Source organism: Streptomyces canus, from assembly GCF_001514145.1.
GTDB classification, from domain to species: Bacteria; Actinomycetota; Actinomycetes; order Streptomycetales; family Streptomycetaceae; genus Streptomyces; species Streptomyces canus.
In genome coordinates, this window is sequence record NZ_KQ948656.1 from 225,823 (window position 1) to 283,493 (window position 57,671).

Here is a 57,671-nt window from a genome sequence, read left to right on the forward strand (position 1 = left end):
CTTCTGGAACTGCAGCCGGGCCAGTTCCTCCTGAAGCCCCTCGGCGGTGACCTCAATGCTGTGTGCCGTACGGCTCGCGGAGACCATGAGTTCTCTCCTCCTCAACCCTTGTCGACATCATATGCAGTCTTCGAGTGTCAGACAGGGCATCTCAGTGTCTCGAACAGTGGGATTTTGCGAGCCCGTGAAAAAGCATCGTCGATTTCTGTCACAAGCGCCCGTCGGTCGCGGTCCATACAGCGGATGAACCGTAGTAACGGAGGCCAATCGATCATGTCTGTCGAACCGTCCCTCACCACACCTGACGACCTTGAGGACGCTGTCGCCGTCTTCGTGCACCACCGCAAGCGGCTCTTCGGGATCGCCTACCGTATTCTCGGCAGCACGGTCGAGGCCGAGGACGTGGTCCAGGAGGTATGGCTGCGCTGGCAGAAGACCGACCGCTCGGTGGTGCTGAGTCCTGCGGCTTTCCTGTCGAGCGCCGCGACCCGCCTGGCCATCAATGTCGCGCAGTCGGCGCGCGTGCGTCGGGAGACGTACATCGGACCGTGGCTGCCGGAACCCGTCGACACCGGCGCGGACCCCGAGGTCGGTGCCGAGCGCGCGGAGGCAGTGGAGATGGCGCTGCTGCTGGTGCTGGAGAAACTGACTCCCGTCGAGCGTGCCGCCTATGTACTGCGCGAGGCGTTCGACTACGCCTACGCCGAGATCGCCGACATGCTCGAAGTCAGCCTCGTCAATGTGCGGAAGATAGTCAGCCGTGCTCGTCGGCACCTGCTGGACGAGCGGCGGGAGAGCGTGGACGCGGCTGAACACCGACGCCTCCTCGGCGCCTTCGTCTCAGCGGCCAGAACGGGAGACGTGGCGTCCCTCGAAGCCCTGCTCGCGCCCGACGTCGTCAGCCTCTCCGACGGCAACGGCATGCGGGGCTGTGCCCGGGTACCTGTGCAGGGCCGTGCCCGGGTGGCCAGGCTCGCGACCTATCGGCAGTTGTGGCGGGAGGCGGTGCCGGAGCTGGTCGACGCCAATGGCGCTACGGGTGTGCTGGTCCACCGGGACGGCCGGACGCTCGCCTTCATGACCGCGGCCGCCTCGAAGCACGGCGTTCACCAGGTGATGTGGGTGTTCGAGCCGAGCAAGATCGCCGCCTTCGTCGCATCGCGTTCCCGTTTCACGACGTCCCCCGGCGCCGTGCCGGACAGTGTGTGACAACTGAGACGTTGCCATCTTGAAAAGTGCTGGTCAGTGGGGCTGGTGTGAGCCGGGGGTCGGGTGCTCGTGCTGGTTGTCCGACTGATCGTGCCGGGGTGATCGTCTGCCGCGTCGAGTCACCGGCTTGTTCCGCGGCGCCTGCGCTGTCGCGCACCTCGGTCGGCCGTGTCGCGGGGGGACGGTCAGCGGGAGGTGAGGGCGGTTTCGGACTCGACGCGGGTGAGTTTTTCGGGGTTGCGGACGTAGTAGAGGCCGGTGACACGGGCGTTCTCCACGCGGAAGGCCAGCACGCCGTCGATCACGCCATCCACGCGCAGGATGAGTCCGGGGTTGCCGTTGACCGTCGTGGGCTCACTGGTGAAGGTGCCGCCGGCCTTGTCGACACTGCCGGCCATGTAACGGAGCACCTTGTCGGCGCCGACGACCGGCCGCAAGGCCGCCAGCTTGAGGCCGCCGCCGTCGCTGACGAAAACAACGTCCGGGGCGAGTACGTCGAGCAGCCCCTGCAGGTTCCCAGTCTCGAGCGCGGACTGGAACGAACTCAACGCTGCCCGGGTTTCTTCCGGGGAAACCGATGTGCGCGGCCGGCGGGCGTCGACGTGCCGGCGGGCGCGGTAGGAGATCTGGCGTGCGGCGGCGGGGCTCTTGTCGATCGCGGCCGCGATGTCGTCGTAGCCGATGTCGAAGACCTCGCGCAGCACGAAGACGGCGCGTTCGGTCGGTGAGAGGGTTTCGAGGATGAACATGAGTGCCAGCGACAGGTTCTCGGACAGTTCGATGTCCTCGGCCACGTCCGGCGCGGTGAGCAGGGGTTCGGGCAGCCAGGGGCCGACGTAGGCCTCCTTGCGGCGTTTGAGGGTGCGTAGCCGGTTGAGTGCTTGCCGGGTCGTGATCCGTACCATGTAGGCGCGCTGGTCCTGTACCTGCTCCAGGTCGACCTTGACCCACCGCAGCCAGGCCTCCTGGAGGACGTCCTCGGCGTCCGCCGCCGATCCGAGCATCTCGTACGCGACGGTGAACAGCAGGTCGCGGTGGGCGACGAAGGCCTCGGTCGCGGGGTCGGTGACGTGGTCGTTCATGTCGTGCGCTTCGCTTTCCCGTGGTTGGCCCCATGTGCCGGAAGCAGGCCGTAAGGAACATGTACCCGGTCCGATGGCGGGGTTGTCGGCAGCAGCCTCCCCACTGATCAGGCCATGTGGGGTGGGGGGGCTGGTGGGATGGCGCCTCGGCGCCCGGGCCATGGCATAGGAGGCCGCGGCGTTGGGTGCCTGTCGCCCCGGCTCGGTCCTTCTTGGGCCGGACCGGTCGGTCCGGCCCAGGAAGGGGACTTGGCGGCTAGGCCGCGCGTCGGGGGTCGGGCGGCGTCGTGGGGTGCTCCGGCTGAGGCGTTTCCAGGCGGTCGGTGCTGTCGCCGTGGGATCCGCGGGGGCTGGCCTTGCGTGCCCCGGACACCAACTTATTGAGGGTGAACCGGCAGGCGATCTCCTTGACGCCGGCACCGGGCCGCCCGCTGATGCGGAGCGCGTTCACCTTGTCGTTCGGGTAGGAGAACTGGGTGACGCCCTCCTTTCGGCCGAGGCTGAGGCACTGCCCGGCGAAGAACATCCGGACGGGAGCGGGTGTTTTCCCCGCGATCCGGCGCAGGATCGTGTCGGCGGCCGCCGGGCCCAGCTGCACGGCAGCCTGGCAGCTCATCCGGAACGGCCCGTCCGTCATCACCGCCGCGTCCCCAGCGGCGACGATGCGCACGTCGTCCACACTGGTCAGCGTCGCGTCGGTGACCAGACGGCCTTCGGTGTCGGTGCGCAGCCCGCTGCGGGCGGCCAGGTCCGGGACACGGAATCCCGCGGTCCAGATCGTCACCGCGCTGGGCAACTCGCGGCCGTCGTCGAGATGTACGGCGTCCTGTGTCACTTCCGTCACCCGCGCATGGGGGCCTTCGAGGACGGTCACACCCAGCTTGGCGAGCCGGCGGGCGACCGGGCGGCGGACGCGGGCGTGCAGGGAGGGGCCGAGCACGTTGCCGCAGACCAGGGTGACCTTGCGGCCGGCTTCCGCCAGCTCGGCGGCGGTCTCCAGGCCGGTCGGGCCGGCCCCGACGACGGTCACCGCAGCCGACGCGGGCGTCGCGGTCAGCGCCGACCGCAGTCGTTCCGCCCCCTCGAGGTCCGACACCCAATGAGCGAACTCCGCCGCTCCGGGCACGCCGGGATCGGCGGCGCCGCTGCCCACCGCGTAGACGAGGTAGTCGTAGGAGAGCGTGCCACCGCCCGCCAGCGACACCTGGCGGGCGGCAGCGTCGATCCGGGTCGCGGTGTCGACCACCAGCCGGACGTTCCCGCCCAGAACCTCACCGAAGCCCTCGACCGCGTCGTCGGAGCCGGTCACGAGCTGGTGCAGGCGGATCCGCGAGACGAAGTGGGGGCGCGGATTGACCAGGGTCACCGACACGCCATCGCGCCGAGCCAGGTGGTTGGCCGCCGTCACGCCCCCGTACCCGCCGCCGATCACGACCACCTCGACGTTCCCGTTCATCATGTCTCCCTCGCGTTATGGACTCGGCATGGAGACACCAGCCGCGCGTCCGGCGTAACAGCCCGCGGATGAGACGTAGCACACATCAAATGCCGCGAAACGCCACCCGTCCCTCCGTGAGTGGAGTAACGCGGCCCTGACGAGGTCGGGCAGGGGCCGGGGAGTTGGCCGCGCGGGCGACATCCATGGAGCCGACGGGCACGACGTGGTGTCGGCCCCGTAAGCCTGAGCCGGAAAACACCGCGAACGGCCGCCGGAAAGCCGACCGGCGGCCGTTCTGCGTGAGTCGGAATCAGCGTCGCAGGGCCAGGTCGTTGCGAGCCAGCTTGACCGCGGCAAGAAACGCAGCGAACACCATGCCGAACAGGTTGATCGTCATCATCGTCTCGTTGATCGCATGCCCGCTCCAGCTGACCGAGGCACCGTCCTTGACCATGTCACCGGAGGCGCCGATGAAGTAGGGAACCGAGCTCAGCCCCAGCGCCCCGTAGAAGAGCACGTTCTGCGCCAACACCCCCCGCCCCTCGGTCCGCACCGACGCCGACGCCGGCTGACGCTTCACCAAATACAGCGCGAAGACCTGGAAGAAGACATAGGTGACAAACCACCAGCCCAAATAGTTGGTGTACGGCACCCCGAACACCCCGCCCCCACGTTCCCAGACCCAGATCCGCTTCACGGTGGAGGCGATCGAGTCGACGCCGAGGTCGAACATGGTCATCAGTGCCGCGGCCAGTATCGGCAGCGCCACCACCTCGACCCGGCCGGCGACCGACCCGGACGAGCCGCCCAGACGGATGTCCGCCTCGTCGAGCAAGGTGTTGGCAACTTGCCAGCAGATGTAGCCCAGACCGAAGTAGATCGGTCCGATCTCGACGGGCACATGAATCAGCTGCGGATGGCCCGTGTAGTGGTAGTGGCCGAACGGGAACCCGGTGGAAACGCTGAGGTTCTCGAAGAAGTTGCCCACCACCAGGGTCACGATCAGAAAGAACAGCAGCGTCCGCCACCCGTACCTCCGCACCCCGTGGATCAGCGCGAACGGGACCGACAGCAGCAGCATCGGCAGCGTGACGTGTGTCCCGGCCAGCGGTATGGCGACGCCCGCTACTGCGGCGGCGGCTGCCAGCAGCCAGAGGACGCGGTTCCATGCGTTCATTTTGAATCTCCTGTGATGGTGAGTTCAGCTGCCGCCGCACGCCGCAGCCGCCGAAGTCACCAAGTGCCGAGCAGGAGGTGCGGAAGCATGGCGCCGAGCAGTACGGCGACCTCGGCCGGACGGTGGTGGCGGACGGTCGCGGCGGCATCAAGACACCAGCCACCCCTGTGCCGTAACAGCCCGCGGATGAGACGTAGCACACACCGGACGCAATGGAACGGCGTCCACTGACCAGCGCTTTTCAAGATGGGCCACGACGAACGCGCAGGGAAGGTCCCTCCCACCGCGGAAACCTACGCAACAGGCCAAGGACCTTGCCCGAGAACCACAGAGGACGACGGTGACAGACGATCACGTGCTACCGATCTCCACCCAGACCAGTACGAGCACTTCACTGCGACAGCAGCCAGCCCCGCTGATCAGCAGAAATCAGGTTGGCATGGGCTCACTGCGGCGTGACCCTATCTTCCCTGTCATGGGCCCTCGACCGAGCCGGCGACACCGTCGGCAGGGGCCTGGTTCCAGGACCGCAGTTTGTCGGGGTTGAGCGTGACCCAGACCTGGGCGACACGGTCGTCCGAGACGTCGAGGCTGATGACGGCGGCGACCCGGCGGCCGTAGCTGGCGACAAGGCCGGTCCGGCCGTTGACGGAGTGGGTGGTCAGGGTGGTGTGCGGGCTGCGGGCCAGGAGCGTCAAGAGGCTGTCGGCGACCGGCCGACAGCCGTGGACGGGTCCGGTCAACGCCCGTACCTTGCCGCCACCGTCGAAGAACGCCGTCGCGTCCGAGCACAGCAACGACGTGAGCAGCTCCCTGTCCCCGGTGACGCAGGCCCGGCATACGGCGCCAGCGACGGCGTCATGCTGCCGCGGTGTCGTGGAGCGGGTGCGCCGCAGCCGCAGCCACTGCCTGGCCCGTTCGGCGAGTTCGGCGAGTTCCGGCTCCGTGCGGCCCACGATGTCGGCGACCGTGCCCGGGGCCATCCCGAAGGCACGGAACACGAACGCGGCGCGCTCGGCGGTCGACAGCGACTCCAGCGCGTTCAGCACGACCCGTCCGGCCTCCTCCTCCACCTCCGACGGCCGTGCCCCGTGCCCCTCCTCGGGGCCGGCCGCACCCCGGCCGGGGCGTGCGAGGCGGTCCAGGCAGATCCCGCCCACGGTCTTCGCCAGCCAGGACCTGGGGGCGGTGGCCTGCCGACGCGCTGCGTCTGACAGCCCGTACCACCGGTGATAGGCCTCGTCGACGACGCTTTCCGCCGCGCCCGGGTCGCCCAGCATCCAGTGAGCGACATCGAGCAGGAACCGGCGCTCCTCCCACAGCTCGTCGATCGGCACCGCATCGCTCTGGTCCACAGGACATCCTCGCTCTCGCTCGCGCTGCCCCGCACGCGGCAGGGGCGACGGCTCAACCCGTAAGACCGGGGACTCCCGGGTCGTGTGACACGGGCTCGTCGCGGCCGTGTGTCACACATGCGCGGGCTGCCCGGTCCTACAGGACAGCGACGCACTTCTTTTCCCTTGACCACTGAACGAGGTGACCATGCCATGCATTGGCGTGAACGGGCAGCGTGCCTGCGCGTAGATCCCGAGCTTTTCTTCCCCATATCCAACATCGGTCCCACACTTCGGCAGGTCGACGAGGCGAAGGCTGTGTGCGGCCGTTGTCCCGTCGCAGAGCAGTGCCTCGACTGGGCCGTGCGGGCGGGACGCGTGGACGGCATCTGGGGCGGAACGACGGAAAGCGAACGCCGAGCGATGCGTGGAATCGAGACCCGGCGCACACAACCCTGTCCCAGCAGTATGTGATGGGTGGCACTGCCATGAGCAAGGGTGAAAGGGTCGCCGACTGGGCCGACGGGCGCTTGGGCGTCCGCAGACTGGTCAGGGAAAGAGCGCAACGGGCCTTTCCGGACCACTGGTCCTTCATGCTGGGGGAAATCTGCCTCTACAGCTTCGTCGTTCTCGTCGTCACGGGCGTGTATCTGACCTTCTACTTCCATCCGTCGATGAAGGAGGTGCAGTACAACGGAAGTTACGCACCGCTGCGCGGCCAGACGGTGTCGGAGGCCTTCGACTCGACCCTGCACATATCCTTCGACGTCCGCGGCGGTCTGCTGATCCGGCAGGCCCATCACTGGGCGGCGTTGGTCTTCGTCGCCGCCCTGTTCACCCACATGATGCGGGTGTTCTTCACGGGCGCCTTCCGCAAGCCGCGCGAAATCAACTGGCTGATCGGATTCCTGCTGTTGGTCCTCGCCATGTTCGCCGGACTGACGGGATACGACCTCCCGGACGACCTGCTGTCCGGTACCGGTCTCGCCGTCGTGAACGGAACGATCCTGTCCATTCCCGTCGTCGGAACGTACCTGTCGATGTTCCTCTTCGGAGGCGAGTTCCCCGGCACCGAGCTGGTAGCCCGCTTCAACACCATCCATGTGCTGGTCCTCCCCGGCCTCATGGTGGGACTGCTGACCGCCCATCTGGCCCTGATGCTCTACCACGGGCACACCCAGTACCCGGGCCGTGGACGTACCAACAGCAATGTCGTGGGAGTGCCGGCCAAGGTACGCGTCGTCAAGTCCTCCGGGTACTTCCTGCTGGTGAGCGGTGTCATCTTCGGCATGGCCGCGGTCGCACAGATCAATCCCGTCTGGCAGTACGGGCCTTACCGTGCCGACCAGGTTTCGGCCGGGTCACAGCCGGACTGGTACATGGGCGTGGCGGACGGACTGCTTCGGGTGATGCCGGGCTGGGAAGTCGACTTCTGGGGTCATACCCTGGCGCTCGACAACCTGATTCCGTTGACCGTAGGTGTCGGCCTCTTCCTCGCCCTGGGCGCGTATCCGTTCATCGAGTCCTGGGCGACCGGTGACACGCGCGAACAGAACCTTCTGGACCGACCGCGTAACCGTCCCGTACGAACGGCATTGGGCGTCGCATGGCTCAGTTTCTACCTGGTGTCCTTGATCGGCGCCGCGAACGACATCATCGCCGTCCGTTTCCATGTCTCGGTCGAGTCGGTGACCTGGGCGGTCCGCATCGGACTCTTCGTGGTTCCTGTCGCGACCTATGCGCTGACCAAACGGCTGGCGCTCGGTCTTCAGCGCAGCGACCGCGACAAAGTCCTGCACGGACGCGAGACCGGCAGCATCACACGCCTGCCCAACGGTGAATTCGTCGAGGTGCACGAGCCGCTCAGCCAGGAACAACTCCACGTTCTCACCCAGCACGAGCAGTACAAGCCGATCGGTCCCGGCGTCGGGGACGGAACGGAGGACCTCAAGATCGCATTCCGCCTTGCCCGGCAGCTGCGTTCCTGGCTCAGTGAGACCCTTTACGGAGAAGGTGCACAGATCGCCAAGCCGACCGCGCAGGAATACCAGGTGAGGCAGAAGGAGCGCTCCGAGGATCATGCCTAGGCCGACGCCGCCTCACCGGCGAGGCGTATGGTGCGGATCTCCTTGCGGGAGCTGATGCCCAGCTTCGAGAACACCTTCCGCAGGTGCCATTCCACCGTGTGGGGACTGATGAACAACTGGGCGCCGATCTCGGGATTCGTGAGACCGTCACGGACCAGGCGGGCGATCTGCTCCTCCTGAGGGGTGAGGGCGACCTGTGTCGCGGCGGAATGCCTGCGGACCCTCGCTCCCGTCGCCTGAAGTTCGCGGCGAGCGCGTTCGGCGAATGCCCCGGCTCCGATGGCGCTGAGCATGTCGTGCGCGATGCCCAGGTGAGCACGGGCGTCGGCTCGGCGATTCTCACGGCGCAGCCATTCCCCGTACAGCAGGTGGGTCCGGGCGAGATCCATCCGCACTCCCGCGCTGCCGAGCCGCTCGACCGCCTCACGGTACAGGGCATCGGCACGCTGCCCTTCGCTCACCAGAGCACGGACGCCGGACGCGGTGCCGACAGCCCACTCGGTACCGGCGGCCTGCGCCATGTCGCTGATTCTGCGCACCGCCGCGGCCGCGTCCGCGGGTCTGCCCAGCCGTACGGAAGCCTCGACCAGCTCGACCGTGGACTGGAGGGAGAGACCGAGTTCCTGCGGATTCTCGCAGCCCCGCAGGGCGGCCGCATACGCCTCCGCGTACCTGCCGAGGCCGTTGTAGAGCACCGCCGCGGCCCACTGCGTGGCCGTCTCCACCTTGCCTTCGCCGCGCAGGAGGCGATCCTGGGTGACCGCATCGATCGCCTGTTGGGTCGTGGCCTCCCTGCCCTTCCAGGGCTCGACGACCAGCGCGCTGTAGTGCGCGAAGAAACTGCTGCCGGTCGCCTCACCGATCGCCGTCGCCTCCGCGACCAGGGATCCGGCACCGGCGAGATCGCCGGCGAAGACCCGGTTCGACAGACGGAGCAGCAGTGCCGACGGCAGCACCGACAGGGCTCCCGTCTCGCGGGCGAGGTCGACCAGCCGTGCCGAGAGGACGGACCAGCTCTCGAAGTCCCATGTGCTGTGGGCCAGGCGGCATGCGAGCGGGAGCCAGCCCAGCCCTTCCTTCGGCGAGATCGCGCCGGCCCGGAACGCGGCCAGCGCCTGGAGCAGCATCGGCGCGCCCGCGGCGTAACCCTCTGTGGTCAGCAGCGCCTGTCCGTCCAGAAGGAGATCGTCGCGTGTCGGTTCGGCGGGCGTGGGCGTCGCGAGAATGGCCTGGGCGACGTCGAGAATCCCCTTGCCCTGCGGCAGCCGGCCGGCGGTGAGGGCCGCGTAGATCGCGTCCCGGTACGTCTCACGGGCGAGCCCGGCGTCGAGCGGCTCCAGTCGCCGGGCCGCTTCGAGCAGCAGCGGCAGGCCGGCGCCGGCGCTGTTGGAGGCGGTCATGATCCGACCGCGCAGCAGGGTCGACCGTGCGGCTCCGAGGTCGTCGAGGGGGCCCAGCTCGGCCGCTCCCGCCAGTTCCCGCGCGGCGTCGAAAGCGCCCGCCTGGTACTTGGCCTGTGCCGCCGCCAGCGCCCTGGCTCCACGACGCGTGGGGTCGGGCGTCAACTGGGCGGCCCGGTCGAGGAAGGCCGCCGCCGCGGCGACTCCGCCACGCGCCTGCGCCCGGGCCGCCGACCGCTCCAGCTCGGCGGCCACCGCCTCGTCGGGTCCCGCCGTCGCACGCGCCAGATGCCACGCCCGACGGTCCGGATCAAGCTGGGCGTCGGTCACGTCCGCCAGGGCACTGTGCACCTCGCGCAGGTCGACCGGGCCTGCCGCGCGATAGGCCGCCGAACGCACCAGCGGGTGACGGAAGCGCGCCCAGGCGCCGAGGGTGATCAATCCCGACGCCTCGGCGTCCGCCGCGGCCGCGTCCACGGCGATTCCCAGCCGCTCGGCTGCACGCCTGAGCAGCGTCACGTCGCCGACCGGCTCGGCAGCGGCGAGGAACAGCAGGCGTTGCGTCTCGGTCGGCAGCGCCTGGACACGGCGGAGGAAGTCCTGCTCCAGCCGGTTCGACACAGGCCCCGCGCCGGTACGCGCGAAGTCGTCGGTCAGGTCCAACACCGTGAGCGTGTGGGGCAGTTCGAGCAGGGCGAGTGGGTTGCCGCGGGTCTCCGCGACGATGCGATCACGCACCCTGTGATCGAGCGGGCCGGTGACGACCGAGGCGAGAAGCTTTCGGGAGTCCTCCTCGAACAGCCCGGTCACGGGCAGCTCGGGGAGGCCGGTGAACATCTCACCGGTGGTCGGCTCGCGCACGGCGACGGCGAGCACCACCGATTCCGCGAGCAGCCTGCGGGCGACGAACTCCAGGGTCTGTGCCGAGACGCGGTCCAGCCACTGCGCGTCGTCGATGACGCAGATCAGCGGCTCGCCCCCAGCGGCGTCGGAGAGGAGGCTCAGCGTGGCCAGCCCCACCAGGAACCGGTCGGGCGCGGCTCCGCCGTGCAGCCCGAACGCCGTGCGCAGTGCGTCGCGCTGAGGCTCCGGAAGGTTGTCGAGTCCCGACAGCAGCGGTGCGCAGAGCTGGTGCAGGCCGGCGTAGGAGAGCTCCATCTCGGACTGGACGCCGGCAGCGCCGACGGTACGGCATCCGGTGGCGCGACCCAGCAGGTACTTCAGCAGCTCGGTTTTCCCGATCCCCGCCTCACCCCGAAGGACCAGGACTCCGCTGCGCCCGTCCCTGGCACCCGCCAGCAGGTCGTCGAGGGCCTGACGCTCGCTGCGCCTGCCGAGGAGTCCGGCTCCGGAACCGCGGCTCGTCATGGCAGCCTCCCACGTCAGGTCCTCAAGGCGGCGCGTCGGCCGGTGCGTAGCTGGATCACTGCGGCCGTGGTGCGACCGAGGCGAGCCTGATCCATCGTAAACGGCTGCGAAAGCGGAGAACTTCCGACTTTGAGTGGACGTGGTGGATCGAGTGCCGACCGGAACGACGGTCCGGACGGGCCGGCCACGGACCTCCCACGGCACGACCACGCAGTCCCCTACGGCCTTCCAAGGGCGCACCGGGCTGCCCTCGGGCGCGACATTGATGCCGGCTGCTCTTCGAGCTGCTGACCCACGGAGCAGAGGAGCCGGGCATGGACACACATCTGACCGGGACCGGGCAGAGCCGGGAGACGACGGGCACATCCGTCATCGCGCTGGACGACGCGACCTGGGTGTTCGTGCAGGCCAGGCCGGGCCTGCTCACCCTCGCCAGGCACATTGTCGGAAACGCGCACGAAGCCGAGGACGTCATTCAGGAGACGTGGCTGCGGTGGCAGGACGCCGACCGCACGACCGTCTCCAATCCGCCGGCACTGCTCAGGACGACCACCGTCCGGCTGGCCATCAACGTCGTCCAGTCCGCCTGGAAGCGCCGGGAGTCCTGTGACAGCCCCTCGCTCCCGGAGCGGGTGGACCACCACGCGGGCCCCGAAGAGGTGGCCGAGCGACAGGACGCCGTCGAGCGGGCGGTTCTCCTGCTGATGGAAACCCTGACTCCGAGGCAACGCGCCGCGTACGTGCTGCGGGAGGGCTTCGGCTGCCCGTACGACCGGATCGCCGAGATCCTGCACCTCAGCGTCGTCAACACGAGGCAGCAGGTGGCACGCGCCCAGCGGCGTCTCCACGGGGACCACCCCAGGCAGCAGGTCGACTCCGTCGCGCACCGGCGTCTTGTTCAGGCGTTCTTCTCGGCGGCCCAGACCGGCGACCTCGGGCACCTGGAAAGGGTGCTGTCGACCGATGCGGGCGGTCGGCGGTGACCGCTGCGGCAGGGGTCAGCGGGACTGGCCGGGCGGGCGGACGCCATCTCGTCGATGGCGACTGCCCGGGCTCAGCCCGTCGCCACGGCTCCGGGCTCGACGTCGTCGGCGCGTACCCCCGCGTCGGCGCGTCCTGCCGCACCCTTGTTCCGCGGCCGACAGGACCGGCATCTCACCTGAGTGCCCCGGGCGCCGCCTTCGACAGGGCGGCGGCGTGGCCCGGCCGAGGAGATCAGCGGCCGGGTGCATGCCTGTTCAGTGCGGTGGAAATGACGTGCATGCGCTCGCCTAGGTCCGCGAGTTCCCGGCGCAGTTCCGTGACCCTGGTACGAAGCTCGGCGGCTTCGGCGGTCAGCGATTCGAATGTCGCTGCGAGGTCGACGCGGTCCTCATCGATCAGGGACATCGTGTCTCCATGATTTTGCGTTTGAGCAGCGCGAGCCATTTTCCTGGCGGAATGAACGCGGTGGCCCTCGCCTTTCGGTGAGGGCCACCTTGAGAATTTACTTCTGCCGGGTAAGCCAGTCGGCGAACCGGGTTTCCGCGATGTGCGCGTCCGGGCCGGGCAGGAGCGTGTTCTCCTGGAGCGGGGCGCCCCAGTACGTCGCCTGCGGATCCGTGACGATCTTGCGGGGGTCGTTCTGGGCGGTCAGTCCCATGCGGATGAACTCCTCCAGCTGGAACGCCTCGGGACCGGCGACCTCCACCACGCCGCCCACCGGTGCGCCGACCGCGGTGCGGGCGACGGCCGCGGCCACGTCGTCGGAGACGATGGGCTGGATCTTGGCGTCGGGCAGGTGCACGGTGTCACCCTCGGTGACCCCGTCGGCGAGTCCCTTCGCGAACTCGAAGAACTGGGTGGCGTGGACGATGGAGTAGGGGTTGCCGGCCGTCTTGATCAGGTCTTCCTGGACCTGCTTGGCGCGGAAGTACCCGCTCCCCTGGAGGCGGTCGGTGCCGACCACGGACAGCGCCACGTGATGCGCCACGCCGGCCTGGGTCTCCGCCTTGAGCAGATTGGTCGTCGAGGTGCGGAAGAACTCCATGACGGCCTCGTCCTCGAACGAGGGCGAGTTCGACACGTCGACCACCACCGACGCACCCTGCAGGACCTCGGCGAGGCCCTCACCGGTCAGCGTGTTGACGCCGGTGTTGGGCGACGCCGCGACCGCCTCGTGTCCATGCGCGCCGAGCCCGGCGACCACCTTCGAGCCGATGAGCCCGGTTCCACCGATCACTACGACCTTCATAACGGAGTTCCTTTCGAGTTTCCCTGATGCCTCTATCAGTAGAGACCGGGCACCGGATCTGTTTGTGACACCTTCTATTCGACGAGCTTGCCCGTGGTCGAGACTTCCTCCATCAGGGAGGAGATCTCATCGGGGAGGGCCGGAATGCTCTCGCGGGTGACGCCCGTCGTCGGGGACCACACGAGATTCACCTGCAGAGCGGAATCCAGGCCGGGGTAGTCGCTGCGGTTGTGACAGCCACGCGTCTCCCGGCGCTCCAGCGCCGATTCGAGGGTGGCCCGGGCCGCCAGCGCGGCGGACTTGAGATCGAAGGCGTGCGCGAGGTCCTGATAGCCCGCGATGTCCGGGTGGATGCCGACGGCCTCCATGCGCTTCTCGATCACCTCGAGTTCCGCCAGTCCGGCGCACAGGCCGTCCTCGTCGCGTACGACTCCCGCGTGCTCGGTCATGGTGTCGCGGATGGCGCGTTGCAGGGCACGGACGTTCTCCGGCCCGTCGGCGGCGAGGAGTCCGTCGATCTCCGCGCGGGCCTGCGCGATGGCCGACGCCGACCGCGGCTGCGCCGTGAGGGACTGCGAATACGCCGCGGCCGCCTGACCGGTGAGGCGGCCGAACACCAGCAGCTCGATGAGGCTGTTGCCGCCGAGGCGGTTGGCGCCGTGCAGCCCGCTCGACGCCTCGCCGATGGCGTACAGGCCGCGTACGTCGGTGCTGTGGTCCTCCGGGCGCACCCACACCCCGCCCATCGAGTAGTGCGCGGTGGGCGCGATCTCGATCGGTTCGCGGGTGATGTCGAGCATCTGCAGGTCCAGCAGGGTCTGGTAGACGCGGGGCAGTCGCGTCATGATCGTCTGCCGGGGCAGGTGCGAGACGTCGAGCCACACACCTCCCTTGGGCGTGCCCCGGCCTTCCTTGATCTCCGTGTACGCGGCCAGGGCCACACGGTCGCGGGTGGACAGCTCCATGCGCTCCGGGTCGTAGCGGGCCATGAAGCGTTCCCCGAGCGCGTTGCGCAGGAGGCCGCCCTCGCCACGGGCGGCCTCGCTGACCAGGGTGCCCGCGGCGTTCTCCGGCTCGATGATCCCGGAAGGGTGGAACTGGACCAGCTCGGCGTCGCGCAGCCTGGCCCCGGCCTCCACGGCCAGGCGGAAGGAGTCCCCCGTGTTCTCGTCACGCCGCGAGGAGGTGCGCCGCCAGATGCGGGTGTGGCCACCCGCCGCGAGGATCACGGCGTCGGCGTGGATCAGGTAGCGCCTGCCGCTGGTGAGGTCGAAGCCGTACGCCCCGAACACGGCGCCCTCGTGCACCAGCAGCCGGGTGATGTACACCCCTTCCAGCACCGGGATGTCGAGCTGCTCCGCGCGCCTGATCAGCGTGCGCTGGATCTCCAGGCCGGTGTAGTCGCCGGCGAAGGCGGTCCTGCGGAACTTGTGCGCGCCGAAGAAGCGCTGCGAGATCCGGCCGTCCTCCTCGCGGGCGAAGGCCATGCCGTAGCGCTCCAGGTCGTCGATGCCCCGGGCGGCGCCCTGGGTGACGATTTCCACGGTGCGGGGATCGGCGAGGAGGTAGCTCTCCTTGAGGGTGTCGGCGGCGTGCTGCTGCCAGCTGTCCTCGGGGTCCATGGTGGCCAGCGCCGCGTTGATGCCGCCGGCCGCCAGTGACGTATGGGCGTCCTCCTTCGGGCGCTTGCCGACGGCGAGGACGTCGATGCCGGCCTCGGCCAGTTCGATCGCCGCGCGCAGGCCGGCACCTCCGGTGCCGATCACCAGCACCATGGTGGCAAGACGTTGTTCGGTGACAGCCACGGTCCACTCCGTTCGCTGGGGTCTTCATCCAGTACGACCGGGCAGTCCCGCGATCTGTGACACCACGGCCGTGGCTTCAGGTGGCCAGCGTGATGGTGGTCGGTGTGCCGTGCCAGGCCATCCTCGCGTAGGGGCACAGTGCGTCGGCCCGCTGCAGGAGCGGGGTGGCGACCTCAGGGGTGACGCCCGGCCAGCTGACGACCAGGTCGATGTGCAGGACGTATCCGCCGTCCTGCGGACTGCGTCCGAACGCCACCCTCGCCTCGACGGATATCGCGGCGGGGTCGAGCGCGGCCTGTCGTGCGACGAGGCTCAGCGCGCCGTGGAAGCAGGCCGCGAACCCGGCGGCGAACAGCTGCTCGGGATTGGTTCCCCGGCCGTCGCCGCCCAGTTCGGCGGGCAGACGCAGGTCGAGGTCGAGGATTCCGTCGTCCGAGCGTGCCCTCCCCGAGGCTCTCCCGTGGGACGCCGTCCCGCCGGTCACGGTCACCGTCGTGGTGTAGAGGGGAGCGAAGGAGTTCCCGTCGAAGTCGTTCTCGGTGGACAGGTCGGGGGGCTGGATCGGCTCGGTCACCGCGTCGCTCCCGTGGTGCTGCGACGTGCCGGATCAGCTGGGCTGCAAGTCATCGTGAGCGCGCCTTTGCGTCGTGGTGTCCCCGGATACCGGACAACCGGATGACTGGAAGACCGACGAGTAGCCGCTCTTGTGACGCGCGCGGCCTCGGTCAGCAGGGCCTCGAATCCATGACCCTCCTGGTCGCCGCCGTCATCGTCCACGACGAGACCATTAACCGAGTCGTCCTCCTCCAGCGCAGCCAGAACGCCAAGTTCGCCCAGGGCATGTGGGACCTCCCCGTCGGCAAGAGTGAACCCGGCGAGCCCATCACCGAAACCGCCGTACGCGAGCTGTACGAAGAGACCGGCCTGACCGTGATGCCAGAGTCCCTGAAAGTCGCCCACATCAGCAACGGCGCCTGGGCGGGGAAGCCCCCAACGGCCTCCTCACCATCGTCTTCGCCGCCCACGAATGGACCGGCGAACCCGAGAACAGGGAACCTCGAAAGCACGCCCAGGTCTGCTGGGTCGGCGCCGACTCCATCCCCGAGGAGTTCGTGGATACCACCGCCAGCGCCCTCCATCGCTACCTCAGCGACGGGCCCCAGGTCTCGCTCGACGGTTGGTAAGAGAGGCCACCCGACACAGCGGTGCACTGTGCTACGCCGCCAACAGCCGGATCCCAGGGTTGCGTCCAGTGCAGCCATGTATCACTCGGCGGAGGCAATTCGCGGCCGTGGCGGCGGGGCCGGGACTCTGTCCGAGCCGTCGGGACCACGATGGTTCTCCACTGCATCAATCGGTGACCCGACCACCCTGGCAACGAAGCCATCGATCTGCGCAGCTTGAGGTCTTGACTGGCGTCTAGCCGAGAGCTCTTATCGCGCGGTCGCTCTGCCTCGGTGCGAGGCGGCGGCTGAACCGGCGATATCGAGACGTCCCCCACGCGTCGCTGCGTAACTGGGCCCCACCAATTCGTAAGGCGCGATAGCCGGGGACAGGGGCGTTTCGACGGGGCGCCGCCGACGGGACCCGGGGCGGTCCACGTGTCGCCGTCCCTTCCCGGCCGCCAACGCCTTGGACACAGCTTGACTTGCTGACTCACCCACGACGAATCGTTGCGTCAGTCTCGTCGAATGCGCCGCCGAACGGAGTGCCGCCGAGTCGACCGCGCAGAACGAAGTCAGCTTGCACGGCTGCACCGGACTGGAGCAGCTTTTGGTCCACTACCGGTGTTTGTCCGGAAGACGAGACCACAGGCGCGAGCCGCAGCCACGCTGCTTGTTTCCGGCCTGCGCGGATTGTGCCAGGACCGCCTTGTGACCCATGACGTCGCCCGTACCGACGCGGCAGCCGATCGTCTCATCGACGGAGCTACCGCAGCGCCTCGCTGACCCACGGCGCTGATCACCCACCGCTCCCCCGGAACTCGTCTCCCATCGGACGCGGGTAAGGGCAGACTGCGACATACCGACGTGGATGGCATGAGTGCCGCGGCGGCTGTAGCTCAGTTCGCATCATTCGGTTCGGGTCACAAGGTCGTAGCCGCCCCGGTGGCCATGTCCTCGGGGGCCGACGCCGCGGAACCCTCGCGCCGCGGCGGAGCGATCACGAGACGGGACGGTGCGGCGACGAACGACGCCTGGGGTGCCGAGGCTTTCTCGCGGCCCCCGTTGGCGATGACGACGGCGATGTAGGGCAGGCCGATACCGAGGACCAGCGCGACAAGCGCAACGGGCCGTTCGACGTTCCACAGAGTGGCAGCCAGGATCACCGCCACCGTACGCACCGACATGGCAATGACGTAGCGTCGCTGCCGGGCGCGGATGTCCTCGTTCAGCCCTTTCCGCGCCGCGGTGATCCGGAAGACCTGGACGTTGCTCTGCTTGCTGATCACGCTTCATCGCCTGCCTGTCTTGGACTTCCTGGTCAATGGGGATCATGTGCTGCGCATGGTGCCGAAAGGCTGACGCGCAGCCGCGGCTACCTGAAAGACCCGGCACGCTTCAACCCGCGTCTCTGGCAGGAGAACGTCGTCGACAAAGAAAGTACCGATAACCCGAGGCACTTCATCGACGGGGTCGAGCACATAGCTATGGTTGAGCTTCCTGTCGATGAGGACATACCTGCCGTACGTATTGACAGCATCGCCGCCGCATCTGTGACAGCAGTCCCCGCGAAGGTCCTCGTCACATGCGGACGAGCAGTCCGGCCGGCGTGCTGCGAAGGTGCAGGTGGTCGTCGTCACCAGGGGCGGGCCGTGTTGACCGAACTCGCCGTCCCCTCCGCGATGGGCAGCAAAGACAGGAGTTGCAGGTTGGTGTGGCTCTCCGTGCCCGGTACCGCTGTGTAGACGACGAGCCGCTGCGATTGCTCTGGGTCCACGAGCGTCTGGCAGTGCAGTTCAAGCGCCCCGACCTGTGAGTGCAGAAAGCGTTTGGAGGCGCAGTGGGGCCCCAGGACGAGGTGCTCGTGCCACAGTGCGGCGAACTCGGAGCTCTCCTGGCTGAGTGCGTCGACGAGCTTCGCGGCACGGGAGTTTTCGCCGTCGTGTGTGTAGGCGACGTGGAGGTCCGCTGCCATCAGACGGCTCTGTGCGGCGTGGTCGCTCTCGGGATGTACGAGCCGGGAGGCCGGGTCGGTGAACCAGCGGTAGTGGGCGCTGCGCGCCAAGCCCGTGTAGGCGGTCTCGTCGCCCAGGAGCGCAACCGCGGGCCGTGTTTGCTTCAGGGTTTCGCCAAGGTGGTTCATCACCTGGGCGGGTGTGTCTTCCAGGTGGTCCAGGATGCGCATCATTCCTGGACTGATGTGGTCACCGCGCCGCACACGGCGAGGCGCGGTGTGGCCGGCGATCCAAAACAGATGATCTCGCTCTTCCAACGACAGATGCAGACCTCGGGCTATTGCGGCAAGCACCTGCTCAGACGGGTGAGGGCCCCGCGGTTGTTCGAGCCGGCCGTAGTAGTCGACTGATATGTCGCACAGTGCCGCGACTTCCTCGCGGCGCAGTCCACCCGTGCGCCTGCGACGTCCACGGGGCAGACCCACGTCCTCAGGCTGCAGTGACTCTCGGCGCGCCCGCAGGAACGCCGCCAGTGCTGCTCGGTCTGCCATAGCTTCCCCTTCTCATTGTTACGGGGCCGTGCCGACTTCTACGGAGGCGGGGGTGTCGGCGCCGGGATGCCGGGGGCAACCCGGCCTGAACGGATCCGGTGCGTAGAAAGCGGCTGCGGCCGACGGGTGGGGTGCCGCGTGCCGAGCCGGTTCGCGGCGGCTTCGACGGTCTGCGCTAGCAGGACGGCAATGGTCATCGGCCCGACACCGCCGGGAACCGGGGTGAAGGAGCATCCCGGCCGGTTTGCCAGGAATCGCGCTGCGACCCACCACGACGGCATGCTTGCCGGCCAGGCCGACGTCGTACGCCTGCCCACCTCTGCGCGGTGACGTCAGTGCATGTGAACATTCCTGACGCATCCACACACCAGATGCCTCCCGAACTCGCAGACGAGTGCTGCTGCTGGAAGTGAAGAAGCCGCCGCCAGCATGATCACCGCAGGATGACCTCGCTGGCGGCAGTCGGACATGCTTGTGTCACGCGGTCGAAATTCCCACAAACACGGTCTAGTTGTCTTCCCAGTGCCGCGTGGCGGTGGTCGCGGTGACGTCATTGGCGTAGACGAGTGCCACGCGGTGGTTGTACTGGATGGTGTACATCTTCTTGCTGCCGATGACGACCGTTCCGGATGAGGCGAAGTAGTCGTCGGTGGCTGTCGCCGGCTGGGTGGCGACGTAGGCCTGTCCCGCCGGGACCGAGTACATGCTCAACGGTGCTTGCGTCGACGCGCCCAGGCCGGCGGGGTACTCGGACTTGTCCGGGTAGCTGGATCCGTAGACAGCCACGGGTGTGGTGCCTGCGGGCTCGATGATCTTCACGCCGTAGACGGGCCGGGTGTTCTTGCCTTCGGGGTTGTGGAACCAGACCTTGGCGCCGCTGTACCAGACGGCAGTCCAGTCGCCCTGAACCTCGGCGACGACAAACTGCTGGCCGGCCTGTGCGGTGCTGCCCCAGTCGTTGATTCGATTCGTGCCGGCAGCGGTCCCATGGATCGCCTGGTCACCGAAGAGGGGTGCCTCCGCGTCGGGAGCGGTGCGCAGGTACACGAAGTTCGACGCTTGCTGCTTGTCTGTGCAGGATGTCGTGGCGCCCGTCGGATCGTCGGACGGGCAGACCTGGACCGTCTGCACATTGTCGTCGAAGGGCGGGTCGATGGATACGACCGAGCCCTCGGACGGGACGCTGTGCAGTCCGCTGATGGGGCGGCCGAGCAGGCGCATGAAGTGGTCCCAGTCCCAACCGTTGCCCGGGTCCCAGTGCATGCCGGACACCAGCGAGGAGTTCGGCCCGGCAACGTTGTCGTGGCCCAGGACGTGCTGACGGTCCAGAGGGATGTCGAAACGGTCCGCAAGGTACGTCACGAGGTCGGCCGTGGCCTGGTACTGCGCCTCGGTGTACCAGGTCGCGCCCTGCACGGCGTATCCCTCATGCTCGATACCGATGGAGTGCAGGTTCGTGGAGTAGTTGCCCGCGTGGAAGGCGATGTTCTTCGTGGGCACCATCTGCGTCACCGCGCCGTCCGAGGACCGCATCACGTAGTGCGTCGAGGCGACGTTCTTCGGGTCTGCGAGTCCCGCGACCCCGGAGTCGTAGGAGCCCTCCAGGTCGTGAATCACGATGGTGTCGATCCGTATGCCGTTGGCAGGCCGGTTCGAGACCTGGCCGCCGGCCGGAGAGCCGGCGACAAACGTGCAGGCCACGGTCGACGGACATTCGGTGTCGACGTCTGTTGTGGCCTTGAGGTGCAACTGGTCGATCTGCGCATCTGCAGTCCGCACCGAAGGACTGGCTTTCAGCTGGACCTGCTGACCGTCGTCTGTGACATCGGCAGCTCCACTGCGGATGGTGCCGTAGACGCGGTTCGCGAAGCGAACGGCGCCCTGCCTCTGGGTCGACTGGCTGTAGCGGGCCACGGCGCCGTACCACTGCGACGGGTCTGCCGGCGTGCCGTCAGTTACCTGCTTCGCGTAGGAGGCGAGTAGCGCCGCACCGCCTCGAATGTTCTCCGCGGGGTCCTTCCGCAGTGTCTCCGGGCTCTGTCCGGTGAGTTTCGCGGCAGCCTGCAGCGTGTGCAGGGCCGGATTCGAGGCGAGGGAGGCGAGGTCACTGCGTCCCGCGGCACCCGCGTCACCGCCGGCGAGCATCGCCGGGGTGACGTCGGTGAGGTGCATGGGCCCAAAACCGCCGTCGGTGCTGGGCTGTGCGCCGTGTGACTGCCACCCCGACTCCTGGTAGGCCACGCCGAGCAGGACGCTGAGGGGAACGTGGTACTCAGCGGCTGCCGCTGTGAAGTCCTGCTGCCGGGAGTCGCCGTGGGAGTCGCCGGCACCCTCGGCCAGCGCGGTGAACGGCAGCGTGGCAAGGCTCCCTGCTACCAGCGCGCCGATCGCAAGGGCGACCGAGGGACGGAGCCGCACTCTTCTCTTGTGCAAGATGCTGATCCTTATGCGGTTGAAAACCTGTCGAAGAAGCCACCGCCGGGCGGTCGAGCAGCCCAATCGCTGGAACGATCCGGAGGCGCCGATGCCAACATGACAGGCCAGCCAGGCGAGTTGTGACACCGATGCTACGGACCGGAACGTATCAGCGCCGTGATCCGTCCGCGAGGCAACGATCCTTCTCGGCCCAGTAGCACAGGTGACCGGCCACCCCTCAGCGATCGGGCCAGTCGGGGCGATCACTCCCCCTCCGGCGGGTGCTGTACTGCTGCAGCAGTGTGTCCGCCGCAACTAGCGCCTGCTCGGCGGTGCGCACTCCGGTCATGACACACAGCGTGTACTTCGCGTCCTCCAGAGCCCGCCTGGTCCGGCCCGTGGGGCAGACGTCGTACTCGATCCGCGCTTGCGCGAACCGGGCGAGCGCAATACGCACTTCCTTCTCCACAGGAACGATCACTGCGGTTCCCTCTCCCTCTTGCAGCACAGTCCTTCAGGCGCCCTTATTCCTCCGGCACGTTGGCCAACCGCACGCCAACTCCCCCGACAGAGGGCACAGAAAATGGAGCCTGCCTTCACACGCACTGATTCGGCGAGTCGGCGGCTCACTTGGCCGTCCTCACACAAGGACCACCCAGAGCACCTGTTTGTGACACCACGGCTGGAGGGACGACCTTTCACGCGCTGGCCGCTCGCCAACACAGTGTCACACCTAGGGCATGCACTCGGTCTCTATGGTCGGGCAGCTCCGATGGGGGCTCAAAGTCCCTTCCTGGCTACCGATTTACTGTGCCACGACCGATACTCGATGGCAGAGACACACGGAACAACATCTCATGGTGCGTTTCATGGATAAATCAAAGGTCCAATCCAGGCGCGGGACTTTCGCGAGACGCATCTGGTTCCAGAGGCTGCCCGACCAGCCGACGATAACGCCCCCCGGTTCCGGCACTCCGAGGCCTTTCTCAACGCCGAACGTGCACGCCTTGCCGCCCAGCCGGGTCTTGGATTTGCCGGGCTACTGGTAGTCGTTCCACTGGCCGCACTGCTCGCCTTCGGACCGGACGGTGCCGAGAGCGCGGTGGTCATCCCTCTCGCCACTGATGACGTTCGCACTGCCGGTTGTCTCCATGGTCGCGTTCTGGTGGGAGGACTGGCCGGGTTCGACCCCGCGCCCTGGTTGGTCGGCCCTTGTGGACACGCTTCTGATCGCAGCGGCGGGTATTGCCCTGGCGGCCGTCGGCCGGATGATCGTGGGCCATTTCGACGTGTCCGGCCTCTTCAACCCCACCCCGGAACTCGGCAGCGCATCCTTGTATCCCGCCGCAATGCCGCTGGGACTCACGGTCTTCACCGCGATGCTGCAACTCACCCTCGTGGGCGAGGGCTGGCCGTTCAAGCGACTGCCCAGGCTGGTCGCGGGTTTCGCAGCGCTGGCACTCTCCTGGGGACTGGCTCTCCTCGTGCAGTACACGGCGTACAGATTCCGCGCGCCGGCGGGCTCCGGCCTGACCAGTCAGGATGGTCCCTTCTCGCACGAGGACCTCAGTGCCGTGTTCGCGCTGTGCGGGGCGTGGCAGGTCTGGTTCTTCATCGTTTGGCGTGGCTGGCCGTTGAACAAACTCGGCGGGCGATGGCTTCGGATCGCTCTGGGGAATCTGCTCGTGGTCGCCGACACGGCGTTCAGCTTCGCACTGCCCGACGGTTTGTTCGGCGTGGCGGCACGTACCATCCTTGCCACCGTTACCAGTTTCAGCGCAGCCGGGCTGCTGGTGGCCATGCTCTTCGAGGGAGCCTTCCGCTCCCAGATGTCCGCGGCGTGGGAGCGGGCGACAACTCTCTTTGTCTCGGTGGTTGTGGGTGCCGGGCTCTTCGGCGGGCTGATCACCCGTGCGGGCACGCTCACCTGGACAACCTCAAGTGCCGAGGGATGGGTGTCCCATGTATGCGTGAACGCCCTGGGCTCGGGCGTGCTTTTGCATGTGGGTGTCAGCCGCCGTTGGCCGCTTAAGCGTACGACCGCGCCTGTGCAGCGGTCGGCAGCACATCCGCCGGCCGACGATCCGGGGTTGAGCAGTTCGACACCCTGACAATGCCGGAACTCCCTGCGCGTCCCCGAACCGGAGCTCACCGTGACATCATCATTTCGGCCTTGATCGACTGCGGTGTTGTTATGCTCCCGTGCGGGGGTCAAGGTGAGCGGACAGGGTCGTAAGCAACTGCGCGGTCGGCGCCGCGAGTTCAATGCGCTTGAAGAGCTGGCGTCGAAAGTCGAGGCCGGACAGAGCTCAGCTCTTGTCCTACGCGGTGAGGCCGGAATAGGAAAGTCCGCTCTGCTCGATCATCTGGCCGGGTACGTCGCCGGATACCGCGTCGCCCGCAGTGCGGGTGCCGAGTCGGAGATGGAACTCCCGTTCGCAGCCCTGCACCAGTTGTGTGCGCCATTCCTAGGCCACTCCGCCTCCCTTCCGCTCCCGCAGCGAGAAGCGCTGACCACGGCGTTCGGGGTCAGCACCGGCCCACCACCGGACCGGTTCCTGGTCGGTCTCGCCGTGCTCGGACTGCTGACCGAGGTGGCCGCCGAAAAGCCGCTGTTCTGCTTGGTGGACGACGCGCAGTGGGTCGACCGGGTATCCGCACAGACTCTGGCATTCGTGACACGGCGGATGCTCGCTGAACCACTCGCACTGGTGTTCGCCACACGTGAATTGAAGGCACGCGACGAGTTCGCCGGACTGCCTGAACTGACGATCGACGGCCTCGACAACGGCGACGCCCTCGCGCTTCTGGCTTCGGAGGCCGGCGGTCCCTTGGACGAACGAGTCCGCGACCGAATCCTCGCAGAAGCCCGCGGCAACCCCCTCGCGCTTCTGGAACTTCCGCACAGCCGGGAAGAGACGGAACCCCTCGGATTCGGCCTGCCGGACCCCGGACCGGTGACCGGCCGCATCGAGCGGAGCTACGTCGAGCGGGTCCGCTCGCTCCCGCCCGCGACGCAGCGACTGCTGCTGGCAGCCGCCGCCGAACCGATCGGCGACGTGACACTCCTCAGACGCGCAGCGGCGCTCCTGGACATCGATCCTGAAGCGGCAGGCCCGGCAGTGGCAGCGGGGCTGTTCGACATCGATGCTCTGGTGCGTTTCAAGCATCCGCTTCTGCGCTCGGCAATCTACCGGTCGGCCGAACTCGCGGAGCTGCGAGAGATCCACCGCGTCCTGGCAGAGGTGACCGACCCCGGCCACGATCCCGACCGTCGTGCATGGCACCTGGCACGATCAACCGTGCGACCCGACGAGGCGATCGCCACCGAACTGGAGTCATCCGCCGTGCGGGCCCAGGCGCGCGGCGGCACCGCCGCGGCCGCGGCGTTTCTCGCACACGCGGCTGTATTGACTCCGCAGCCACAACGGAAAGCGACGCGTGCCCTCGCGGCAGCTCAAGCGAAGCTTCGCGCCGGCGCACCAGCCGCGGCGCGTGACCTGCTGTCCCTCGCCGAGAGCGGAGTCCTGGACGAAATCGGTCACGCTCGCGTGCACCTCACCCACGCTCAAATCGCCTTCGCCGACAGCCGCGGCGCCGAAGCGCTCCCCCTCCTGCTGGCCGCCGCGCAGCGCTTGGTCCCGCTCGACGTCGGCCTGGCTCGCGAGACGTTTCTGGACACCGTGTCAGCGGCCATGTTCGCCGGGCGCCTCGCTGTTGGGGCCACGGTGCGAGAGGTGGCGGAAGCAGCGCACAGGACGTCACCGTCCCGCACACGGCTGTCACGCAACGCCGACCTTCTCATGGACGCCTTGGCCACCCGGTTCACCAGTGGGTACCGTGCCGCCGTCGCCGGCGTGCGTGACGCGGTGAGCGCGCTCCGCCGGGAGACCGATCCCGAGCAGGTCCTGCGCTGGTCATGGTTGGCCTCAGCCCTCGCTGCCGAGATGTGGGACGACGAAGGTTGGACTGAGCTGGCGATGCGCCACGTGCAGACGACCCGCAGCGTCGGCGCGCTGACAGAGTTGCCCCTCGCCCTCCACTCACGGGTAGTCGTTCACACGTTCGCCGGTGAGCTGGACGCGGCGGCACTACTCGTCGCGGAGAGCCTCAGTGTCCAGCAGGCCGCCGGCAGCAACAGCTTCACGCCCTACGGAACGCTTACCCTCGCCGCCTGGCGAGGAAGGGAAAGCGAGGCCGCCAGGCTTGTCAGGACCAGCCTGCACGACGCCACGAATCGCGGTGAAGGCGCCGGCGTGTCCGTCGCCCATCGGGCCGGAGCCGTGCTCTACAACGGTTTGGGCCGATACGAGGAGGCATTCGACTCCGCCCGTCAGGCGAGCGCGCACCCGCAGGATCTCGCCGTATACCACTGGGGATTGACTGAACTGGTGGAGGCCGCAGTACGCAGCGGTCACCGCGAGGCGGCCGAGGCCGCACTGGCCGAACTGACCCGGGCCACCGAAGCCGCGGCCACAGACTGGGCCTTGGGTGTTCAGGCACGCTCGCAGGCTCTGCTCGGCCAGGAGGACTCTGCCGAAGAGCTCTACCGCGAGGCTGTTGAGCGACTCGGACGTACTCGTGTCAAGACGGATTTGGCACGGGCGCACCTGCTGTACGGTGAATGGCTGCGACGGCAGAACCGCCGCGTCGACGCCCGCGAGCAACTTCGCGTGGCGCACACCCTCTTCAGTCAATTCGGCGCCGGCGCGTTCGCCGAGCGCTCCGTCCGCGAACTGCGGGCCGCCGGCGAGACCGTGACCCGGCGGACTGGTGCCGCCGCGGCGACGCTGACCCCCCAGGAAACGCAGATCGCGCAGCTGGCCCGTGCGGGGCTCACCAACACCGAGATCGGCGCACAGCTGTTCCTCAGCCCGCACACCGTGGAATGGCACCTGCGCAAGGTGTACGCCAAACTCAACATCACTTCTCGCCGGCTCCTGCACACGGCGCTCTGACCGATACGCCGCCGCAGACCCACTGATCTCAGCAGAGATGGAGCCGCTGGCCACCGACGCGAGACCAACGTCCAGTGACTTGACGGACCGGACCAGCCCCAGGGGCTCTCCACGGCGTGACCACGTAGGCACCTACGGCCTGTCAAGGGCGCGACCAGGTGCCTCTCTGCGTGAACCTGATCAGACGGAGCAGAAGGGATGACGGCAGAAAAGCGAGGGCTCCTGTGTCGCGGCCCATGTCGACCAGCCGTGCGGAGAGCTCTGACCAGGCGTCGAAGTCCCAAGTCGTGTGTGCCATACGGCACACGAGCGGGAGCCACCCAAGACCGTCCTCCGGCGCGACCTCCTCCGTGCGGAAGGCGACCACGGCCTCCATGAGAACCGGCGCACCAGCGGCGTAACCTTCGGTGATCACCCGTGCGACACCCTGCAAGAGGAGATCCTCACGGGTCGCGGGGTGAGTCAAGGACGGTGCGTTCAGCACCGCTTCTGCAACGTCGCGGACGCCCCCCGCGGCCAGTCGGCCTGCGGTCAATGCCGCATAGAGGGCGTCCCGGTAGGTCTCACGGGCGAGCTTGGCGTCGAATGACTGGAGCCGCTCGGCTGCTTTGAGCAGCAGCGGTAGTCCGGCACTGGCGCTTTGGGAGACGGACATGATCTGCCCGCGGAGCAGCACGGCTTGCGCGGACCTGACGTCGTCGAGGCGGCTCAGTTCCGCCGCGTCGACCAGCTCCCGCGCAACGTCGAAAGCGCCTGCTTGATACTTGGCCTGCGCCGCAGCCAACGCCCGGAGCCCCCAGCGTGCGAGGTCCGAGGTCAGTTCGGTGGCTCGCTGGAGACAGGCTGCCGCCGCGGCGATTCCGCCGCGCAGTTGCGCGCGCCCGGCCGATTTCTCCAATTCGACGGCCACGGCCTCGTCCGGTCCCGTCGTCGTGCTCGCCAGGTGCCAGACACAGTGTTCCGGACCGAATTGCGCGTCGATCGAGTCCGCCAAGGCCTTGTGGACCCGTCGCCCTTGTTCGAAGTCTGCGGCGCGATACGCCGCAGACCGAACCAACGGGCGGCGGAAGCGAACCCACGTAACCGAATGAGATGAGTCCGGAGTTCGGCGCCGGCCTCGGCAGTGCTCACAGCGATTCCAAGACGTTCAGCAGCCCGCCGCAGCAAGGCCACTTCACCGACCGGCTCTGCAGCGGCGGTGAGCAGCAGTTGTTGCGTTTCCGCCGGGAGCGACTGGACGCGACGGAGGAAACGGTCGAGCGGGCCGGTGATCACCGATTCGAGGAGCCTGCGGGAACCGCAGAGCAGCATCCGCGGCCCTGCGGCCACCCTTCTCCACAAGCAGAAGAGCCGAAACCAGATCACTACTGGTCAGCCGCGAGTGGACCTCGGCAGTAGGACACCATCGACGTAGAGGTCGACGCGCTCGTTGTAGAACGCAGTCAGCCCCGCGATGCGGTTGGCATGAATGGTCGGAAAGTCGTAGCCCCAGGCGATGTCCTCATGGGAGGCCCTGTCGCCGTCGAAAGACCAGTAACTGCTCGTCGTCCCCTTGTAGGGACATCGGGTCACGGTGTCTGAATGCCGCAGTCGGGTCCAGTCGACGCAGTTGCGATCAAGGTAGTAGCGGGTGGGGAGGCCCGTTTCGAACAGTTTCACACAATTGGGGGCCTCCGCCAGCACCACACCTTCCAGCTCCACCCGAACGCTGCTGGTGGAACGCAGGGCGTCCACACGGGAGTAGGGGCTCCTGGGATGAACGAAGACGGGCTCGTCTTCCTCGAACCACGCGTCCAGGGCCTCCCACTCGAAGCGTACGGTGTCATGCAAGGATCCCGGGGCGCCCTCGCCCCAGAGCCAAGCCGCTCCCGCGCGGACGTGAGGGCCTACCCGCACAGTGTGTCGGTGTGCCGGGCCGGCACCGAGCTGCTCCGTGTGGTGGTCGTCTTGGAGCACACCGTCCACAAGGTCCTCGATCGGGATGCTGAACTGAGGGTAGGCCTGCCATTCCCACACGTACAGGGCGCGGCGGGTGTCGAAGACGACGCGGCCACCGATCGTGCCGCGGATACGGCGGGGCACGGGCTCGACGTGTCCGATCGGAACGATCAGGCTTGGATGCAAAACACTCTCGGTTGCCATGGTGATCACCTTGATTGATTCGCTGGCTGTGCACCCCCGTACCTGACGCCCGTGGACCCGAATGACCACGCGTACCAGGAGAAAGGGGTCACACATCCACTTAGTCGATGCTATGGGATGGGCCTGGTGGTGCGTCACCAGGTTGTTGTCACATGGTGTCCCAGCTCGATGCAATCCGCTGGGACACGTTTGCGGAGTCGAGGTCAGACGGTGGGTCGCGGGGCGCGGAGGTGGGCGCGCTGCTTGAGTTCCTCTTCGTCGACGAGTTCGAGCATGGGCTTGCCCGGCGCGCACATCATGGTGACCACGAGCTCGGTCGTCTCGTCCGCCAGGGCGTTGCCGTCCTGGTCCAACTCGGCCCGCCCTCGGCACCATCCCCATGACCGCGCCCATGCCCGTGATATCCGTTATCCAGCATTGTGTCGCACCTTCCACGATGTCCACGAGCGGACGCCATGCCGTCCGCCCCAAGCGTGACCGCATAGTCAGTCGCGATAACGGCTCGTATATCCAGACCGAGCGACGCCCAGATCTGTGACAGCGGAGCCGACGGGTTCCAGCCAGTCGCGGGCTCGACGTCAGAACGCGCAGCGGCGTTGCGGTCAGAGCACCGCTTGGCTGCTCTTCTGAGGTGGAAGAGGTCCGACAGCCAGTTCAATGTCACAGCTTCGGGACGTGATTGGTCATCGCAAGTAGGGGTCAATCCTTGCAGTCGAAGACCGACATTGATGAGCCCGTCACCTTGATCAAGAGTTACACGGTGCCAGCGGTGGAAGCCGAGTACTTCATCGACGTGTACCGGGAGAACGCCCGGATCATGTCGACCCAACCTGGCTTTCTTCACTCCCGCCTGCACAGGGCGCTAGGGCCTGTCCGGCGGATCATGTGACCGCCTCGCCCCGGGGCCGTGGCACTGCCGTAGCCTCCGTGGTCATGTTCAAGTGGTGGCAGGTGCTGGCGGATGACGAACGGCAACAATGGACTCTGGATCCGTTCGTGAGCGTGGGGCCGCTGGTGTTCGGAGTGGGTCCTGGTGAGGCATCGGAGGCACTGAGCGATGTCACAAGGGAAGCTCAGCGGCACAGGCTTCGCCGTCGCGCGAACGAGACCGTCGACGTCGTGGAGGAGGGCGAGTACCGGGAGTTCGGTTTGAAGCTCTACTACCGGGACGAACGGCTGGCCGGCGTCGTGGTCGATGCGCTGCGGGGGCCCCAGGTCTTCGTGGAGGGGGTGGCCTTGGTCGGTCGGATCCCCTCCGTTCTGGAGCAGTGGATGCTCGACCGTGCCGAAGCCCGCGAGCCGTATTCAGAGCTTTCTTACATGGATGCTGGAGTCCCTGGGTCGGACTCACTGGGCGTCGTTCTGGATGTGCAGCGCGCAGGCGATCACCTCCTCACGCGGCCGGTGTTCGTTCCCCGTGAGGCACTGGACGACCTCTCCCACTTCCTGCCTCGGGAAGCGTGGTCACGTTGCTGAGCTCCCGCCAGGCACAGCGGGACGAGCTGTGACTCTCTTGCCGATGCCAGGTGATCACGGCCGTAGCCACAGCCGGATCGAAACCACGGTCACGGTGCCGTGGAAGACGTAGGCGCGTTTGTCGTAGCGCGTGGCCACGGCCCGGGAGTGCTTGAGCCGGTTGATGGTGCGCTCGACTTCATTGCGGCGCTTGTACTTCTGCTTGTCGAACCCGGTGGGCCGGCCGCCCTTGCTGCCGCGGCGTCGGCGGTTGGCGCGCTGATCCCTCGGCTCGGGGATGGTGTGCTTGATCTGGCGTCTACGCAGGTAGCGGCGATTACGGCGAGAGCTGTACGCCTTATCGCTGCCGAGGTGGTCCGGACGCGTCCGGGGGCGACCGCCGCCAGGGCGCTTGACCCGAATACGTTCCAGGATAGGTATCAACTGGGGGCTGTCGCCCCATTGGCCGGGAGTGATCAGCAAGGCCAGTGGCCGACGGCCGCCTTCCCCGGCAAGGTGGATCTTGCAGGAGAAGCCGCCGCGGGAACGGCCGAGTCCTTCGTCGGGTCGGTGCTGGCGAGGGATTGATCGCTTCTTCGGGATCCGTGGCGCTTTGCGTGGCGCCCCGGCCGCGTGCTGGTGGGCCCGGCACGAGGTGGAGTCCACGCTCACCATGCTCCAGTCGATTCGCTCCTTGGCGTCGGCCTCGGCGTGGACGGCCTGCAGGATCCGGTCCCAGGTTCCGTCGGCCGACCAGCGGCGGTGGCGTTCATAGACCGTCTTCCAGCATCCGAAGCGCTCCGGAAGATCCCGCCACGGGACGCCGGTCCGGGCACGGAACAGTATCCCGTTGATCACAGTCCGGTGATCGCTCCAACGTCCACCCCGACGACCGTACTTGGGTAATGGGGTGCAAGTCGCGCCCACTCGTCATTGGTCAGATCACCTCGCCGCACGACCAGAACAATGATCCCAGGGCGAGACGGTCACATGATCCGCCGGACAGGCCCTAGTGCTGGAGGTGCGGTTCGTGCACATCGCCGCCTGGAGTTCGGGCACCGCGCTCGACAGAGCCACCGCCAACCCCGAGTGGCTCGCCTCGCTACGGCGCATGTTCGATGATCCCGGCCTTCACATCACCTCTGAACCCGCTGGGTATCGCATCGTGGTCGAACTTCATCCCTCATGACTTCGGCCGCACGCGGTGAGTTGAGCCTGTCGGAGCGAGGGCGCGGACGGACTCCGAAACGCGTATGCAGCCGCACGCGACGGCTCGGCCACCGCCCTCTGGCGCCCTTCCACGGCGTCCTCATGCACACGATGGTGTCTCGAGACCGGGCCGCCGCTCATCCCAGTGCGGGGACTTGTTCCTCGTCCGGTTGAGGGGCCGCGCCGTACGTGCTCCCCCGGAGATAGCGGAGCAGGTCTTCGTCGGTGTCCCCGGCGTCGAGTTCCCGCACGGCCTCCTCGGCCGCCTGGTGGAGGAGAGGCGAACCCACCCGCAGTACGTCGTGTGCGACGGCGGTGAGTTCGGTTTCGACGCTCCGACGGTCGTGCAACGAGGTGTGCGTGGTGATCAGGCCGCGGTCCCGTAGACGCGCCACGAGACGGCTGGTGGCGGACTGGCTCAGCCCTATCCCGTTGGCCAGGTCGCTGAGGTACAGCAAGCTCGTACCCGCCCGCATGCCCTCCCACAGGGCGCGAAGGGCGTAGAACTCGCTGACCGCCAGGCCCAGATGTTGATGAAGGAGTCGCTCGATCCGGGTCTCGATCCGGCGATGGACAAGGGTCAGTGTGTTCCACTGCGTGATCAACGTGGCATCGTCACTCATCAGGGATGGCCTCCATGCTGTCCGCAGCGCCCGACCGCTTCTACCGGAACGACGTTCCAGCAGGAGGAAGCGGCGTTGAGCCGCCGCCGCTTGCCTACACCGAGTAGACAGGCCAGCGGCCATCGTTGTGACAGCCATCTTCTTATGCCGCTTGTCTGGCCAATGGGTGATCCGCACGCAGCGATCGAGGAGTCGGCGGCAGCAGGCGGTGCACGTGGCCGTCGGGGGCGAGCAGTTGTATGAGGCCCTCCAGGTCACCGGTGCCGGCCGCGGTCCGGAAAGCGGCGACGAGGCGACGGTGTGAATCAGCAGGGACAGGTCGCTCGCGGCCGGATTCCAGGCGGACTTGCGCGCGGTGGACCATTACCCGTGCGTTCGGGGCGCTGATCCGAAGCAACCTCGCAAGATCGGCATAGGCGTAGTCGAAGCTCTTCCGCAGTAGGTAGGCGGCCAGCCCATCCGGCGTCAGCCTCGCCATGAGCAGGGCCAATGCCGCCTCGACGGCCACGGCTTGCTCAGCACGCAGCACGGGATCCTGGGCGGCCCGGTCGCCGCGGCCGACCACCTGCGACTCGGCCGGGAATTCGTGGCGGTGCCACGCGGACTGGATCATGTTGATCGCCAGACGGGTCGTTGCCGTGGTCAGGAACGCGGCCGGATTCTCGATCGACGCGCGGTGGGTGAGCTGCCAGCGCAGCCACACCTCCTGGACCACGTCCTCGGCTCCCGAAACGTCGCCGAGGATTTGGTAGGCGATGCGGAACAGCCGTGTCCGCTGGGCGAGAAAGTCGTCGAGGGCAAGGTCCAGGTCGTCCTCGGCTGACTGGGCGACAGGCGGTTCGGCGTGCGTCGTCGCCTCCGAGCTGGGCGCGGACATCGAGGACTCCTCTTCGTGGGCGGCGCCCATCGAGGGCATTGGTTCCACCCTCGGTCCGCAGCACTGCTCACCGCGCCCTTGGTGCCCGTGGTCGAGTCCGTAGGGGCCCCATGGGGGCCCATGGGGAAACCGGGGGGACCCGGAGGACCCGGGACAACCCCCGGGGGCCCGCACGACCTCAGCCGGATCGCGCCGCGCCCGCGCCTGTCGTGTCGGTGGCTGGGGCGCTCGCGATGGCAGCCGGAAGCGCGCGTCGTGAGTTGATCCCGAGCTTCGTGTACACCTTTCGCAGGTGCCACTCCACGGTGTGTGGGCTGATGAACAGCTCGGCGCCGATCTTCGCGTTCGTCATGCCGTCGGCGGCGAGCGACGCGACCTGCGACTCCTGGGGAGTGAGCGCGCTTGTCGGCTTGGCTTCCCGCGACCTGACGTGCTCACCGGTGGCGACCAGCTCGCGGCGGGCCCGCTCGGCGAACGCGTGCGCCCGCATTCCGTCGAACATCTCGTGCGCCGTGCGAAGGTGCTTCCGGGCCAGCGCACGGCGCTGGCTGCGGCGCAACCACTCGCCGTACAGCAGGTGGGTACGCGCCACCTCCACGGCCACACTGCCGCGGCCGTACTCCTCGATCGCGGTCCGGTACAGACGGTCGGCCTCGGCACCGTCGGTGAGGAGAGCCTGACTGCGGGCGCTGGCACCACGGGCCCAGCCGGAATCGGTGGCGCGGGTGACGTCGACCAGCCGGGCCAGCGACGCGCGGGCCTGGTCGAGTTCACCGCACCGGGTCGCCGCCTCGATGTGTTCGACCAGTGACAGGCCGTTGAAGTTGAACCCGTCGTGCTCGATGGCCGTGCGAGCGGCCTCCAGGGCTTCCTCATAGCGTGCCAGGCCGTTGAACAGCACGCCCTGGATGTAGCCCATGGCGCCCAGCAGGGACACCTCGCCCGTTTCCACGGCCCTCTGCCTGGCTTCTTCGATGATGCCGGCGGCGACGTCCGCCTCGCCTCGCCACGCGGCCAGCACGAGTGTGGCGTACTTGTGCGGAGCATGGCCGGTCGCGTCGGCGATCGCGTCGGCTTCGTCGATCATCCGGCCTGCCTCGGCGAAGTCGCCGTAGTGGATGTGCACTCCGCCGAGGTAGACCAGGGCCGGTGGCAGCGCGCCGAGCGCCCCGATGTCGCGGGCCAGGCGCACCGCGCGACTCGACAGCGTGTCCCACGCGTGCAGGTCCCAGGCGTAGTGGATGAACGCCTCCAGCGCGACCGGGACCAGCAGGAGCCAGCGCATGGTCGCCTCCCGGGTGCCGAGTTCCTCGTGCGCGAGCAGCTCCAACGCGCCGCGCAGTGCCGGGACACCCGTCTCATAACCGTCCGCGAGCAGCGCGGCCACACCGTCCAGGAGCAGGTCTGCGGCCCTGGAACCGGAGGGGGGCGCCCCGGATCCGCGGGCGGCGATCGCGGCGGCGCGGGCACCTGTCGGACCGTGGACCCGGCCCGCGAAGATGGTCGCGCTGATCGCCTCCAAGTACGTTTCCCGCGCCAGTGGTGACCCGGCCGCGGTGAACTGTGCGGCGGCTTCGAGGAGCAGGGGCGCCGCCTCGTCGCTGCGGCGGCGGGCGAAGAGGATCCTGGCGCGAAGGCGGGCCAGGTGGGCGCGGTCCAGAGCGCTGAGGGGACACAGTTCGGCCACCGTCGCCAGTTCCGTGGCCCGGTCGGGCGCGGCGGCCGAGAAGTGCGCCTCTGCGGCCGCGAGAGCCCGACGCCCCCGCGACCTGGGGTCCGGCGTCACCTCGGCCGCCCGCTGCAGCAGTACCGCCTCGGCGGCGATGCCGCCGCGCTGTCGCGCGCGGTCGGCGGCCTGTTCCAGCCCTGCGGCGACCTCCTCGTCCGGGCCGTCCGCGGCCTGGGCAGCGTGCCAGGCACACCGGTCGGGATCCAGGACCGGGTCCGTGGCCTCGGCCAGCGCCCGGTGCACCGCTCGGCGTTCTTCGGGCTCGGCTCCGTGGTAGACCGCCGAACGGACCAGGGGGTGCCGAAACCGAACGGACTCGCCGAACTCGATCAGGCCGGCCGCCTTGGCCGGTGCGGCATAGGGAGTGATCTTGAGAGAGGCGGCGGCGCGGACCAACAGGCGCGCGTCACCCACCGGTTCCGCCGCAGCGATCAGGAGCAGTGTCCGGGTCTCCGGCGGCAGCGAACCGAGGCGGCTGGCGAAGTCTCGTTCGACGCGGCTCACGACAGGCCCCTGGACACTCGGAGAACTCGACGAGTCCAGGCCGTAGGCCAGCTCCGCAGCGCTGCGACCGCGGGAGAATTCGAGCAGTGCGAGCGGGTTGCCGTGCATCTCGGCCACGAACCGGTCCCGGATCCGCTTCTCCAGCCGCCCACCGACGGCGGCTTCAAGGAGCTCTCCGGCCGCGGCGGTGTCGAGACCGCCGAGCCGTAGCGCCGGCAGACCGCTGAGGGCAGCCTGCCCCTCGGGGTCGCGTACCGCGAAGGCCATCGCGACCGCCTCGGCGAGCAGTCGCCGGGCCACGAACTCCAGGGTCTGCAGGGACACTTGGTCCAGCCACTGAGCGTCGTCGACCAGGACGAGCACCGGTCGGGTCTCCGAAGCCCGGGTGAACAGGGTAAGCACGGCGAGGCCGACCAGGAAGCGGTCGGGCGGGTCGCCGGCCGCCATCCCGAACGCTACGCGGAGGGCGTCCCGCTGGGGTCCCGGTAGCTCTTCGAGCTCGTCCAGGAACGGCGCACACAGCTGGTGCAGACTCGCGTACGGCAGTTCCATGTCGGCCTCGATGCCGCGCGCCCAGGTCACCTTCACCCGGGACGCCTGCGCGGCCACGTACTCCAGGAGCACCGACTTCCCGATGCCGGCTTCACCGCGGACCACCAGAACTCGGGAGCCACCTTCGCGCAGGCCGACCAGCAGGTCGTCGAGCGCCGCACACTCCCGACGCCGGCCGACCAGGTCGGGAAGGGGGCTGGCGATCATGCGACGCGGCTCCTTCGAGGAATCCGGGGGGAGTCATACACAACGTTTGTTCGGAACGATCCTTGCAACGATACCTGGGGTGGTCCCCGCCGTGTGTGTCGGATTGCTGTGATTGACTCCACGTCAAGAAATCCCCTGATGCTGTCACACACGGTGCCACTATCCGGTCGACCACTGCCCATGATGTCGTCTGTCCGCTGTCGCAGGAGGTCCCATGTCTTCGCTCGGTCATCAGCTCGCCACGTCCGTCCTCGTGGTCGGGGCGGGCAAGTCAGGCCTCCGAGCAGCCATCGAGGTCGCCGAGGCCGGTGTCGCGGTCATCGCGGTACTCAAGCGCCCGGCTGACGATTTCCCCACTGTTACCGGATTCAGTGGTTCCGAGGGAGCGCCCGCGAACCCTGGTGCTGGACCCGGGCGTAGTGACACGTGGGAGCGGCATGCGGCCGACACGTTGCGTGAGGGCCACTTGTTGGCCGACCCGCGCGCCGCCCAGGTCGTGGCCCGCTACGCCGCTCAGGGATTCCATGACATGGGGCGCTACGGCATGCGTTTCGACCGCCAGGGGGACGGCGGGCCCGTCCGGCGTCAGCTTGGCGACGGCAGGTACCACCGGGCCGCGTTCACCGGCGAGTACACCGGCCTGGAGGTGCAGCGAGCGCTCCGCGACCGCGCGAAGCAGCTCGCCATTCCCGTCCTGCCGGGCGTGTACGTCACTCGGCTGCTGGTCGACGACGGAGCGGTGTTCGGTGCCTACGGATTCGACGTCGTCGATGGCTCGCGCTACCTCGTGCACGCCGATTCGGTGATCCTCGCGACCGGAGGGCACACGCGCATCTGGCGACGTACGTCCTCGCGTCGCAACGAGAACACCGGCGGCTCCTTCCGCCTCGCCGTCGAAGCCGGCGCCCGGTTGCGTGACCCCGAGCTGGTGCAGTTCCACCCCGCCGGGCTGATCACGCCGGAGAACGCGGCCGGCATGCTCGTCAGCGAGGCGGCACGCGGCGAGGGCGGGGTCCTGCTCAACAACCTCGGTGAGCGGTTCATGACGCGCTACGACGCCGAGCGCATGGAGCTCTCCAGCCGGGACAGGGTCGCGCTGGCGTCCTATACCGAGATCAGGGAGGGACGCGGCACCCAGGCCGGCGGCGTCTGGCTCGACCTGTCCCACCTGCCGCGTGAGACGGTCCTGACGCGCCTGTCGCGGGTGCACCAGACCTTGTTGGACCTGCAGATGCTCGACATCACCCGCGACCCGATCGAGGTCGCGCCGACCGCCCAGTACTCCTTGGGCGGCGTCTGGGTACGGCCCGAGGACCACAGCACGGAAGTCAACGGGCTCTTTGTGATCGGAGAGGCGGCCAGTGGTCTGCATGGCGCGAACCGGTTGGAGGAGAACTCGCTGATCGAACTACTCGTCTACGGCCGGATCGCCGGCCGGGCCGCCGCGGAGTACTCGGCCAGGCTTACCAGCCAGCAGCGGTCGCCGGCAGCGGTTCGCGCCGCGGAGGCGGACGTGAGCCGGCTTCTGGCCGCCGACGGCGACCAGAGCGTCCGCGCGTTGCAACGGTCGGTGCGCCACCTGATGACGGAGCGCGCCGGTGTCGTGCGGGACGAGGCCGGGCTCGCCGCCGGACTCGCCGGACTCGACGAGATCGAGGCCCGCATGGCGGACGTGGGTGTACACATCGACGTCGGCGGCTTCCAGGACCTCGCGTACGCCTATGACCTCAGGTCCACCGTTCTCGCCGCTCGCGCGACACTTGAGTGTGCCCTGGAACGGCGGGAGACGCGGGGCTGTCACAACCGGTCCGACTACCCCGATGTCGACGCGGACCTGAAGGTCAACATGGTGTGGTCCCCGACGACGGGGGTGCGCCGCGAACCCGTCCCGCCCATCCCCACCCACATCGCTGAGCTGATGTACGACGTCTCGGCCGACACCGAGCTGCTCGAATAAGAGCCGGTCATGAGGGCCGCCGCCATCGGGGACGTGGTCAAGTTCACTGGTACCGACGTGTACCAGGTGCTGTGCCGGTCACGTGCGTAGCGGCCTACGACCGGGCCGGTGGCGTGGTCCAGACGTGTCGGACGGATCGGGACGTAACTGTCAGAGTGCGCAGGGTGGAGGGCACCGGGTGGTTGGCGCGTCAGCATCATGCTGGGCCGCTGACATCGGCTTCGGCGCAACCCGCAACCCGCGGTGGCCGCGAACGGCACGCGGCACTCGACGTCCAAAGGATCCGCCGCAGCGCCCTCTTCCCCGGACGGAGGGTTCCGTTCGGGGAAGGTGCGCGCTGGGTCAGGCGGTGGGTCGCGGGGCTCGCCGGGCGTCTCGCGCATCACTCGGCCGCTTCACGATGCCGGTCTGTTCCTGGACATCTCGACCACCCGGTTCGCCGGTGCGTACCGCAACGTGTCGCCGTCTCGCGCGCCGCTGCGCGCGCTTTGTTGCGAGCGCGGCCCGGACGAGGTGCCGCGCTGGTCGGGACCAGCGCGGGCGACGCCGCGCATCGCGGCGACGGTGTCGGTTCAGCCAGTCCCGTCGCGGTCCTCCCTGCGGGCTGCCGGCGAGACGGCGGTCCGGCACGCCGGATGCTCGTTCACCGACCGGTCGCCATGGGCCGTTCCAAGCCCGCGAGATGGTCGTCGAACGTCAACCGGCCCTGGTCGTAATCCCCGTGAGGCAGCAGACCCCCTCCCGACATGGCTTTGCCGACTTTGCCCGGGAGCGACACAGGAACGACGATCCGGTGCCTGCCCTGGGCGCGCACGATACGGCGCGCCATGTCCACCATGCGCGGTTGCTGGGGCCCGGCGATTTCCCGTGCCATTCCCGCGGGGGCCTGGGTCACGTGGTCGACGAGCCTTTTTGCAACCTCTCGGGCGGCAACGGGTCGAGTCAGCATGTTCGGCATCAGAACCACCGGTGACCGGTTGTCCAGCAGCGGCTCAGGAAACTCGAAGAACTGGGTGGCGCGGAGCACTGTCCATGGCAGATCTCCGTCGCGGACCAGTTCCTCCTGCGCGCGTTTGCCCATGTGGTACCCGAAGTCCACCTCGCCACTGCCGACGACGAGAAGAAGTCGACTGCGACCTTCGCTCTCGTCGTGACGACGTTCGCAACGTTGATCACCACGTCACAGCCCGACAACCGGTCCTGGAATACGACGCCGGTGGTCAGATCCACGCCCTGCGAGCGGGCGAGGGTCACTGGCTGATGTCCCGCCGCTCGCAGCTCGGCTACGACGAACTTCCCCACCAGGCCGGTTCCTCCGGAAACAGCGACCTGCATGCGCTTCCTCCTCGTACCCGTCGGTGGTTCAGACTCCGGCCCTACAGACGCCCTATAGACAAGGCAGACGCTGATCCTGTGACAGGGCATGACCCGAGGCCGAGGTGCATCCGGCCGGTACGACCAGGTGGCCGATCGCATGCGCGACCGGCCACCCGACAGGTCCGTATTCAGGGAGCCGTCCGCTCAGGCGGTCGCCTGCGCCGCCTCGTTGATCAGGCGCGCGACATCACCGGGATGCGAGACACTGACCGCGTGGGAGGCGTTGAGGCTCACGAACGTGGCCTTCGCACGCTCAGCCATGAAGGTCTGCGCCTGCGGCGGAATGTTCCGGTCCTCGGTGGCCACGATTACCCACGCCGGAAGGTCCTTCCACGCAGGGGCTGAGGCACCCTCTGCCAGCGCGGCGTCGGTCACGGGACGTTGGGTGGCGGCCATGACCGCCGCCGTCTCGTCGGGAACGTCGGCGGCGAACTGGTCATGGAACTTGCTCTGCTCGATATAGAGATCCGCGACCTGCCTGCCGTCGGGCAGCGTGACCGGCACCGGGCGCAGCGTCTCTCCGAGAGTGCTGCCGGGGAACTTGCCCGACAGGGTGACCGCGCTCTCCCCCTCGTCGGGCAGGAAGGCCGCGACGTAGACGAGCGCCTTGACGTTGTTCAGTCCCGTCGCGGCGTTGCTGATGACCGACCCGCCGTAGGAGTGGCCGACGAGGACGACCGGGCCGTCGATGGAGGCTACGAGTTGCCTGACGTGATCGGCGTCTCCGGCCAGTCCGCGCAGCGGGTTGCTGGCGGCCACCACCGGATAGTCGTGGGACTGGAGCCTCTCGACGACGCCGTTCCAGCTGGAGGAGTCCGCGAAGGCGCCGTGGACGAGGACGATGGTTGGTTTCAGTGCACTCACGAGAGTGGCCTTTCCTTTGCTGGTGCGGCATGCGCGGCGCACCTGGGCTGCCGCGGGGGCGTCACCGCCCGACGGGTGTCAGTTGGTTCCCAGGGCCTTGCGCAGAACGTGGATGGCCTGCTCGATCGCCGCGCTCGAGGCCTGGGTTCCGCGGACCGTGTTCAGCATCATGAAGTCGTGCAGGCTGGCGTTGTAGCGGATGCTCGTCGTCGGCACGCCGGCCTGGATGAGCTTGCGGGCGTACGCTTCGCCCTCGTCACGCAGTACGTCGTTCTCGTCGACGATGACGAGCGCCGGCGGCAGACCCTGGAGGTCTTCCAGTGTGGCGCGCAGGGGTGACGCGGTGATCTGGGCGCGCTCGGCCGGGTCGGTGGTGTAGGCGTCCCAGAACCATTCCATGGCCTTCGCCGTCAGGTGCGGTCCATGGGCGAAGGTCTTGTAGCTCTCGGTGTCCTGGGCCGCGTCGGTGACGGGGTAGTACAGCGACTGGTGCAGGAAGGTCACGTCACCGCGCTGCTTGGCCATGTGGGTGAGGGCCGCGGTCATGTTGCCGCCGACGGAGTCACCGGCGACGACGAGGCGGGACCCGTCGAGGGATTCCTCGCTCCCCTTCGTGGTGATCCACTGGGCGGTGGCGTAGGCCTGCTCGATGGCGACGGGGTACTTCGCCTCAGGTGAACGGTCGTATTCGACGAACACCAGGGCCGCCTTCGCCCCCACTGCCAGCTCGCGCACCAGACGGTCGTGTGTACCGGCGTTGCCCAGAATCCAGCCGCCGCCGTGCACGTAGAGGATCACGGGCAGCACGCCGCTACTGCCGACAGGCTTGACGATGCGCACCCTCACGTCACCCACGTGGGCGGGGACAGTGATCCACTTCTCGTCCACGTCAAGCTTCTCGATGGGCTGGGCCTGCACGTCATCGAGCAGCTTGCGGGCACCGTCGACGCCGAGCTCGTACAGCAGCGGCGGTTTGGCGGTCGCGTCGGCGAACTCCTGCGCAGCGGGCTCGAGAATGATGTCACTCACGGTGTGCTCCTTCAGAGATGGTGGAGTTTCACAGGACTTCCACACCATCAGACCGGGCCAGGAGCCGATGTGTGACACACCAAGGAAAGAAAAGGGACCAAGGCGGGCGAATTACGGCGCGATTGTTCCGTGCACGGGCCTTACTCCGTCCACTGCACTGAAGTCCGGCCGGTGGCTGACCTCGCGGAGCCGGGCGTCGTCGGCGAACGCTGTCACAGATCGAGGGCGGTCCCGGTCAGTGCGTTGTAACGGTCCCACATCCGAGGAGATCCCGTCGTGGACGCACGTATCAACTACTTCGGCAACGCCCTTGCGGGCAAGGTCATGAAGCACCTGAACTCGGCCGCCAGTGTGGCGCACTCGGCACTTCCGGCAGCCACCGTGGAGCTGGTGAACATCCGTGCCAGCCAGATCAACGGCTGCGGTTTCTGCACCGACATGCACACCAAGGACGCCATCGCCGCGGGCGAGGACCAGCAGCGTCTGAACCTCGTGGCCGCGTGGCGTGAGGCCACCGTCTTCACCGACGCCGAGCGTGCGGCGCTGGAGCTGGCCGAGCAGGGCACCCGCACCGCGGACGCCGCGAACGGTGTGTCGGACGAGGCATGGGCGAACGCCTCGAAGCACTACGACGAGGACCAGCTCGCCGCGCTGATCTCTCTGATCGCTGTCATCAACGCCTACAACCGCATCAATGTCATCAACCAGCAGCCCGCGGGCGGTTACAAACCCGGCATGTTCGGCTGAGACGTCCGCTCGGGGCACACCGGGCACCCGCGGTCCGTCTCCTGGTCGTCCTGGTCCTCGACCAGGAGACGGACGGCGCGCCGAGCGGCCGCCGATGTCGCCCTGGTGCCCCGCGCGCCTGCGGCGAGCCGTGGCCATCCCCACTCGTACCGCAAACCAGAGGACTCACATGCCAGATCGCCACGCACTCGCCCGTCTGCGACGAGTCAGAACCGACGTGCTGGAGGTCGCCTACTACGAGACGGGTCCCGCGGACGGTGACACTGTGCTTCTCCTGCACGGTTTCCCCTACGACGTCCACAGCTACGTCGACGTCGCCCCGCTACTCACCGAGGACGGTTTCCGGGTCGTCGTCCCCTACTTGCGGGGACACGGGCCTACCGCGTTCCTGTCCGAAGCGTCCCCGCGTACGGGTCAGCAGGCCGCCCTGGGAGCCGACGTCATCGCGCTCATGGACGCTCTGGGAATCGAGCGGGCTTACGTTGCCGGATACGACTGGGGCGGACGCGCCGCCAACATCGCCGCGGCCCTGTGGCCCGAGCGGATCCTGGGGCTGGTCTCGGTCAACAGCTATCTCATCCAGGACATCGGCGCGGCGATGACCCCCGTGGCCCCCGAACTGGAGGCCGGGTTCTGGTACTTCTACTACTTCCTCACCGAGCGAGGCGAGGCTGGTCTGGCCGCCGACCCCACGGGTGTCGCCCGGGTCATCTGGAAGCGGAACTCCCCCCGATGGCCGTTCGAGGAAGAAGATCTGGAGCGGGCCGCGGAGGCCTTCCGGAATCCCGACTACACCGACGTCGTCATCCATTCGTACCGGCACCGGCTCGGCTTCGCGCCGGGCGCCGAGGCGTACGCGGACCTTGAGAGACGTCTCGCCGAGCTGCCCGCGATCACGGTTCCCACCGTCACCCTCGACGGCCTGGCGGACGGTAACTTCCCGGCGACGGACGGTTCGTCCAGCGCTCACCACTTCACCGGTCCCCGGTTGCACCGGCAGGTGCCGGACGCCGGTCACAATCTCCCGCAGGAACGCCCGGAGGCGTTCGCAGCCGCCGTGCGTGACGTGCGCGCCCTGCGGCAGGAACACGCCGGACGCGACGGCTTCGCCCACTGACGCCAGGACGCGACATGCCTTCATCTCCGTCTCCGGACGATCGGGGTCCCCTCCGTATCGCCAGTGCGCGCGGCCGGTGGACCCTGCTGGCCACCGTTCTTGGATCCAGCGTGGTCATGCTCGGCTCGACCGTCACCAACGTCGCGCTGCCGCACATCAGCGCCGACTTCGACTCGGACGGCGTCGCCTCTTCGTGATGGGCGTCGTGTGGTTCGCGGTGGCATCCCTGCTGTGCGGTCTGGCTCCCGACACCACCACGCTGATCACCGCCCGAGCACTGCAGGGCGTCGGCGGCGCCCTGATCACCCCCGGCTCACTGGCGATCATCGAGGCCTCGTTCCACCCGGACGACCGGCCCCGCGCGATCGGCCTGTGGTCGGGATTCGGCGGTATCGGCGCGGCCCTGGGACCGTTTCTGGGCGGTTGGCTGGTGGACGGCCCCGGCTGGCGCTGGACCTTCCTGCTCGGCGCTGTGCCGGCGCTCTTGTGCCTGCCCGTCGCGCTACGTCACGTCCCGGAGTCCGTGGGCACACCCCGGCAGGACAGTTTCGCGGACGGCGACGGTGGCAGAGGGCGGCTCGGCTTCGACATCCCCGGCGCCGTGCTGGGCGCGGTGACGCTCGCCCTGGCCACGTACGCACTGACCGAGGCGCGGGACGGCGGACCGGTGGTCTTGGCCGCGGCAGTAGGCAGCGCCGTGGCGGCCTTCGCGTTCCTTGTGGTGGAGGGACGCAGCAACGACCCGATGATGCCGTTGTCGATCTTCTCGTCCCGCCAGTTCCGCTCGGTCAACCTGATCACGCTGTGCGTGTACGCGGGCACGGGCGGGTTCTTCTTCCTGACCGCTCTGCAGTTGCAGATCGTCGTCGGGTACTCGGCGTTGGCAGCCGGCGCGGCCATGCTGCCCAACACGGTGCTGATGGTGCTGTTCTCGTCCCACTCCGGCATGCTCGCCCAACGGCTGGGGCCGCGGAGCCCCCTCACCGTCGGCCCGCTGGTGTGCGGGGCCGGCATGCTGATGATGCTGCGGGTCGGCCCCGGCACGTCCTACCTCCACGACGTCCTGCCCGCCCTGATGGTGATGGGCACCGGCATGGTCATCATGGTCGCCCCGCTGAGCGTCACCCTGCTGTCGTCGGTGGAGGCCACGAACGCCGGGCTGGCAAGCGGCATCAACAACGCCGCGGCCCGCGCCTCCGGCCTGGTCTCCGCGGCAGCGCTGCCGCTGCTGGTGGGGATGGGGCCGGACGCCTACCGATCAGGTGCCGCCTTCGACGCGTCGTTCAGCCGGGCCATGCCGCTGTGTGCGGGCCTGTTGGCCATCGGCGCGTTGGTGGCCTTCGGCACGCTGCGGCAGCCCGACACGGCCCGTCATCCACTGCGCGGGCGGGCGCACGGCTGGCTGATGGAGCCCCCGCTGGTGTCCCGGTTCGCCCACCACCACGTCGTCGACTGACGTCTCGTCCAGGGACGCCAGTGTCACATCGGTGGGTGCTCATCGGTCTCATTGTCGACAGGACTGCTGTTCAACGGCCCGCGCCGGCGCGTCACCGCGTGCCCGTCGCAGGAAAGGAATCGCGACATGTCGTACCCGTATCCGGAGCAGAAGTACTGGGGAGAGGACGGCGAGGTCAGCGCCGTCTACCGGCCTGCCACCACACCGCCGGCCATCGGCGAGAGCGGAACCGGCAAGGACGCCACCCACTATCTGGCGACCACTGACACCACGCGGGGTGAGTTCGGCCTGTACCGGGTGGAGATGAGGCCGAGGGCGGGCGGACCCAAGAAGCACTTCCACAAGCGGATCTCGGAGTCGTTCTACATCCTGGACGGCACGGTGCGTGTGTTCGACGGCGTGCAGTGGGTCGACACGCGCAAGGGCGATTTCCTGCATGTTCCCCAGGGCGGTCTGCACGCCTTCCGCAACGACTCCGACGCCCCGGCCGACATGCTGCTGCTGTTCACCCCGGGCGCACCGCGTGAGGAGTACTTCGAGCAGGTGTCGCAGCTGGCGCATGCCTCCGAGGAGGAGCGTGCCGCGTTCTTCGACAAGCACGACTCGTACTTCGTCGACTAGCAGCGTGATCAGCGGCCTCGATCCCGAGCCTCTCACAGAGGTTCTCGTTCGGGGTTCTTGAGGCCGTCACCCCCGAGGAACCGCCGCTCGAGGACCGCACCATTTGAACTGCTGACCGTCCCGGGCCGGCCCAGCCCAGTGATCACCGACTCGCAGACCCCCTTCGTCAGTGCCGTGCTCGCTGAGCGAAGGCTCCTCCGGAGCTCGGGCCCGAGCACGAGCACGACTTGAACCACCACAGGTGACCCAGTAGCTCAACGTGCGTTGCCCCCCCATCAGGGCGGCGGCACCCGTCGCCGCCCTGCTTGCCGGCCGGCCGTCTGTGCGGCACCGACCATTTCCGCAGTCGGCATTCCCCCTCTCCACGCCGCGACAGGAAGGCTGCCATGAGTGATCCGTCCCGGCCCACTGAGTCCTCTGCGATCAGTGAGCTCGACCAGATACCCGACCGTGACCGCGAGGAGACTGCCGAATGGCAGGCCTCCCTCGACGCTGTCGTGCGGAACGCCGGGCCGGAGCGGGCGGTGTACCTGATGCGACGGGTGCACGAGTTCGCGGCGCGGTCCGGGATGTCCCTGCCGGGGCTGCTGTCCTCGGACTACATCAACACCGTCCCGGCGTCCGCGCAGCCGGAGTTCGACGGGGACCTGGAGATGGAATCCAGGATCACCGCGCTCAACCGGTGGAACGCGGCGGCGATGGTCACCCGCGGCTCGCGTCTGGGACTGGGCGGCCACATCTCCACCTACGCGTCTGCGGCCTGGCTCTACGAGATCGGGTTCAACCACTTCTTCCGGGGCAAGGATTGTGACGGCTCGGGCGATCAGCTGTTCCTGCAGGGGCATGCCTCGCCGGGCATCTACGCCCGGGTCTTTCTCGAGGGGCGCCTGAGCACGGAGCAACTGAACGCTTTCCGCAGGGAGGCCGACGGCCACGGCCTGCCGTCCTACCCGCACCCGCGCCGACTGCCATGGCTGTGGGAGTTCCCGACGGTGTCCATGGGTCTGGGCCCGCTCGGCGCGATCTACCAGGCTCGGTTCAACCGTTACCTCCAGGCTCGCGGCATCAAGGACACCTCCGCCTTACGGGTGTGGGCGTTCCTGGGCGACGGGGAGATGGACGAGCCTGAGTCGGTCGCCGCGCTCACGCTGGCTTCCCGCGAGGGCCTGGACAATCTCACGTTCGTCGTCAACTGCAACCTGCAGCGTCTGGACGGGCCGGTCCGGTCAAATTCCAAGATCGTTCAGGAGTTGGAGGCCCGGTTCCGCGGCAGTGGCTGGAACGTGGTCAAGACCCTGTGGGGCGAGGCCTGGGACCCGCTGTTGCACCAGGACACCACCGGCGACCTGGTGCGGCGCCTGGGCGAGGTGCCCGACGCGCAGATGCAGACCTTCGCCGCACGGGACGCCGCCTACATCCGCAAGAACTTCTTCACCGGTGATGCTCTGTCCGCCGTCTCCGCCTCCCTGAGCGACGCCCAGGTCGTCGAGCTGTTCGAGAACTCCCGTGGCGGCCATGAGCCGTTGAAGGTGTACGCCGCCTACCGGGCCGCCGTGGAGCACCGGGGCGCGCCGACGGTGGTCCTCGCCCAGACGGTCAAGGGTCACACCCTCGGCTCGGCGATCGAATCCCGCAACGCCAACCACCAGATGAAGAAGCTCACGATGGAGCAGTTCCGCGAGATGCGCGACCTGCTGGAGCTTCCCATCCCCGACAGCGCGCTCGCCGGTGAGCAGGTCCCGTTCTGGCACCCGGGGGAGAACTCGCCCGAGGTGCGGTACCTGCACGAGCGGCGGGCGGCGCTGGGCGGCCCCCTCCCCGTTCGTCGGGTGATCGCCAAACCGCTGCCGGAACCGTCCGCCAAGCCCTTCGAGGCGCTGGAGAAGGGCTTCGGCCATCAGGAGGTCGCCACCACGATGGCGCTGGTCCGCCTGGTCAAGGACCTGATGCGCGACCAGCGGACCGGGGCGCGCTGGGTGCCGATCATCCCCGACGAGGCCCGTACGTTCGGGATGGAGTCGATGTTCCCCACGGCCGGGATCTACTCACCGTTGGGCCAGAACTACGACCCGGTCGACGCCGACCAACTGCTTTACTACAAGGAGAGCAAGACCGGGCAGCTGATCATCGAGGGCATCACCGAAGCGGGTTCCGTGGCCGAGTTCGCCGCCGCGGCGACTTCGTACGCCACGCACGGTGAGCCGATGATCCCGTTCTACATCTTCTACGCCATGTTCGGGTTCCAGCGCACCGGCGACCAGTTCTGGGCGCTCGGTGACCAGATGGGCCGCGGCTTCGTCGTCGGCGGCACCGCCGGACGCACCACCATGACCGGCGAGGGGCTGCAACACGGTGACGGGCACTCGCACTTGCTGGCCTCCACCAACCCGGCGGTGATCAGTTACGACCCGGCGTTCGCGTTCGAGATCGCGGTGATCGTCCGGGACGGTCTGCGCCGGATGTACGGCGAGCAGCCAGAGAACGTCTTCTACTACCTGACCGTGTACAACGAGCCCAAGCAGCAGCCGGCCATGCCGGCGCTACCGGGTATCGAGGAGGGCATCGTCCGGGGCATCTACCGATTCCGGCCCGCCGAGCCCACCGCGACTGGTCCCCGGCTCCAGTTGCTGTCCTCCGGTACGGCCATCCACTGGGCCCTCCGAGCGCAGGAACTCCTCGCCTCCGACTGGAACGTACACGCCGACGTGTGGTCGGTGACGTCCTGGACCGAGCTGCGCCGCGACGCGATGGACACCGACGCCGCCCGCATGCGCGGCGAGGAGCGCACTCCGTACGTCACCCGGGCGCTGGCCGGTGCGCCGGGCCCGGTGCTGGCCGTCAGCGACTGGATGCGGCAGGTACCCGACCAGATCAGCCAGTGGGTCGAGCAGGACTACTACTCCCTGGGCACCGACGGTTTCGGTCTCTCCGACACCCGTGCCGACGTGCGCCACCACTTCCAGGTGGACGCCGAGTCCATCGTGGTGACGGCGCTGTACCGGCTGGCCAGGACCGGGCAGGTCACCCCGGAGACCGTCGCACAGGCCCGCGCGCGCTACGGCCTCGACCAGTGAGCGGCGAGGTGCCGCAACCCGGACCTGCGTGACGCGGACCAAGGCTCCCTACTTCGGCGCCCAGTTGGAGGAGAAGACGCTGCTGCCCGGTCCGGACGCGCGCCTCGGCGAGACGCGATTTCACCGACTGGATCGCGCGGCAGGGGAAGTAGAGCCGGAGAACGGCCCGGGCGCGGGATCCGCTCCCGCGCGACTGGTCCGCACGACGGCCGGTACCGAGACACTTGTCCGGTACCGGCCGTTGCGGTGTGCCCATCCAGGTCGGAAGGGTCCTCCCCGACCTGTGACGGGGCCCGCTCGCGAAGGGCCGGCACCGGGCACACAGGGGATCGGGACGGACCGTCCGGTCCGTCCCGATCCCCTGACCGACATACGTAAGAGGCGTCAGCGCACCGAGTGCGCGGCGTCCTCGATGACATCGGTGACCCTTCCGGGCTGCGAGACGCTCACCGCGTGCGACGAGCGGACCTCCGTGGTGTGGGCGCCTGCCCGCTCGGCCATGAACTCCTGAGCCTTGGCCGGGATGTTGAGGTCCTGCGTGGCAACCAGGACCCAGGAGGGAATGGTCTTCCAGGCCGGCTCGGCCGCACCCTCGGCCAGGGCCGCGTTGGTGACAGGTCGCTGGGTGACGGCCATCAGGTCGGTCTTGTTACGGGGCACGTCGGCGGCGAACTGGTGACGGAACTTGTCGTTCTGGATGTAGAGGTCAGTGCCCTGGGAGCCGTCCACCTCGGTGAACGGTACGGAACGGAGGGCTTCGCCGAGGGTGCTGCCGGGGAACTTGCCCGACAGGTCGACCGCGCTCTCACCCTTCTCGGGGAGGAAGGCGGCGAGGTAGACCAGCGCTTTGACGTTCTTGTTGCCGGTGGCCGCGTTGCTGATGACGGAGCCGCCGTAGGAGTGCCCAGCCAGAACGATGGGACCGTCGATGCCCGCCAGGACGTCCTTCAGATAGGCGGAGTCGCCGCTCAGGGACCGCAGCGGGTTGGCGACCGCGATGACCGGATAACCGTCGTGGCGAAGCTTCTTGATGACGTCGTTCCAGCTGGTGGAGTCGGCGAAAGCGCCGTGGACCAGCACGACGGTGGGCTTGGGACTCTGTACGTGGACACCCTTGTCGGCGGAGGCGGGGGCGACCGTGGCGGCCAGCAGGCCCGCGGCGATGCTGGCCCCGGCGACAACGGTGAACGAGGTACGGGACCGGCGGGCGAGGGATGAGCGGAACATATGCAGACACCTTTCGAGGTTGCGCAGACGCGCCGACTTCCTGTGGAAGGAGCGCGGCGCTGATGGTCGACGGCCCACGACAGCCCACTGCTGAGGCGGGGCTGGAGCCGTGTAGGGCGGCGCGGTCAGCATCGTTGCTGCGACGCGGAAACCAGGCAGGAGGCCGGCAACGTGGACGTGCCGGGTGCCAACCGCCGGGCGGGGCGGCCGGTTGACTCGACAGTCCCACTTACCGCCTTTCGCCCTTATGACAGGACGCTCATCGAATGTGTGACATGTGCCCCTCGTCGCCGCGGGCTTGAGACCCAGCGCGTTCGCAGGCACTTTCCTCCCCCGCGTCACTGCCCGTGTCACATGGTCCATCCCTGTCCGGTCTGCACTGTCGAGAACAGCGTGACGACAATGTTGGACAAGACAGGTCGGGACAGCGCGCTCGGTCCACCGAGGCCGTTCCGGACGTCGGCCGAGGCGTCGCGGTGTTGGCGATGGACGGCCGTGTGAGAGGGAAGATGCCGTATGGACCAGGCCGATGACGCGGTGCCGATCGCTGAGCTGCTTGACGAGCGGCAGCATCTGCTGGCCGTCGCCTATTGGATGTTGGGCACAGGTCCTGATGCCGACGAAGTCGTTACCGAGACCTACCGGCGGTGGTACGGCCTGTCCGATCCGGAGAGGGCGCGGATCGCGGAGCCGCTCTCCTGGCTGGTGAGGACGGCGGGCGCCATCTGCCTGACGTGCCTGGCCCTGCCCGGGCGTCGAGGGCAGGGTGCGGCAGGAACAGCCGGCGACACGACGGTGAGGGCCTGTCCGTCTTTGGCGGACGAGGTCAGCGAGGTTCTGCTGAACGCGTTGGATTCCCTGTCCCCGGCCGAGCGGGCAGCGTTCGTCCTCAATGATGTTTTCCGGATGGCGCCCCAGGCGGTCGCCGAGATCGTGGGCCAGACGGAACGGGAATGTGCCGAACTCGCCGAACGGGCCCGTCGCACCCTGCGGACCAGGCGTTCGAGTCCCACCATGCCGCAGCAACACGACCGGATGGTCCGGGCGGTCCGTGAGGCCTGCGCCGCGGCGGACTCGGCCCTCCTGTCATCTCTGCTGGCCCCCGACGCCACGGCCTTCTTCGACGGCGGCGGCAAGGTGCGGGCTCTGGACCGGCCGGTCCACGGTGCCCTGAAGGTCGCCCGCAGCCTACTCACTCTGCTCTCCCACCGCCCCCGTATCGCACTGGACCTCCACTCCGTCAACGGCCAGACGGGGATCGTCGTGCGCTACGACGGCCAGGTCGCCGCCGTGATCAGCTTCGACATCGCCGACCACCACGTCGTCCAGGTCTGGGCCGTTCTGAACCCCGACAAACTGCGACTTTGGAACCGGCCGGATGCCTCTCCCGGTGTACCTCGGGTGAACTAGGAGCATCGTCACCATAGTGTGACCACTCTGTCGATGGCGACAGTGTGATGCCTGCCGGAGACAACAAACCATGGCGGATCTGTAACGAAACGAGGGTGTGCCCGGTCGAAGAGAAGACGCGACCTGGTGCCCGCCTTGTGGTGACACCGGACTCCGTGGCGGCCGGACCCTTCCCTGTGCGCGTGCAGCCAAAGCAACCGTGTCCGCTGCCCAGGGGACCGGACCGCCACACGGTGACCCAGCGAGTGCGCTATCGACAGCACCGGTCCTGAGAGGAACGGAGACAGAGGAACATGCATCTTGACAGGCCCTCCACTGTGAGCACGATGGACGAGGCCGTTTCTGTCTTCGTGGAGCTCCGCCCACGTCTTTTCGGTATCGCGTACCGCTTGCTGGGAAGCGCGGTGGAGTCCGAGGACGTGGTCCAGGAGGTGTGGCTGCGCTGGCAGAAGGCAGACCGTTCGGCGGTGGTAAGTCCCGTCGCGTTCCTGTCCAAGGCAACCACCCGGCTGGCCATCAACGTGGCCCAGTCCGCCCGTGTGCGGCGCGAGACCTACATCGGTCCATGGCTACCCGAGCCCATAGACACGAGCAATGACCCGGAGGTGGGCGCCCAGCGGGCAGAGGCCCTCGAACTGGCCCTGCTCCTCGTGCTGGGCAAGCTGAATCCGACCGAGCGGGCCGCCTACGTGCTGCGTGAGGCGTTCGACTACGCCTACGCCGATATCGCGGAGATACTCGGGCTCACCGTCGTCAACGTGCGCAAAATCGTGAGCCGCGCCCGCAAGCACCTGTCGGCCGACCACCAGGAGACCGTGGACGCGGCCGAGCACCGGCAGCTTCTCGCCACCTTCGTCTCAGCGGCGCGTACCGGGGACATCGCGTCCCTGGAGGCTCTTCTGACACCGGAAGCCGTCTCTCTGCCCTGCTGACAGTGACCAACGAGGCGTCGCTCAGACCTCTGCTGCCCCGACTCGCGGTCACCGTCCTCACCCGCATGAGTAACCGCGTGTCGAGCGCTGAGGCGGCCTTCGCGGTGTCACAAACCACCGCCGGACCTGGTCCTAGTCAGTGACCAGCCGGAGCGATGGGAGCAATCGTGGCTATCACCGAACAACGGCTTTCCACCATGGTGCTGGTGATCGGTACCGGCGGGGCCGGCCTCAGGGCGTCGATCGAGCCGGCCGAGGCCGGTGTCGCTGTCATGGCCGTCGGCAAACGCCCCACGGAGGACACCCACACATCCCTGGCCGCCGGTGGGATCAACGCGGCCCTGGCCACGATGGACCCCGAGGACAGCTGGCAGCAGCACGCCGCCGACACCCTCAAGGAGAGCTACCTCCTCGCCGATCCCCGCACCGCCGAGATCGTCATCCAGGGCGCCGCCCGGGGCATCGACGACCTGGAGCGCTACGGCATGGCCTTCGCCCGCGAGGAGGACGTCCGGATCTCGCAGCGCTTCTTCGGCGCACACAATGACCGAACACGCGGGCGTCGTCCGCGACGAAGAGGGCCTGCGCACCGGTCTGGCGGAACTGGACGTCATCGAGAAGCGCATGGAGAACGTCGGCGTCCACCCCGACATCGCCGGGTTCCAGGACCTCGCGCATGCCTTCGACCTCAAATCGGCCGCCCTGGCGGCCCTCGCCCCCCTCGAAGCGGCACCCGAACGCCAGGAAACCCGCGGCTGCCACAACCGCAGCGACTACCCCGACATGGATCCCGCCCTCCGCGTCAACCTCGTGTGGTCCCCGACCACAGGAATCACCCACGAAAGCCTTCCGCCCATCCCGAAGGAGATCACCTCGCTCATGGAGGACGTCTCCACCGACGGAAAGCTCGTTGAGTAGCGCACTGCGGGAGACCACACTGCTTCCCGCCCCGGACGCGCACATCGACCGCGCGGGGCTTGTCGTCCGCACCGCGACACGGCAGGCCCTTTCCGCAGTGGACAAAGCGGTCCCCGAGACGTCAACGCGCCTTGTCACCGCAGCAACCGTAGAGAAAGCCATTGACCATGCTCACAGAACGCGACCGAACCGCTTCCCCCGGGCCCGGCACATACGCGGCACTCACAGGTGCCTACACCATCGATCCGGCCCACACGACCGTCGGATTCTCCGTCCGGCACGCCATGATCTCCAACATTCGCGGCAGGTTCGACCGTTTCGAGGGCCTCCTCCTGCTGGACGGCTTTGACCCCTCCCGGTCAACGGCGTACGTGAGTGTCCAGACCGACAGCATCGACACGGGAATCCAGGAACGCGACGCGCACCTGAGAGGACCCGAGTTCTTCGACTCCGCGACGTTTCCCCTGATGGCCTTCCGCTCCACGGGAATCGTCCAGCGCGGCGACGACGAGTTCCGTCTCACCGGCAGCTTGCGCATCAAGGACGTCGAGCTGCCGCTGGACATCGATCTCGTCTTCGGTGGAGCCGCCGACGACGTCGACGGACAGCGCCGGGTCGGCTTCGAGGGCACGGCCATCCTGCGCCGTTCGGACTGGGGGCTCACCTGGAACACGACTCTGGAGGCAGGAGGCGTGCTCGTCGGTGACAAGGTGACTCTGGTCCTGGACATCTCGGCGGTACGGATCGATCAGGACGCGGCGGCGTGAAGGCGGTGAGGTCGTCGAGGGTGACAGTTCTTGTGTCCTCACCGCCCTCCAGTGTCTGGCACCGGCCGATGCTCGCCCGCCATGCCGGTGAGGAACACCGCACCGCCACCGCGCTGGAGTTGTTCTTCGACCTGTGTTTCGTCGCCGCCGTCGCCCAGGCCGCCTCGGCGTTCGAGCACGAAATCACTTCGGGCCGTCCTGGTCACGGCCTTCTCGGTTACGCACTCGTGTTCTTCGCGATCTGGTGGGCCTGGATGAACTTCACCTGGTTCGCCTCCGCCTACGACACGGACGACGTGCCGTATCGCCTCCTCACCCTGGTCCAGATCACCGGAGCCCTGGTCATGGCCGCAGGGGCCACCAAGGCCCTGGAGCACGGGGACTTCCAGATCATCACGTGGGGTTATGTCGTCATGCGGCTCGCCATGGTCAGCCAGTGGCTGCGCGCCGCGTGCACGGACCAGGAACGCCGGCGGTCGGCAGTGCGGTACGCCCTGGGCATCTCAGTCCTGGAGATAGGCTGGCTGGTCCGACTGGCCCTGCCCCACGACGGCGGTATCGCCTCGTTCGCCGTCCTCGCGGTCGGTGAACTCTCGGTTCCGGTCTGGGCCGAACGTGCCGTGGGCACCACCTGGCACCCGCACCACATAGCCGAGCGCTACGGGCTGTTCACCCTGATTGTGCTCGGCGAGTCCATCACCGCCGCAGCTCTTGCCGTCCGCAACGCCCTGGACACCCATGCGGAAGTCGGCTCCGTTCTGCTCATCGCACTGGGTGGCATCCTGACCGTCTTCGCCCTGTGGTGGCTGTACTTCGCCCAGGACGCACCGCGTCGCCTCAAAACCCAGACCACGGCCATGCTGTGGGGCTACGGGCACTACGCGGTGTTCGCCGCGGCAGCGGCCGTAGGGGCAGGACTAGCCGTCAACGTCGCCCATCTCACCGACCATGGCACTCTTACCGACGTCCAGGCCGCGGCCACGTACACGGTGCCCGTCGCCGTCTTCATCGCCTGCGTGTGGCTGCTGCACCGGCGGACCGTGCAACTGCCCGCCAAGGCCAACGTCCTTCCCCCGGTCGCGGCACTCGCCGTCCTCGCCACCACCTTCACGACGATCGCCGTACTGTGCACCGGCGTCATCGCGTCGCTTCTGATCGGTGCGTCCCTCGTCGTAGCCCATCGCGAAGCCCACGCGCCCTGAACTGTACCGCCACGCAGCTTCACACTTAGTGGCATTGCAGTGTGTTCCGTCAAACACTCTCCCAACTGACTTCCCATCCTGGGGGTCACCACAACCTTGCGCCCCGAAAGGCATCATCATGCGCAATATGCTGCGTGCAGCAGCTGTCGGTGCAGCGTGCACCACGCTTTCACTCACCTCCGCGGTCGCCCAGGCGACCCCCGGAGGTCCCGGCGTAACCGGCAAGGTCCTTGCCCAGAAGACCATTTGGGACCGGGACTACATCCTCCGAGAGGTCACCATTCCGCCCGGCCAGGGAACGGGCTGGCACTACCACGACGGCACGCTGTACGCGTACGTCAAGCAGGGAACGCTGAGCCACTTCGATGCCACGTGCGCATCCGACGGCGTCTACGACAAGGGCAGCTCCCTGAAGGAACCGTCGGGCGCGGACCACGTGCACCTGGGCCAGAACCGCGGCACGACGGACGTCGTCCTGGAAGTCCTCTACGTGCTGCCGCACGGCGCCCCGTTCGCCGAGGACGCCTCCAACCCCGGCTGCACGTTCCAGTAGCCCAGCGCGCCGCACCACGGCCGCGTCCTTCGTACGGACGCGGCCGATCGCCGGCAGCTGTCACAGCCGCTCCCGCTGCCCGGTCAATCGGGTGTCAGCAGCTTGCGGTGGCATCCATCCAAGCCCCGCAGCGAGGAGGAGGCAGCATGACAGGGACCCAGGACAGTCGATGCACTCGGGCGATCGCTGTAAGCCCGCCGACAGAGCTCCGGCACGAACCGAGGGAGGACGGGAAGATGCTCCGAGAAACCGACCGGCAAGCCAATCCCGCCGCCGCCACTGCGTCGCTGGCGGCGGAGGCCGCCCTGCTCGAGGGGCGGCTGAGCCAGCTCCGAGAGGCCATCCACACAGTGGATTCACGCATCGAGTCGATCTCCGAGACCCTCCGGCGGCTGCGCCACACGGCGTCCGGGGCCGATGACGGTGCGCATCGCTCGGGCGACACAGACGACGCCGGCCCCGGTCACTCGGCGACGCGCCACCACTGACGGACCGAGCAGACAGACGGAGCCGTGCCGTCCCGGATCGTCGTGGCACGTCATGCGAGCTGACGGGTCCGCCCGCTTTCGTCCCCGACCGGCGCCCATGAGGGGCTGCGCACCCGGACGTTCCCGAGCGAGCTGGATCGCCGAGCACCTGAGCAGGCGCGGGTCGAAACCGCGCCGGCTCGGTCTCGGACAGCCGGCACCAGGAACAGAACGGCTGGATTCAGTTCGTTGCCTCCTGAAGCACCCATCCGTTGCCGTCCGGGTCGCTGAATTCCGCATACGAGCAATAGCTGCGACGTTGCGGATCAGGGCCGCTGATCCGCCTCTCAAGCGTGCAGCGGTGGAATATCTCGCTCGTGTCGTGGAAGATCCCGCCCATCTCCACACCCCTGCCGAGGAGCTCTTCGTGGGCCTTCACGATGTCGGAAACGACGAGGTGGAGCCCCTGCGCCGAACCGGGAGTTGCAGTGGTGACCCCGACGCCGAAGAGAATCGAGCACGGCGAGCCAGAGGGTGTCATGTGCACCACCCGGTAGGTGTCATCGGTGACGTGATCGGCATCCAGGCGGAACCCCACCGCCTCGTAGAACGCTCTGGCCCGGTCGACGTCGGAGACGGGCAGAACCACAACTTCCAGCTTGAAATCCACTGTCGTCATCACTTTCACGGACGGAGGCTTGGCACCACCGGGTATCACGGTCAGAAACGGTGTGGTCATCTCGGATCACGGACAAGGGAAGGCGATCGGGACGTCGGCGGCTCGGGAGGGTCCTCCAGGAAGTCCGCAGCCGGCGCGAAGAACATGGAGCCTGTCACCGGGACGGAGAAGTCCAGTATGCGGTCGTGCGGCGCCGACTCCGTGCCCAGGAACATTCGCTCCAGCATCGTCTCCGTCACCTCGGGAGTGCGGGCGTAGCCGATGAAATACGTGCCGAACTCCGCACGGCCCACGGCGCCGAAGGGCATGTTGTCGCGCAGGATCTCGAGTTCTTTGCCGTCCGCGTCGGTGAGGCTGGTGAGGGCGACGTGTGAATCCGCAGGTTTGACGTTGTCAGCGAGCTCCACGTCGGACAGCTTTCGCCGGCCAATTGCTCTCTCCTGCGCCTCGACGGACAGTTCCTCCCACGCGTCGAGGTCGTGCAGGTACTTCTGCACGACGACGTAACTCCCGCCCGAGAAGGACGGATCCTCGTCGCCGACGACTACCGCCGAGTGCGCCGCGGGACCCGTCGGATTCTCCGTTCCGTCGACGAAGCCGAGCAGGTCGCGTTCGTCGAAGTACTTGAAGCCGTGCACCTCGTCCTGGACTGTCACTGCCTGACGCAGTCGGCTCATGATCTCCGTGGCAAGCGCGAAGCACAGGTCCAGACGGGAGGCGCGGATGTGGAAGAGCAGGTCGCCCGGGGTGGCGACGGCTCGGTGCACCGGGCCGTTCACTTCCCGGAAAGGATGGAGCCGGGCCGGACGCGTCCCGGAGAATAGGCGGCCCCAGGCGTGCGAACCGATGCCGGTGACACAACTCAATCTGCCGTCGGGCTGGGCACGGAATCCCACGGCCCGTTCCAGCGAGCCGATGTCCGACAGCAGCTCACGGACGGTGGTCTCGCCGCCGCTGTCGATCGTCACGACGAGAAAGATCGCCGCACTGGTCAGCGGGGACAGAACCATCTGAGGCACCGGTTCCGCGACGTCTCCGGTCATGAGCGTTTCCCTTCCACCCGCCGGCAGCGGCAGATGTGTCATCAACGCCAGTAGTCGTCCAGACGATCAGTCCGGGACGACTCGCGCTTCTCCTCGTGTGTCAACGGATGCGCGGTAGCGGCATGCTTGATCGCGTGGAAGGCGTCCTTGTCCAGGACACCTTTGGATCGCAGCTCTTCCAGTAGCAGGGCCAGCGCATTGGTGTTCGCGCACGCCTTCTCCATGGTCCGGTCGAGTTGTGGTTGGTTCACCAGAGCAAGAGGGTCTGGCGCCGCTTGTGACGTGTCCTCATCGGCGATCAGCACCAGGTGGTGACGACGCGCTCCTTCCCCGGCCCGCTGCCACACGCGGCGCCCGAAGCGCATAGGCAGAGGTTCGTCACTGATGCCTCGGCGGATGACGTCGAAGAACTCATGCGGCTTCCTGAGAAGCTCCTCCAGCCGCTCATCGTCCTCGTCGGACACCTCGGTGACGAACGTCGCCGTGATCGTCTCCTCGCTGACGTCCTCTCTGTACCTGGTCGGAACGAGACTGAGTCCTTCGATCTCGAGAGCGGAGACGCGGAGTTCCTCCACCTCCTGGATCTCCGCCTTGTAGATGTAGATCTCCGGTCTGCGTCCTTGGGAAACGGCGGTCCAGCCCTCCGACACGCGCCAGGTCGCGTCAGTGCCCTGAATATGCGGTCCATCGGCCGTGGAGGCCGCCTGGAGCTCGGCGTCCAATTCCTCGTGCCGTTCGTCCGGCACATGGAGCTCCAG

The 57,671-nt window shown here is 67.9% G+C and carries 47 protein-coding genes and 7 pseudogenes (2 of these 54 only partly in view); 23 read left to right on the forward strand and 31 right to left on the reverse strand.

Annotated features, from left to right (window positions below):
* On the reverse strand, positions 1–87 hold the start of the coding sequence (locus AQJ46_RS00930; RefSeq protein ID WP_059203725.1) for a hypothetical protein. It extends 375 nt beyond the left edge of the window; 87 of the gene's 462 nt are visible here — the first part of the coding sequence; its start codon is at positions 85–87; the stop codon falls past the left edge of the window.
* Between the two features lie 186 nt (positions 88–273).
* Between AQJ46_RS00930 and AQJ46_RS00935 the strand changes: the two genes are divergently transcribed.
* The gene (locus AQJ46_RS00935; protein ID WP_059203726.1) at positions 274–1,209 is read left to right on the forward strand and encodes a sigma-70 family RNA polymerase sigma factor; all 936 of its coding nucleotides are present in this window, start codon (positions 274–276) and stop codon (positions 1,207–1,209) included.
* Positions 1,210–1,394: 185 nt separating this feature from the next.
* Here the strand turns inward: AQJ46_RS00935 and AQJ46_RS00940 are convergent, their stop codons facing one another.
* From AQJ46_RS00940 to AQJ46_RS00955, 5 genes are all read right to left on the reverse strand, one after another.
* Complete coding sequence (locus tag AQJ46_RS00940; RefSeq protein WP_059203727.1) at positions 1,395–2,291, reverse strand: RNA polymerase sigma-70 factor; 897 nt, start codon at positions 2,289–2,291, stop codon at positions 1,395–1,397.
* A 256-nt stretch (positions 2,292–2,547) separates the two neighbouring features.
* Positions 2,548–3,747, reverse strand: coding sequence for an NAD(P)/FAD-dependent oxidoreductase (locus AQJ46_RS00945; RefSeq protein WP_079072057.1), 1,200 nt, complete (start codon positions 3,745–3,747; stop codon positions 2,548–2,550).
* A gap of 292 nt (positions 3,748–4,039) precedes the next feature.
* Positions 4,040–4,906 (reverse strand): carotenoid biosynthesis protein, encoded by an 867-nt coding sequence (locus AQJ46_RS00950; RefSeq protein ID WP_059203729.1) that lies wholly within the window; start codon positions 4,904–4,906, stop codon positions 4,040–4,042.
* A 56-nt stretch (positions 4,907–4,962) separates the two neighbouring features.
* A complete protein-coding gene (locus tag AQJ46_RS55285; protein ID WP_159063972.1) occupies positions 4,963–5,106 on the reverse strand; it encodes a hypothetical protein in 144 nt (47 codons plus the stop codon).
* Positions 5,107–5,379: 273 nt separating this feature from the next.
* Positions 5,380–6,261 (reverse strand): sigma-70 family RNA polymerase sigma factor family protein, encoded by an 882-nt coding sequence (locus tag AQJ46_RS00955; RefSeq protein WP_059203730.1) that lies wholly within the window; start codon positions 6,259–6,261, stop codon positions 5,380–5,382.
* Between the two features lie 192 nt (positions 6,262–6,453).
* Here AQJ46_RS00955 and AQJ46_RS51580 point away from each other — a divergent pair, with 192 nt between their 5' ends.
* Positions 6,454–6,714 (forward strand): WhiB family transcriptional regulator, encoded by a 261-nt coding sequence (locus tag AQJ46_RS51580; protein ID WP_079072058.1) that lies wholly within the window; start codon positions 6,454–6,456, stop codon positions 6,712–6,714.
* Between the two features lie 14 nt (positions 6,715–6,728).
* The gene (gene qcrB, locus AQJ46_RS00960; protein WP_107117175.1) at positions 6,729–8,327 is read left to right on the forward strand and encodes a cytochrome bc1 complex cytochrome b subunit; all 1,599 of its coding nucleotides are present in this window, start codon (positions 6,729–6,731) and stop codon (positions 8,325–8,327) included.
* Here the strand turns inward: qcrB and AQJ46_RS00965 are convergent.
* Positions 8,324–11,095 (reverse strand): helix-turn-helix transcriptional regulator, encoded by a 2,772-nt coding sequence (locus tag AQJ46_RS00965; RefSeq protein WP_059203732.1) that lies wholly within the window; start codon positions 11,093–11,095, stop codon positions 8,324–8,326. The genes qcrB and AQJ46_RS00965 overlap by 4 nt on opposite strands.
* Before the next feature lie 314 nt (positions 11,096–11,409).
* Between AQJ46_RS00965 and AQJ46_RS00970 the strand changes: the two genes are divergently transcribed.
* Positions 11,410–12,078, forward strand: a complete 669-nt coding sequence (locus AQJ46_RS00970) for a sigma-70 family RNA polymerase sigma factor (RefSeq protein ID WP_059203733.1) — start codon at positions 11,410–11,412, stop codon at positions 12,076–12,078.
* A 232-nt stretch (positions 12,079–12,310) separates the two neighbouring features.
* On the opposite strand, the gene AQJ46_RS55290 is transcribed toward AQJ46_RS00970, so the two are convergent.
* The 4 genes from AQJ46_RS55290 to AQJ46_RS00985 form a co-directional block, all read right to left on the reverse strand.
* The gene (locus tag AQJ46_RS55290; protein WP_159063973.1) at positions 12,311–12,484 is read right to left on the reverse strand and encodes a hypothetical protein; all 174 of its coding nucleotides are present in this window, start codon (positions 12,482–12,484) and stop codon (positions 12,311–12,313) included.
* A 97-nt stretch (positions 12,485–12,581) separates the two neighbouring features.
* Positions 12,582–13,328 carry an SDR family oxidoreductase gene (locus tag AQJ46_RS00975; protein ID WP_059203734.1) on the reverse strand — a complete coding sequence of 249 codons (747 nt, stop codon included), beginning with the start codon at positions 13,326–13,328 and terminating at the stop codon, positions 12,582–12,584.
* Between the two features lie 74 nt (positions 13,329–13,402).
* A complete protein-coding gene (locus tag AQJ46_RS00980; protein WP_059204362.1) occupies positions 13,403–15,103 on the reverse strand; it encodes an FAD-dependent oxidoreductase in 1,701 nt (566 codons plus the stop codon).
* 106 nt (positions 15,104–15,209) lie between these two features.
* The gene (locus tag AQJ46_RS00985; RefSeq protein ID WP_059203735.1) at positions 15,210–15,707 is read right to left on the reverse strand and encodes an Ohr family peroxiredoxin; all 498 of its coding nucleotides are present in this window, start codon (positions 15,705–15,707) and stop codon (positions 15,210–15,212) included.
* Between the two features lie 101 nt (positions 15,708–15,808).
* Between AQJ46_RS00985 and AQJ46_RS51585 the strand changes: the two are divergent.
* A pseudogene (locus AQJ46_RS51585) lies at positions 15,809–16,317 on the forward strand (NUDIX domain-containing protein).
* Positions 16,318–17,219: 902 nt separating this feature from the next.
* Here AQJ46_RS51585 and AQJ46_RS00995 read toward each other — a convergent pair.
* The 5 genes and pseudogenes from AQJ46_RS00995 to AQJ46_RS01010 form a co-directional block, all read right to left on the reverse strand.
* Positions 17,220–17,582 (reverse strand): DUF3099 domain-containing protein, encoded by a 363-nt coding sequence (locus AQJ46_RS00995; RefSeq protein ID WP_059204363.1) that lies wholly within the window; start codon positions 17,580–17,582, stop codon positions 17,220–17,222.
* A gap of 350 nt (positions 17,583–17,932) precedes the next feature.
* The gene (locus AQJ46_RS01000) at positions 17,933–18,802 is read right to left on the reverse strand and encodes a helix-turn-helix transcriptional regulator (protein ID WP_059203737.1); all 870 of its coding nucleotides are present in this window, start codon (positions 18,800–18,802) and stop codon (positions 17,933–17,935) included.
* A gap of 137 nt (positions 18,803–18,939) precedes the next feature.
* A pseudogene (locus AQJ46_RS51590) lies at positions 18,940–19,114 on the reverse strand (bifunctional 5,10-methylene-tetrahydrofolate dehydrogenase/5,10-methylene-tetrahydrofolate cyclohydrolase); the annotation flags it as partial.
* Positions 19,115–19,309: 195 nt separating this feature from the next.
* A complete protein-coding gene (locus tag AQJ46_RS01005) occupies positions 19,310–21,235 on the reverse strand; it encodes an N-acetylmuramoyl-L-alanine amidase (RefSeq protein WP_059203738.1) in 1,926 nt (641 codons plus the stop codon).
* A gap of 220 nt (positions 21,236–21,455) precedes the next feature.
* The gene (locus tag AQJ46_RS01010) at positions 21,456–21,698 is read right to left on the reverse strand and encodes a DUF5133 domain-containing protein (RefSeq protein ID WP_059203739.1); all 243 of its coding nucleotides are present in this window, start codon (positions 21,696–21,698) and stop codon (positions 21,456–21,458) included.
* A 643-nt stretch (positions 21,699–22,341) separates the two neighbouring features.
* On the opposite strand from AQJ46_RS01010, the gene AQJ46_RS01015 reads away from it, so the two are divergent.
* On the forward strand, positions 22,342–23,328 hold the full coding sequence (locus tag AQJ46_RS01015; RefSeq protein ID WP_059203740.1) for a hypothetical protein: 987 nt from the start codon (positions 22,342–22,344) through the stop codon (positions 23,326–23,328).
* 105 nt (positions 23,329–23,433) lie between these two features.
* Positions 23,434–26,175, forward strand: a complete 2,742-nt coding sequence (locus AQJ46_RS01020; protein ID WP_059203741.1) for an AAA family ATPase — start codon at positions 23,434–23,436, stop codon at positions 26,173–26,175.
* 142 nt (positions 26,176–26,317) lie between these two features.
* Here AQJ46_RS01020 and AQJ46_RS01025 read toward each other — a convergent pair whose 3' ends face one another.
* The 3 genes and pseudogenes from AQJ46_RS01025 to AQJ46_RS01035 all read right to left on the reverse strand — a co-directional run.
* On the reverse strand, positions 26,318–27,169 hold the full coding sequence (locus AQJ46_RS01025) for a hypothetical protein (RefSeq protein ID WP_225887198.1): 852 nt from the start codon (positions 27,167–27,169) through the stop codon (positions 26,318–26,320).
* A 377-nt stretch (positions 27,170–27,546) separates the two neighbouring features.
* Positions 27,547–28,317, reverse strand: a complete 771-nt coding sequence (locus AQJ46_RS01030) for a DUF427 domain-containing protein (RefSeq protein WP_059203742.1) — start codon at positions 28,315–28,317, stop codon at positions 27,547–27,549.
* A 203-nt stretch (positions 28,318–28,520) separates the two neighbouring features.
* Positions 28,521–28,664 (reverse strand): annotated as a pseudogene (locus tag AQJ46_RS01035) (cupin domain-containing protein); the annotation flags it as partial.
* Positions 28,665–29,023: 359 nt separating this feature from the next.
* Between AQJ46_RS01035 and AQJ46_RS01040 the strand changes: the two are divergent.
* Both AQJ46_RS01040 and AQJ46_RS51595 read left to right on the forward strand, forming a co-directional pair.
* The gene (locus AQJ46_RS01040) at positions 29,024–29,206 is read left to right on the forward strand and encodes an antibiotic biosynthesis monooxygenase (RefSeq protein WP_225887199.1); all 183 of its coding nucleotides are present in this window, start codon (positions 29,024–29,026) and stop codon (positions 29,204–29,206) included.
* A 38-nt stretch (positions 29,207–29,244) separates the two neighbouring features.
* Positions 29,245–29,793 carry a hypothetical protein gene (locus AQJ46_RS51595; RefSeq protein ID WP_159063974.1) on the forward strand — a complete coding sequence of 183 codons (549 nt, stop codon included), beginning with the start codon at positions 29,245–29,247 and terminating at the stop codon, positions 29,791–29,793.
* A gap of 54 nt (positions 29,794–29,847) precedes the next feature.
* Here the strand turns inward: AQJ46_RS51595 and AQJ46_RS01050 are convergent.
* Positions 29,848–30,728 (reverse strand): IS5 family transposase gene (locus tag AQJ46_RS01050; protein WP_404828350.1). Its coding sequence is split into 2 segments (ribosomal slippage): positions 29,848–30,677 and positions 30,677–30,728, totalling 882 coding nucleotides; the frame shifts between segments, so codons are not numbered across the junction.
* A 74-nt stretch (positions 30,729–30,802) separates the two neighbouring features.
* Here AQJ46_RS01050 and AQJ46_RS51600 point away from each other — a divergent pair.
* On the forward strand, positions 30,803–30,961 hold the full coding sequence (locus AQJ46_RS51600) for a hypothetical protein (RefSeq protein WP_225887200.1): 159 nt from the start codon (positions 30,803–30,805) through the stop codon (positions 30,959–30,961).
* 157 nt (positions 30,962–31,118) lie between these two features.
* Here the strand turns inward: AQJ46_RS51600 and AQJ46_RS01055 are convergent, their stop codons facing one another.
* The 3 genes from AQJ46_RS01055 to AQJ46_RS01065 form a co-directional block, all read right to left on the reverse strand.
* A complete protein-coding gene (locus tag AQJ46_RS01055) occupies positions 31,119–31,604 on the reverse strand; it encodes a MarR family winged helix-turn-helix transcriptional regulator (protein ID WP_059203745.1) in 486 nt (161 codons plus the stop codon).
* Between the two features lie 142 nt (positions 31,605–31,746).
* A complete protein-coding gene (locus AQJ46_RS01060; protein ID WP_059204364.1) occupies positions 31,747–32,481 on the reverse strand; it encodes a sigma factor in 735 nt (244 codons plus the stop codon).
* 178 nt (positions 32,482–32,659) lie between these two features.
* Positions 32,660–35,473 (reverse strand): helix-turn-helix transcriptional regulator, encoded by a 2,814-nt coding sequence (locus tag AQJ46_RS01065; RefSeq protein ID WP_059203746.1) that lies wholly within the window; start codon positions 35,471–35,473, stop codon positions 32,660–32,662.
* 214 nt (positions 35,474–35,687) lie between these two features.
* On the opposite strand from AQJ46_RS01065, the gene AQJ46_RS01070 reads away from it, so the two are divergent.
* Positions 35,688–37,430 (forward strand): FAD-binding protein, encoded by a 1,743-nt coding sequence (locus AQJ46_RS01070; protein WP_059203747.1) that lies wholly within the window; start codon positions 35,688–35,690, stop codon positions 37,428–37,430.
* A 643-nt stretch (positions 37,431–38,073) separates the two neighbouring features.
* On the opposite strand, the gene AQJ46_RS01075 is transcribed toward AQJ46_RS01070, so the two are convergent.
* The 4 genes and pseudogenes from AQJ46_RS01075 to AQJ46_RS01085 all read right to left on the reverse strand — a co-directional run bounded on the left by AQJ46_RS01075 (position 38,074) and on the right by AQJ46_RS01085 (position 40,700).
* Positions 38,074–38,529 (reverse strand): SDR family oxidoreductase, encoded by a 456-nt coding sequence (locus AQJ46_RS01075; protein WP_225887249.1) that lies wholly within the window; start codon positions 38,527–38,529, stop codon positions 38,074–38,076.
* Between the two features lie 107 nt (positions 38,530–38,636).
* Positions 38,637–38,906: pseudogene (locus AQJ46_RS58735) on the reverse strand (hypothetical protein); the annotation flags it as partial.
* 45 nt (positions 38,907–38,951) lie between these two features.
* Entirely contained in the window at positions 38,952–39,671 is a 720-nt protein-coding gene (locus AQJ46_RS01080; RefSeq protein WP_059203748.1) for an alpha/beta fold hydrolase, read from the reverse strand.
* Between the two features lie 78 nt (positions 39,672–39,749).
* The gene (locus AQJ46_RS01085; RefSeq protein ID WP_059203749.1) at positions 39,750–40,700 is read right to left on the reverse strand and encodes an alpha/beta hydrolase; all 951 of its coding nucleotides are present in this window, start codon (positions 40,698–40,700) and stop codon (positions 39,750–39,752) included.
* Between the two features lie 276 nt (positions 40,701–40,976).
* Between AQJ46_RS01085 and AQJ46_RS01090 the strand changes: the two genes are divergently transcribed.
* The 5 genes and pseudogenes from AQJ46_RS01090 to aceE all read left to right on the forward strand — a co-directional run bounded on the left by AQJ46_RS01090 (position 40,977) and on the right by aceE (position 47,715).
* Positions 40,977–41,447, forward strand: a complete 471-nt coding sequence (locus AQJ46_RS01090; protein ID WP_059203750.1) for a carboxymuconolactone decarboxylase family protein — start codon at positions 40,977–40,979, stop codon at positions 41,445–41,447.
* Positions 41,448–41,616: 169 nt separating this feature from the next.
* On the forward strand, positions 41,617–42,564 hold the full coding sequence (locus AQJ46_RS01095) for an alpha/beta fold hydrolase (protein WP_059203751.1): 948 nt from the start codon (positions 41,617–41,619) through the stop codon (positions 42,562–42,564).
* A 14-nt stretch (positions 42,565–42,578) separates the two neighbouring features.
* Positions 42,579–44,020: pseudogene (locus AQJ46_RS01100) on the forward strand (MFS transporter).
* A gap of 126 nt (positions 44,021–44,146) precedes the next feature.
* Complete coding sequence (locus tag AQJ46_RS01105) at positions 44,147–44,641, forward strand: cupin domain-containing protein (protein ID WP_059203752.1); 495 nt, start codon at positions 44,147–44,149, stop codon at positions 44,639–44,641.
* 386 nt (positions 44,642–45,027) lie between these two features.
* Positions 45,028–47,715, forward strand: a complete 2,688-nt coding sequence (aceE, locus tag AQJ46_RS01110; protein WP_059203753.1) for a pyruvate dehydrogenase (acetyl-transferring), homodimeric type — start codon at positions 45,028–45,030, stop codon at positions 47,713–47,715.
* Positions 47,716–48,099: 384 nt separating this feature from the next.
* Here the strand turns inward: aceE and AQJ46_RS01115 are convergent, their stop codons facing one another.
* Entirely contained in the window at positions 48,100–48,942 is an 843-nt protein-coding gene (locus tag AQJ46_RS01115; RefSeq protein ID WP_079072059.1) for an alpha/beta fold hydrolase, read from the reverse strand.
* A 516-nt stretch (positions 48,943–49,458) separates the two neighbouring features.
* Here AQJ46_RS01115 and AQJ46_RS01120 point away from each other — a divergent pair.
* The 7 genes and pseudogenes from AQJ46_RS01120 (at position 49,459) to AQJ46_RS53990 (ending at position 55,212) form a co-directional block, all read left to right on the forward strand.
* On the forward strand, positions 49,459–50,352 hold the full coding sequence (locus tag AQJ46_RS01120; protein ID WP_059203754.1) for a sigma factor-like helix-turn-helix DNA-binding protein: 894 nt from the start codon (positions 49,459–49,461) through the stop codon (positions 50,350–50,352).
* A gap of 293 nt (positions 50,353–50,645) precedes the next feature.
* Positions 50,646–51,275, forward strand: a pseudogene (locus AQJ46_RS01125) (sigma-70 family RNA polymerase sigma factor); the annotation flags it as partial.
* Between the two features lie 206 nt (positions 51,276–51,481).
* Positions 51,482–52,202 (forward strand): annotated as a pseudogene (locus tag AQJ46_RS51605) (FAD-binding protein).
* A gap of 167 nt (positions 52,203–52,369) precedes the next feature.
* Entirely contained in the window at positions 52,370–52,969 is a 600-nt protein-coding gene (locus AQJ46_RS01135) for a YceI family protein (protein WP_059203756.1), read from the forward strand.
* Positions 52,970–53,037: 68 nt separating this feature from the next.
* The gene (locus AQJ46_RS01140; protein WP_059203757.1) at positions 53,038–54,171 is read left to right on the forward strand and encodes a low temperature requirement protein A; all 1,134 of its coding nucleotides are present in this window, start codon (positions 53,038–53,040) and stop codon (positions 54,169–54,171) included.
* A 118-nt stretch (positions 54,172–54,289) separates the two neighbouring features.
* Entirely contained in the window at positions 54,290–54,724 is a 435-nt protein-coding gene (locus AQJ46_RS01145; protein ID WP_059203758.1) for a cupin domain-containing protein, read from the forward strand.
* A 236-nt stretch (positions 54,725–54,960) separates the two neighbouring features.
* The gene (locus AQJ46_RS53990; RefSeq protein WP_159063975.1) at positions 54,961–55,212 is read left to right on the forward strand and encodes a hypothetical protein; all 252 of its coding nucleotides are present in this window, start codon (positions 54,961–54,963) and stop codon (positions 55,210–55,212) included.
* A 220-nt stretch (positions 55,213–55,432) separates the two neighbouring features.
* Here AQJ46_RS53990 and AQJ46_RS01155 read toward each other — a convergent pair whose 3' ends face one another.
* From AQJ46_RS01155 to AQJ46_RS01165, 3 genes are all read right to left on the reverse strand, one after another.
* Positions 55,433–55,861, reverse strand: a complete 429-nt coding sequence (locus AQJ46_RS01155; RefSeq protein WP_059204366.1) for a VOC family protein — start codon at positions 55,859–55,861, stop codon at positions 55,433–55,435.
* Positions 55,862–55,926: 65 nt separating this feature from the next.
* The gene (locus AQJ46_RS01160) at positions 55,927–56,913 is read right to left on the reverse strand and encodes a Dyp-type peroxidase (RefSeq protein WP_059203759.1); all 987 of its coding nucleotides are present in this window, start codon (positions 56,911–56,913) and stop codon (positions 55,927–55,929) included.
* Between the two features lie 41 nt (positions 56,914–56,954).
* On the reverse strand, positions 56,955–57,671 hold the 3' portion of the coding sequence (locus AQJ46_RS01165; protein ID WP_059203760.1) for a hypothetical protein. 108 nt of this gene lie beyond the right edge of the window; the window shows 717 of its 825 coding nt (coding positions 109–825); its start codon lies off the right edge, out of view; it ends in the stop codon at positions 56,955–56,957.

Bases quoted from the DNA above. Each gene is read 5' to 3' on its own strand.
- AQJ46_RS00935 (WP_059203726.1), top strand. From the start codon at position 274: ATGTCTGTCGAACCGTCCCTCACCACACCTGACGACCTTGAGGACGCT.
- AQJ46_RS00940 (WP_059203727.1), bottom strand. From the start codon at position 2,291: ATGAACGACCACGTCACCGACCCCGCGACCGAGGCCTTCGTCGCCCAC.
- AQJ46_RS00945 (WP_079072057.1), bottom strand. From the start codon at position 3,747: ATGAACGGGAACGTCGAGGTGGTCGTGATCGGCGGCGGGTACGGGGGC.
- AQJ46_RS00950 (WP_059203729.1), bottom strand. From the start codon at position 4,906: ATGAACGCATGGAACCGCGTCCTCTGGCTGCTGGCAGCCGCCGCCGCA.
- AQJ46_RS51580 (WP_079072058.1), top strand. From the start codon at position 6,454: ATGCATTGGCGTGAACGGGCAGCGTGCCTGCGCGTAGATCCCGAGCTT.
- qcrB (WP_107117175.1), top strand. From the start codon at position 6,729: ATGAGCAAGGGTGAAAGGGTCGCCGACTGGGCCGACGGGCGCTTGGGC.
- AQJ46_RS00965 (WP_059203732.1), bottom strand. From the start codon at position 11,095: ATGACGAGCCGCGGTTCCGGAGCCGGACTCCTCGGCAGGCGCAGCGAG.
- AQJ46_RS00970 (WP_059203733.1), top strand. From the start codon at position 11,410: ATGGACACACATCTGACCGGGACCGGGCAGAGCCGGGAGACGACGGGC.
- AQJ46_RS55290 (WP_159063973.1), bottom strand. From the start codon at position 12,484: ATGTCCCTGATCGATGAGGACCGCGTCGACCTCGCAGCGACATTCGAA.
- AQJ46_RS00975 (WP_059203734.1), bottom strand. From the start codon at position 13,328: ATGAAGGTCGTAGTGATCGGTGGAACCGGGCTCATCGGCTCGAAGGTG.
- AQJ46_RS00980 (WP_059204362.1), bottom strand. From the start codon at position 15,103: ATGGTGCTGGTGATCGGCACCGGAGGTGCCGGCCTGCGCGCGGCGATC.
- AQJ46_RS01000 (WP_059203737.1), bottom strand. From the start codon at position 18,802: ATGGCAGACCGAGCAGCACTGGCGGCGTTCCTGCGGGCGCGCCGAGAG.
- AQJ46_RS01015 (WP_059203740.1), top strand. From the start codon at position 22,342: ATGACGTTCGCACTGCCGGTTGTCTCCATGGTCGCGTTCTGGTGGGAG.
- AQJ46_RS01030 (WP_059203742.1), bottom strand. From the start codon at position 28,317: ATGGCAACCGAGAGTGTTTTGCATCCAAGCCTGATCGTTCCGATCGGA.
- AQJ46_RS01055 (WP_059203745.1), bottom strand. From the start codon at position 31,604: ATGAGTGACGATGCCACGTTGATCACGCAGTGGAACACACTGACCCTT.
- AQJ46_RS01060 (WP_059204364.1), bottom strand. From the start codon at position 32,481: ATGTCCGCGCCCAGCTCGGAGGCGACGACGCACGCCGAACCGCCTGTC.
- AQJ46_RS01065 (WP_059203746.1), bottom strand. From the start codon at position 35,473: ATGATCGCCAGCCCCCTTCCCGACCTGGTCGGCCGGCGTCGGGAGTGT.
- AQJ46_RS01070 (WP_059203747.1), top strand. From the start codon at position 35,688: ATGTCTTCGCTCGGTCATCAGCTCGCCACGTCCGTCCTCGTGGTCGGG.
- AQJ46_RS01095 (WP_059203751.1), top strand. From the start codon at position 41,617: ATGCCAGATCGCCACGCACTCGCCCGTCTGCGACGAGTCAGAACCGAC.
- AQJ46_RS01105 (WP_059203752.1), top strand. From the start codon at position 44,147: ATGTCGTACCCGTATCCGGAGCAGAAGTACTGGGGAGAGGACGGCGAG.
- aceE (WP_059203753.1), top strand. From the start codon at position 45,028: ATGAGTGATCCGTCCCGGCCCACTGAGTCCTCTGCGATCAGTGAGCTC.
- AQJ46_RS01115 (WP_079072059.1), bottom strand. From the start codon at position 48,942: ATGTTCCGCTCATCCCTCGCCCGCCGGTCCCGTACCTCGTTCACCGTT.
- AQJ46_RS01120 (WP_059203754.1), top strand. From the start codon at position 49,459: ATGGACCAGGCCGATGACGCGGTGCCGATCGCTGAGCTGCTTGACGAG.
- AQJ46_RS01135 (WP_059203756.1), top strand. From the start codon at position 52,370: ATGCTCACAGAACGCGACCGAACCGCTTCCCCCGGGCCCGGCACATAC.
- AQJ46_RS01140 (WP_059203757.1), top strand. From the start codon at position 53,038: ATGCTCGCCCGCCATGCCGGTGAGGAACACCGCACCGCCACCGCGCTG.
- AQJ46_RS01145 (WP_059203758.1), top strand. From the start codon at position 54,290: ATGCGCAATATGCTGCGTGCAGCAGCTGTCGGTGCAGCGTGCACCACG.
- AQJ46_RS53990 (WP_159063975.1), top strand. From the start codon at position 54,961: ATGCTCCGAGAAACCGACCGGCAAGCCAATCCCGCCGCCGCCACTGCG.
- AQJ46_RS01160 (WP_059203759.1), bottom strand. From the start codon at position 56,913: ATGACCGGAGACGTCGCGGAACCGGTGCCTCAGATGGTTCTGTCCCCG.